The organism is Saccharospirillum sp. ABV4_185 (assembly GCF_056159245.1).
The window spans coordinates 459603-517273 of record NZ_JBSWUW010000001.1; the positions used below are offsets into that span (position 1 = coordinate 459603).

General features: G+C 56.4%; 52 protein-coding genes (1 of these 52 only partly in view). 22 read left to right on the forward strand and 30 right to left on the reverse strand.

The features are described from left to right. The 7 genes from hslU to ACXAE6_RS02090 all read left to right on the forward strand — a co-directional run. On the forward strand, positions 1–900 hold the 3' portion of the coding sequence (gene hslU, locus ACXAE6_RS02060; RefSeq protein ID WP_475143843.1) for an ATP-dependent protease ATPase subunit HslU. The gene continues 447 nt to the left of window position 1, outside the view; only the last 900 of its 1347 coding nucleotides appear in the window; its start codon lies off the left edge, out of view; it ends in the stop codon at positions 898–900. 1 nt (position 901) lies between these two features. Further along, positions 902–1282 (forward strand): gamma-butyrobetaine hydroxylase family protein, encoded by a 381-nt coding sequence (locus tag ACXAE6_RS02065; RefSeq protein ID WP_475143845.1) that lies wholly within the window; start codon positions 902–904, stop codon positions 1280–1282. Positions 1283–1622: 340 nt separating this feature from the next. Beyond that, the gene (locus tag ACXAE6_RS02070) at positions 1623–2045 is read left to right on the forward strand and encodes a VOC family protein (RefSeq protein WP_475143847.1); all 423 of its coding nucleotides are present in this window, start codon (positions 1623–1625) and stop codon (positions 2043–2045) included. Positions 2046–2125: 80 nt separating this feature from the next. Continuing rightward, on the forward strand, positions 2126–3589 hold the full coding sequence (gene ubiD / locus ACXAE6_RS02075) for a 4-hydroxy-3-polyprenylbenzoate decarboxylase (RefSeq protein WP_475143849.1): 1464 nt from the start codon (positions 2126–2128) through the stop codon (positions 3587–3589). Positions 3590–3688: 99 nt separating this feature from the next. Further along, entirely contained in the window at positions 3689–4102 is a 414-nt protein-coding gene (locus ACXAE6_RS02080) for a hypothetical protein (RefSeq protein ID WP_475143851.1), read from the forward strand. 76 nt (positions 4103–4178) lie between these two features. Beyond that, a complete protein-coding gene (locus tag ACXAE6_RS02085) occupies positions 4179–4892 on the forward strand; it encodes a ferredoxin reductase domain-containing protein (protein ID WP_475143853.1) in 714 nt (237 codons plus the stop codon). After that, positions 4892–5638, forward strand: a complete 747-nt coding sequence (locus ACXAE6_RS02090) for a TrmB family transcriptional regulator (RefSeq protein WP_475143855.1) — start codon at positions 4892–4894, stop codon at positions 5636–5638. The genes ACXAE6_RS02085 and ACXAE6_RS02090 overlap by 1 nt, the downstream gene beginning before the upstream one ends. Positions 5639–6050: 412 nt before the next feature. Here ACXAE6_RS02090 and ACXAE6_RS02095 read toward each other — a convergent pair whose 3' ends face one another. The 3 genes from ACXAE6_RS02095 to betC all read right to left on the reverse strand — a co-directional run bounded on the left by ACXAE6_RS02095 (position 6051) and on the right by betC (position 10627). Next, positions 6051–7883: a methyl-accepting chemotaxis protein gene (locus ACXAE6_RS02095; RefSeq protein WP_475143857.1), complete on the reverse strand. Its 1833-nt coding sequence runs from the start codon at positions 7881–7883 to the stop codon at positions 6051–6053. Between the two features lie 231 nt (positions 7884–8114). After that, the gene (choX, locus tag ACXAE6_RS02100; RefSeq protein ID WP_475143859.1) at positions 8115–9059 is read right to left on the reverse strand and encodes a choline ABC transporter substrate-binding protein; all 945 of its coding nucleotides are present in this window, start codon (positions 9057–9059) and stop codon (positions 8115–8117) included. A gap of 44 nt (positions 9060–9103) precedes the next feature. Further along, on the reverse strand, positions 9104–10627 hold the full coding sequence (betC, locus tag ACXAE6_RS02105; RefSeq protein WP_475143861.1) for a choline-sulfatase: 1524 nt from the start codon (positions 10625–10627) through the stop codon (positions 9104–9106). Positions 10628–10743: 116 nt separating this feature from the next. On the opposite strand from betC, the gene ACXAE6_RS02110 reads away from it, so the two are divergent. Next, the gene (locus ACXAE6_RS02110) at positions 10744–11670 is read left to right on the forward strand and encodes a choline sulfate utilization transcriptional regulator (protein WP_475143863.1); all 927 of its coding nucleotides are present in this window, start codon (positions 10744–10746) and stop codon (positions 11668–11670) included. A gap of 101 nt (positions 11671–11771) precedes the next feature. After that, on the forward strand, positions 11772–12731 hold the full coding sequence (locus tag ACXAE6_RS02115; RefSeq protein ID WP_475143865.1) for a GlxA family transcriptional regulator: 960 nt from the start codon (positions 11772–11774) through the stop codon (positions 12729–12731). Between the two features lie 322 nt (positions 12732–13053). Here the strand turns inward: ACXAE6_RS02115 and ACXAE6_RS02120 are convergent, their stop codons facing one another. Both ACXAE6_RS02120 and ACXAE6_RS02125 read right to left on the reverse strand, forming a co-directional pair. After that, positions 13054–14040, reverse strand: a complete 987-nt coding sequence (locus ACXAE6_RS02120; RefSeq protein ID WP_475143867.1) for a prenyltransferase — start codon at positions 14038–14040, stop codon at positions 13054–13056. A gap of 85 nt (positions 14041–14125) precedes the next feature. Continuing rightward, entirely contained in the window at positions 14126–15451 is a 1326-nt protein-coding gene (locus tag ACXAE6_RS02125; RefSeq protein ID WP_475143868.1) for a DEAD/DEAH box helicase, read from the reverse strand. A 185-nt stretch (positions 15452–15636) separates the two neighbouring features. Here ACXAE6_RS02125 and ACXAE6_RS02130 point away from each other — a divergent pair, with 185 nt between their 5' ends. The 7 genes from ACXAE6_RS02130 (at position 15637) to ACXAE6_RS02160 (ending at position 24918) form a co-directional block, all read left to right on the forward strand. Then, positions 15637–17019, forward strand: coding sequence for a serine hydrolase domain-containing protein (locus ACXAE6_RS02130; protein WP_475143870.1), 1383 nt, complete (start codon positions 15637–15639; stop codon positions 17017–17019). Positions 17020–17169: 150 nt separating this feature from the next. Beyond that, positions 17170–18375, forward strand: coding sequence for an aspartate aminotransferase family protein (locus ACXAE6_RS02135; RefSeq protein WP_475143872.1), 1206 nt, complete (start codon positions 17170–17172; stop codon positions 18373–18375). Between the two features lie 65 nt (positions 18376–18440). Next, on the forward strand, positions 18441–19454 hold the full coding sequence (locus ACXAE6_RS02140; RefSeq protein ID WP_475143874.1) for an arginine N-succinyltransferase: 1014 nt from the start codon (positions 18441–18443) through the stop codon (positions 19452–19454). An 11-nt stretch (positions 19455–19465) separates the two neighbouring features. Next, positions 19466–20515, forward strand: a complete 1050-nt coding sequence (gene astA, locus ACXAE6_RS02145) for an arginine N-succinyltransferase (protein WP_475143876.1) — start codon at positions 19466–19468, stop codon at positions 20513–20515. Further along, a complete protein-coding gene (gene astD / locus ACXAE6_RS02150) occupies positions 20508–21977 on the forward strand; it encodes a succinylglutamate-semialdehyde dehydrogenase (RefSeq protein WP_475143878.1) in 1470 nt (489 codons plus the stop codon). The genes astA and astD overlap by 8 nt, the downstream gene beginning before the upstream one ends. Beyond that, positions 21974–23314, forward strand: a complete 1341-nt coding sequence (astB, locus tag ACXAE6_RS02155) for an N-succinylarginine dihydrolase (protein ID WP_475143880.1) — start codon at positions 21974–21976, stop codon at positions 23312–23314. Before astD ends, astB begins: the two co-directional genes overlap by 4 nt. 218 nt (positions 23315–23532) lie before the next feature. After that, positions 23533–24918 (forward strand): hypothetical protein, encoded by a 1386-nt coding sequence (locus tag ACXAE6_RS02160; protein ID WP_475143883.1) that lies wholly within the window; start codon positions 23533–23535, stop codon positions 24916–24918. 83 nt (positions 24919–25001) lie between these two features. Here the strand turns inward: ACXAE6_RS02160 and ACXAE6_RS02165 are convergent, their stop codons facing one another. Continuing rightward, positions 25002–25433: an Hsp20/alpha crystallin family protein gene (locus ACXAE6_RS02165; RefSeq protein ID WP_475143885.1), complete on the reverse strand. Its 432-nt coding sequence runs from the start codon at positions 25431–25433 to the stop codon at positions 25002–25004. A gap of 352 nt (positions 25434–25785) precedes the next feature. Here ACXAE6_RS02165 and gcvA point away from each other — a divergent pair, with 352 nt between their 5' ends. From gcvA to ACXAE6_RS02180, 3 genes are all read left to right on the forward strand, one after another. Continuing rightward, complete coding sequence (gene gcvA / locus ACXAE6_RS02170) at positions 25786–26691, forward strand: transcriptional regulator GcvA (RefSeq protein ID WP_475151693.1); 906 nt, start codon at positions 25786–25788, stop codon at positions 26689–26691. 147 nt (positions 26692–26838) lie between these two features. Next, positions 26839–27291: a MarR family winged helix-turn-helix transcriptional regulator gene (locus ACXAE6_RS02175; RefSeq protein ID WP_475143887.1), complete on the forward strand. Its 453-nt coding sequence runs from the start codon at positions 26839–26841 to the stop codon at positions 27289–27291. Continuing rightward, on the forward strand, positions 27288–28103 hold the full coding sequence (locus ACXAE6_RS02180; protein ID WP_475143890.1) for an NAD-dependent epimerase/dehydratase family protein: 816 nt from the start codon (positions 27288–27290) through the stop codon (positions 28101–28103). The genes ACXAE6_RS02175 and ACXAE6_RS02180 overlap by 4 nt, the downstream gene beginning before the upstream one ends. Positions 28104–28156: 53 nt before the next feature. Here the strand turns inward: ACXAE6_RS02180 and ACXAE6_RS02185 are convergent, their stop codons facing one another. The 9 genes from ACXAE6_RS02185 to rluD form a co-directional block, all read right to left on the reverse strand. Further along, the gene (locus tag ACXAE6_RS02185; RefSeq protein ID WP_475143892.1) at positions 28157–29566 is read right to left on the reverse strand and encodes a golvesin C-terminal-like domain-containing protein; all 1410 of its coding nucleotides are present in this window, start codon (positions 29564–29566) and stop codon (positions 28157–28159) included. Between the two features lie 104 nt (positions 29567–29670). After that, a complete protein-coding gene (locus ACXAE6_RS02190; RefSeq protein ID WP_475143893.1) occupies positions 29671–31074 on the reverse strand; it encodes an FAD-dependent oxidoreductase in 1404 nt (467 codons plus the stop codon). A 2-nt stretch (positions 31075–31076) separates the two neighbouring features. Next, positions 31077–31967 (reverse strand): carbohydrate ABC transporter permease, encoded by an 891-nt coding sequence (locus ACXAE6_RS02195; RefSeq protein ID WP_475143894.1) that lies wholly within the window; start codon positions 31965–31967, stop codon positions 31077–31079. Position 31968: 1 nt separating this feature from the next. Next, entirely contained in the window at positions 31969–32880 is a 912-nt protein-coding gene (locus tag ACXAE6_RS02200) for a carbohydrate ABC transporter permease (protein ID WP_475143896.1), read from the reverse strand. Between the two features lie 74 nt (positions 32881–32954). Then, a complete protein-coding gene (locus ACXAE6_RS02205) occupies positions 32955–34205 on the reverse strand; it encodes an ABC transporter substrate-binding protein (RefSeq protein WP_475143898.1) in 1251 nt (416 codons plus the stop codon). 68 nt (positions 34206–34273) lie between these two features. Next, positions 34274–35335 carry a LacI family DNA-binding transcriptional regulator gene (locus ACXAE6_RS02210; protein WP_475143900.1) on the reverse strand — a complete coding sequence of 354 codons (1062 nt, stop codon included), beginning with the start codon at positions 35333–35335 and terminating at the stop codon, positions 34274–34276. 137 nt (positions 35336–35472) lie between these two features. Further along, a complete protein-coding gene (gene clpB, locus ACXAE6_RS02215; RefSeq protein WP_475143902.1) occupies positions 35473–38052 on the reverse strand; it encodes an ATP-dependent chaperone ClpB in 2580 nt (859 codons plus the stop codon). 102 nt (positions 38053–38154) lie between these two features. Next, positions 38155–38886, reverse strand: a complete 732-nt coding sequence (gene pgeF / locus ACXAE6_RS02220) for a peptidoglycan editing factor PgeF (protein ID WP_475143905.1) — start codon at positions 38884–38886, stop codon at positions 38155–38157. Next, positions 38883–39854: a 23S rRNA pseudouridine(1911/1915/1917) synthase RluD gene (gene rluD / locus ACXAE6_RS02225; protein WP_475143907.1), complete on the reverse strand. Its 972-nt coding sequence runs from the start codon at positions 39852–39854 to the stop codon at positions 38883–38885. Before rluD ends, pgeF begins: the two co-directional genes overlap by 4 nt. A gap of 65 nt (positions 39855–39919) precedes the next feature. Here rluD and ACXAE6_RS02230 point away from each other — a divergent pair, with 65 nt between their 5' ends. After that, a complete protein-coding gene (locus ACXAE6_RS02230) occupies positions 39920–40744 on the forward strand; it encodes an outer membrane protein assembly factor BamD (protein WP_475143909.1) in 825 nt (274 codons plus the stop codon). Here the strand turns inward: ACXAE6_RS02230 and ACXAE6_RS02235 are convergent. The 13 genes from ACXAE6_RS02235 to murJ form a co-directional block, all read right to left on the reverse strand. Beyond that, entirely contained in the window at positions 40741–41397 is a 657-nt protein-coding gene (locus ACXAE6_RS02235; protein WP_475143910.1) for an HAD family hydrolase, read from the reverse strand. The genes ACXAE6_RS02230 and ACXAE6_RS02235 overlap by 4 nt on opposite strands. Continuing rightward, the gene (locus ACXAE6_RS02240; RefSeq protein ID WP_475143911.1) at positions 41394–43016 is read right to left on the reverse strand and encodes an NAD+ synthase; all 1623 of its coding nucleotides are present in this window, start codon (positions 43014–43016) and stop codon (positions 41394–41396) included. The genes ACXAE6_RS02235 and ACXAE6_RS02240 overlap by 4 nt, the downstream gene beginning before the upstream one ends. Before the next feature lie 83 nt (positions 43017–43099). Continuing rightward, the gene (locus ACXAE6_RS02245) at positions 43100–43573 is read right to left on the reverse strand and encodes a type IV pilin protein (RefSeq protein WP_475143913.1); all 474 of its coding nucleotides are present in this window, start codon (positions 43571–43573) and stop codon (positions 43100–43102) included. A 25-nt stretch (positions 43574–43598) separates the two neighbouring features. Further along, positions 43599–44276, reverse strand: a complete 678-nt coding sequence (locus ACXAE6_RS02250) for a pilus assembly PilX family protein (RefSeq protein ID WP_475143915.1) — start codon at positions 44274–44276, stop codon at positions 43599–43601. Then, a complete protein-coding gene (locus ACXAE6_RS02255) occupies positions 44276–45313 on the reverse strand; it encodes a PilW family protein (RefSeq protein WP_475143917.1) in 1038 nt (345 codons plus the stop codon). The genes ACXAE6_RS02250 and ACXAE6_RS02255 overlap by 1 nt, the downstream gene beginning before the upstream one ends. 12 nt (positions 45314–45325) lie before the next feature. Then, positions 45326–45784, reverse strand: a complete 459-nt coding sequence (gene pilV / locus ACXAE6_RS02260; RefSeq protein WP_475143919.1) for a type IV pilus modification protein PilV — start codon at positions 45782–45784, stop codon at positions 45326–45328. A gap of 1 nt (position 45785) precedes the next feature. Then, entirely contained in the window at positions 45786–46340 is a 555-nt protein-coding gene (locus tag ACXAE6_RS02265; RefSeq protein WP_475143921.1) for a GspH/FimT family pseudopilin, read from the reverse strand. 126 nt (positions 46341–46466) lie between these two features. After that, positions 46467–47414 carry a 4-hydroxy-3-methylbut-2-enyl diphosphate reductase gene (ispH, locus tag ACXAE6_RS02270; protein ID WP_475143923.1) on the reverse strand — a complete coding sequence of 316 codons (948 nt, stop codon included), beginning with the start codon at positions 47412–47414 and terminating at the stop codon, positions 46467–46469. Further along, the gene (fkpB, locus tag ACXAE6_RS02275) at positions 47404–47844 is read right to left on the reverse strand and encodes an FKBP-type peptidyl-prolyl cis-trans isomerase (protein WP_392800413.1); all 441 of its coding nucleotides are present in this window, start codon (positions 47842–47844) and stop codon (positions 47404–47406) included. The genes ispH and fkpB overlap by 11 nt, the downstream gene beginning before the upstream one ends. 2 nt (positions 47845–47846) lie before the next feature. Continuing rightward, positions 47847–48365, reverse strand: coding sequence for a signal peptidase II (gene lspA, locus ACXAE6_RS02280; protein WP_475143924.1), 519 nt, complete (start codon positions 48363–48365; stop codon positions 47847–47849). Then, positions 48358–51177 carry an isoleucine--tRNA ligase gene (gene ileS, locus ACXAE6_RS02285; protein WP_475143926.1) on the reverse strand — a complete coding sequence of 940 codons (2820 nt, stop codon included), beginning with the start codon at positions 51175–51177 and terminating at the stop codon, positions 48358–48360. Before ileS ends, lspA begins: the two co-directional genes overlap by 8 nt. A gap of 57 nt (positions 51178–51234) precedes the next feature. Continuing rightward, on the reverse strand, positions 51235–52155 hold the full coding sequence (ribF, locus tag ACXAE6_RS02290; RefSeq protein WP_475143928.1) for a bifunctional riboflavin kinase/FAD synthetase: 921 nt from the start codon (positions 52153–52155) through the stop codon (positions 51235–51237). 75 nt (positions 52156–52230) lie between these two features. Continuing rightward, on the reverse strand, positions 52231–53796 hold the full coding sequence (gene murJ / locus ACXAE6_RS02295; protein WP_475143932.1) for a murein biosynthesis integral membrane protein MurJ: 1566 nt from the start codon (positions 53794–53796) through the stop codon (positions 52231–52233). 171 nt (positions 53797–53967) lie between these two features. Here murJ and rpsT point away from each other — a divergent pair, with 171 nt between their 5' ends. After that, positions 53968–54237, forward strand: a complete 270-nt coding sequence (gene rpsT, locus ACXAE6_RS02300; RefSeq protein WP_108164189.1) for a 30S ribosomal protein S20 — start codon at positions 53968–53970, stop codon at positions 54235–54237. 71 nt (positions 54238–54308) lie between these two features. Here the strand turns inward: rpsT and ACXAE6_RS02305 are convergent, their stop codons facing one another. Then, complete coding sequence (locus ACXAE6_RS02305) at positions 54309–55139, reverse strand: pirin family protein (RefSeq protein WP_475143934.1); 831 nt, start codon at positions 55137–55139, stop codon at positions 54309–54311. Between the two features lie 101 nt (positions 55140–55240). Here ACXAE6_RS02305 and ACXAE6_RS02310 point away from each other — a divergent pair, with 101 nt between their 5' ends. Beyond that, positions 55241–56140, forward strand: a complete 900-nt coding sequence (locus ACXAE6_RS02310) for a LysR substrate-binding domain-containing protein (protein WP_475143936.1) — start codon at positions 55241–55243, stop codon at positions 56138–56140. 188 nt (positions 56141–56328) lie between these two features. On the opposite strand, the gene ACXAE6_RS02315 is transcribed toward ACXAE6_RS02310, so the two are convergent. After that, complete coding sequence (locus tag ACXAE6_RS02315) at positions 56329–57606, reverse strand: hypothetical protein (protein WP_475143938.1); 1278 nt, start codon at positions 57604–57606, stop codon at positions 56329–56331. Positions 57607–57671: the final 65 nt, after the last annotated feature.

The window sequence follows — 57671 nt, forward strand, 5'->3', positions numbered from 1 at the left end:
GAAAAACCCAAGGCCGACAGCAATACCCGGCAGATTTTCCGCAAGAAACTGCGCCAGGGCGAACTGGACGACAAAGAAATCGAGATCGAAGTCGCCCAACAAAGCATGGGCGTGGAAATCATGGCACCGCCGGGCATGGAAGAAATGACCAGCCAGTTGCAGAACATGTTCGCCAACATGGGCGGCCAGAACCGCAACACCAAAAAGCGCACCCTGAAAGTGAAGGACGCGCTCAAGCAACTGATCGAAGAAGAAGCCGCCAAGCTGGTCAATGAAGACGAACTGAAGCAGGAAGCGGTGAAAGCCGTCGAGCAAAGCGGCATCGTCTTCCTCGATGAGATCGACAAGATCGCCAAGAGTGATCAGCGCAGCGGCGGCGAAGTCAGCCGCGAAGGCGTGCAGCGCGATCTGCTGCCGCTGATCGAAGGCAGCACCGTCAGCACCAAGTACGGCATGGTACGCACCGATCACATTCTGTTTATCGGCAGCGGCGCCTTCCACTTCTCCAAACCCAGTGATCTGATCCCGGAACTGCAGGGTCGTCTGCCGATTCGCGTCGAACTCGATGCGCTGACGCCGAACGATTTCAAACGCATTCTGACCGAGCCGGATTACTGCATCACCGAGCAGTACAAAGCCTTGATGAGCGCTGAAGGACTGACCATCGAGTTCGCCGACGACGCCATCGAAGCGCTGGCGCAAACCGCCTATCAGGTCAACGAAAGCACCGAGAACATCGGCGCCCGTCGCCTGCACACCATTATGGAGCGGCTGTTTGAAGACCTCTCCTACCGTGCCAGCGAAATGGGCGGCGACAGCGTCACCATCGATGCCGCTTACGTGGAAAAATTCCTCGGCGAACTGTCGAAGAACGAAGACCTGAGCCGGTTTATTCTGTGATATGAGCCAGACACCCACTGCCCTCAACTATCGCCGCGCCGACACCGTCCTGGAAATCACCTGGCCGGACGGCCTGGTGCACGAGCTGAGCGCCGAGTACCTGAGAGTGCATTCGCGCTCTGCCGAAGTGCGCGGTCATGGTCCAGGGCAGGCAGTGTTGCAGCACGGTAAAAAAGGCGTTGGCATCAACGCCATCGAACCCACCGGCCGTTACGCGGTGCGGCTGGTGTTCGATGACGGCCACGATTCCGGGCTTTACGATTGGGACTATCTGCGCGAACTGGGCGTTCAGTTTGAAGCCTACTGGCAGGCCTATCTGCGCGAGCTGGAAGCTGCCGGCAAAACCCGTGAGCCAATGTTTATTCAGGCGAAGCAGCTTTAGCCCGACCTGTGTCATTGGTCCGGTATGAAGCACTGGACCAGTTTCTCGGGGTCGGCATAAACCCGTCCATGGGGCCTAGGGCTCCACACCTCCATCGGAGGCAAGTCGCGGTTCTAAAAATCAGAATTCAGCGACAATCGTATTGATCAAAGTGTGGTCGAACCATGGCGGAGGGGGTGTCGGCAACATGGATGTTGCCGCCTAGCCTACAAGGACGTATTTACGGCGGCCCCCGGAGTCATGGTTCGACCGCACTTTGATCGAGCACCATCACAACCCTCTCGACTTCATTGCCAACCCGTAACACAGTAGCGCTTAGGCAATAGCGACCAGAATCCCCATGAATCAGGAAATCGTACACTTCGCGTTAGTCGTTGATGATTACGATCGCGCATTGGATTTCTACCTCAATACCCTCGGCTTCGATCTGATCGAAGACAGCTACCAGCCAGAGCAGGACAAACGTTGGGTTACGGTTGCGCCGAAAGGCTCGAAAGGCGTATCGGTATTACTGGCACGGGCGTCTAATGCAGATCAAGAAAGTTATATCGGCAACCAGACCGGCGGCCGTGTCACCTTCTTTTTAAACACCGATGATTTTTGGCGTGATTACCACACCTACCGTGAGCGCGGTGTGGAATTTGTACGTGAGCCCAAAGAAGTCGAATACGGCACCGTCGCGGTTTTCAAAGACCTGTACGGCAACCTTTGGGATCTGCTGCAACTCAAACCAAGCCACCCCGTCATGCAACGTCTGAAATAAGCCTGAACCGGCCAGAGGTTTGGGCTTTGCACCTCAATGCATTAGCATTGTCCGTCATCTTCCCAAGCAGTGACCTTCCGATGAAATACCGCGACCTGCGCGACTTCCTCACCGGCCTTGAGCAACGTGGCGAACTGCTGCGCATTACTGAGCCGGTCGATCCCAAACTGGAAATGACCGATCTGTGCGACCGGGTGTTACGCAAGAACGGCCCTGCATTGCTGTTCGAAAACCCGACTGGTTTCGACATGCCGGTGCTCGGCAATCTGTTCGGAACACCGGAACGCGTGGCCATGGGAATGGGCGCCGAATCGCTGCAGGACCTGCGTGAAATTGGCAAAGTCTTGTCGTACCTGAAAGAACCTGATCCGCCCAAGGGTTTGAAAGACGCCTGGGACAAAGCACCGCTGTTGAAAAAAGTACTGTCGATGGCGCCAAAGACGGTGCGCAAAGCCGCCTGCCAGGAAGAAGTGTTTGAAGGCCCGGATGTCGATCTGGGCAAACTGCCAGTCTGGACCTGCTGGCCCGAAGATGCCGCCCCGCTAGTCACCTGGCCGCTGGTGATTACCCAGGGCCCGCAAGGTGGCCGGGTGAACCTGGGTATTTATCGCCAGCAGGTGATTGGCAAGAACAAACTGATTATGCGTTGGTTGTCGCATCGTGGCGGCGCGCTCGATTTTCAGGCCTGGCAACAAGAAAAACCGGGCGAGCCGTTTCCGATTGCCGTGGCGCTCGGTGCCGACCCTGCGACTATCCTTGGCGCGGTCACGCCGGTACCGGATTCGCTGTCGGAATACGCCTTTGCCGGCCTGCTGCGTGACAGCCGCACCGAACTGGTCAAATGCGGCATTCACGATTTAAAAGTGCCGGCCAGCGCCGAGATCATCCTCGAAGGATTTCTGTACCCGGGTGAAACCGCCGAAGAGGGCCCTTATGGCGATCACACCGGTTACTACAACGAAACCGAAACCTTCCCGGTGTTCACCGTTGAGCGCATGACGCATCGCACTAATCCCATCTACCACTCCACCTACACCGGCCGTCCGCCGGATGAGCCGGCAGTGCTGGGTGTGGCGCTGAACGAAGTCTTCGTGCCGATTTTGCAAAAGCAGTTCCCGGAAATCGTCGACTTCTATCTGCCGCCGGAAGGCTGTTCCTACCGTCTGGCCGTGGTCAGCATGAAGAAGCAATACGCCGGTCACGCCAAGCGGGTAATGATGGGCGTCTGGTCGTTCCTGCGGCAGTTTATGTATACCAAGTACGTGATCGTCGTAGACGACGACGTCGATGCCCGCGACTGGAAAGACGTTATCTGGGCAATGACCACGCGCATGGACCCCAAGCGCGATACGGTGCTGATCGACAACACCCCCATCGATTACCTCGACTTTGCTAGCCCGGTGGCCGGCCTCGGCTCCAAGATGGGCATGGACGCCACCAACAAATGGCCGGGTGAAACCGACCGCGAGTGGGGTCGCCCCATTGCCAAAGACCCGCAGGTGTCCATAAAAGTGGACGAATTGATGCTCAAGCTGGGCCTGTAATAATGCCGGTCCGATCTTGATTTCCCGGCACTCAATATTAAAATCCTGACCGCTTGTTCAAGTAATACGGTTTATCAACAACAGTAGGGAAGCTCATTTATGCAGTGGTTAGAAATTTACGGCTACATCGGTTCAGTTTTAATCGCCATCTCTTTGATGATGGGCGACATCCGCAAACTGCGCTGGATCAACCTGATCGGCGCTGGCACCTTCGCCAGCTACGGCTTAATGATTCAAGCTTGGCCGGTGGCCTTGCTGAACGGCTTTATCGTGCTGATCGACATCGTGCATCTGTGGCATATCTATCGCCGTCCGGCGCCGCTCAGCCAGGTCGATTTCGACGCCAGTGAAGCCTATGTGCAAAACATCCTGGTACTAAGCCTGCCGCAAGCTTCCGCGCTGCAACCCGGCCAGCGCATTCGCGTCAGCTATCGCGGCAGCCAGCCAGTGGCATTGGAATTGCTCGAGCAGCACGCCCCGGGTTTGCAGCACAGCGAATCACTCGCTGCCTGATCTAATCAAGCCCGATTCAGCGCTTCGTTTGGCTGTGTATAATGTCCATTGACATTGTCCAAACGGAGCGTTTTTTGTGTCCGATCCCCAGCTGCACACCGCCACCCTCCACGACCTTAAAGCCTTAACCGGCGACGTCTGGCAGGTGCAACTGAAACCGCTCGACGATTACCCGTTTGAAGCGGGCCAGTACCTGGAATTACGGGTTCCCGGCTTCAACGATCTCTACTACACCATCGCCTCGGCCCCCAAGAACCCCTGCATCGAACTGCATATTCAGGCCGGAACCGATCAGGCCGACGCCCTGATCAACTGGCTGAAACAGGCCGAATCCATCGATTTTACCGCGCCCGGCGGCGAAACCCGGCTGAGCAACCTTCCCACCGAGACCGGACCACTGCTGTTAATTGCCTCCGGCACCGGCTTCAGTCAGGTCAAATCCATTCTCGAAGACCTGCTTGCCCAGCGCGCCAGGCGACCGATCTATCTGTACTGGTCCGGCCACCGGCTGAGCCAGTTGTATATGCTCGAACGCGCAGAAAACTGGGCCGATCAATACGCCAACGTCCATACCTCAGCGCTGATTTTCGAACAGGGCCACTGGGACGATAAACACCAGATGCTGGTACACGCCATCCACGGCGATCACGACAATCTGCAAGCCTGCCAGGCGATCTGCTGCGGCTCTCCGGCCATGGTCTACACCCTGCTCGACGCTTTGACTGAACACGGCTTTCGCCCCGACGCCATGCTCAGCGACGTGTTTCAATTTGCCCCGAGGACAGCCTGATGAATACCGCTGACGTACTGCGTACCTTTGGCCTGGAACCACGTGAGACGCGCATTTATTTAGCGCTGCTGCAGTCGGGCCCGGCATCGATTCGCGACATTGCCGACCGCGCCGGCATCAACCGTGGCACCACCCATGAGTTGCTCAAACGCATGCAACAAAAAGGCGTGGTCAGTTATTTTCCCAAAGGCAAACGTCGCCATTTCAGCGCCGAGCCGCCGAAGCGACTGAAAGAGCTGGCGCTGAATCATCAGCAGCAAGTCAGCGAAGCCATGGAATTGCTGGATGAAAAAGTCATACCGGAACTGAGCCATCTGCGACCGGCAACCGGCAACGCCGATGTGCATTATTACGAAGGTGACGACGGCATCGAACTGGTGCTCAAAGACATCCTTTCCACCGTCAGCGAACAGGAAGACCCGTCTTATTGCATCTACTCAGCCAAGGCGATTCGCAAATACCTCTACCGGCCGTTTCCGAATTACACCCGCCAGCGCGTCAAGCTGGGCATCAATGTGCGGGTGATTGCTATTGGCGAAGGGGGTGAAGAAGCAGCGTTGGCGGATCGCAAGTGGATCGACGAAGCCTCCAGCGAACACGCCGGCAGTTACATCGCCATCTATCCGCCGAAGATAGCGATGATTTCGTTAAGTCACGGCGATTTACCAACCGCCGTGGTGATCAACTCACCGACCATCGCCAACACTCAGCAGACCATTTTTAATACGCTGTGGAACTCGCTCTGATCTGAGCCAGGATGGACCTTGGCCTTTTACCTGGTCGTCAGGTTGTTGGAAGCTGCACCTTCCGTCAGTTGAGTCTTGGGCCCTGACCGGGCTATTTGCCCAGGGCTGTCACAGGCTGCCAGGGAAAAAATCAGTAACCACACCAGTCCACAAAAACCTAACCGCCTTCCTGGCGGTAAGCTGATCAGTCGCATCCGGTTGCTCCTGCCGATGTCCAACACTGGCAGTCATGCTTAAACCGAAACGACCTTGCAGCCGATTCACGCCAAGGATAACCGCCATCCGACCGTTATCCTTACAGACGCTCATTGAATTCTTCGTTTGAAAGACCGTGGTTTTTTGCCCGGATCGATTGAATATAGGCCAATCATTGAGTCAGCCAGTCTTAACCGGGGGGTTCAGGTGGTACAGCCTAGACCGTAAAACGTTCGGTCTGACGACGCAGCCGATCGGATTGTTCGGCAATTTCATGCACACCGGCGACGGTATGCTGTGCCTGGTCGGCGACCTGGGAAATCAAGCTGGCGATGCTGGTGACACTGCCATCAATCGAATCGGTGGCTTCGCTCTGTTCCTGCGTCGCCTGGGAGATGTGTTCGTTGGTGGCGCGGATTTCCGCCACGATGGCGAACACCCCGTCCATCACCTGACTGGCCTCTTCACTGAGCGCACCGGCGGCTTCAGCCGACTCAACCGCATGCCCCATGGCCTCGACCGTGGTGCCAACTTCGGCGGCAAACTGCTCAATCATCGTCTTGATTTCGGCAGAAGAGTTCTCGGTCTTCTGCGCCAGAGTGCGGACTTCCTCGGCGACCACGGCAAAGCCGCGGCCATAGTCGCCAGCCCGCGCCGCTTCGATGGCGGCATTTAGCGCCAGCAGATTGGTCTGTTCGGAAACTTCCTGAATGACATCAATCACCGCCTGAATATCGCTGGCGCGTTCCGCCAGGCGATTGAGATTGGTCGAAGCGGTGCTGATCTCGTTTTGCAGGCGCGCTTCCTGTTCACCACTGGCGCGCGAGCGCTCCGCCCCCAGACGACATTCCTGCTCGGCTTGAGACGCTCGTTCCGCCGCTGCCGAGGTGCTTTCGTTAATGCCACGTACCGTCGCCGACAGCTCGTTAATGGCAGCGGCAACCTGCTCCACTTCTTCGTTCAAGCGATCGAGAATGCGGCCCACTTCTTCATTGGCGCGACTGTTATCGTCAACCCGTTCGGCCACGGCGCCAGCGCCCTGGCGGACGTCGCGGATAATATCGCCGAAGCTTTGCAGCATGGCGTTGACGCTCTGGGCGATCAGGCCCACCTCATCCTGGCGCTTCAGATGAATCCGCTCGGTCAGATCGGCAGTTTCATCAATGTGCTTAATGGAGCGCTGCAACTGCAACACCGGACCACTGACCGAGCGCGACAGCACCCAGCCGACGGCCAGAAACAACACGCCGATAACCGCCAGGGTGATCCAGCCCTGAACGCCGGTGGCATCGGCCTGTTCAACGACGGCCTCAATGTCGGTCACCAGGCTGCTGCCAGCTTTGGCCACACTGGCTGCCGCCTGCTCAACATCCAGCACCGTCGCTTCGAGTTCCTGCAGCGAGCTGGCCACCCGATCATTGGCCGCCACCACTGCTTCATTGGCCATGTCAGCCACTACTTCGGCCATGGTGTTCATGGAAATAAAGGGTGACTGGGTGGTTTGCACAATACGCCGGCCCCCGGCGTCATCGCCGGCCCGGAACGCTGCGATGGCGTCACTGATGCGTTCGTTAAAGCTGTCGAGATCGAGCAGGAAGACGTCCATGGCCTCGCCCAAATCGGCATCCAGATCCGACAGTACGGCCACGGCCTCACGCAGTTGTTGTTCGGCGCGATCGCCTTCACCGATATCGGTCTCGGACTGTGAGGCGGTCGAGGCGAAGCGCCAGAATAAAAATTCGGGATAGAGCTGCAATACCACGCTGGCCTGTTGCTGCAGCGCCAGTGCATTGCGTTGATCTTCCAGGGTTTGTTGTTGCTGGGTGAGTTGCGCTTTCTGCGCCTGCACGACCTCGTTCTGGTGCGCCAGGGTTAGCTGCTGCTGGTCGACGCGTTCGATTTGCTCGCGGTTGCGCTCCACCAGCTGCTGCAAACCAAACAACACCCAGGCGAAGCCAATGGCCAATAGCAACACCATCAATGCAACCAACACCTGGGTACGCACAAACAGCGACCAACGATTGGGATGCAATGATTTGACTGACAACATGGTCGACCTCGTCTGGGGGATACAAAACGCCCAGTTTATCAAAGCCGGACGCCAGCAGGCCTGAAGCGACGGAGAATTAGCCGATCATTCGCTACGTTCAAGTCAATTCAGGTCTATTTCGGTTGTTATCGACCCAAATTTAGCCAACTTGATCATTGCGCTCAAAAAAGCCCCTGCCGCCACAGCGACAGAGGCAATACCCTCGAAGACAAGGGGGAGACTTTTGGACAATTACAGACCGAGGTGGCTGCGCACGGCGGCCAGGCCCGGCTTGCCGTCGACGGTTTCAACACCATCCAGCCAGGTTTCCAGCACTTGCGGGTTGTCAATCAGATAAGCGCGGGCAGCACTTTCGGCATCGGCATCACCGCTGAGCACTTCGCCCATCACGCCGCTTTCCATATCCAGACTGAACTCCAGGTTGGCGAGCAGTTGGCCGACGTTAGCGCATTCATCGCTGAAGCCTTTGCGGGTCAGCGTATAAACCGTAGCGCCGCCGTAGTTGGGGCCAAAGTAGTCGTCACCGCCAGACAGATAAGCCAGATCGAAACGCAGGTTCATCGGATGCGGCTCCCAGGCCAGGAAGACGACAAAGTCTTCGCCACGAACCTGACGACCGACCTGATTGAGCATGGCCTGCTCGCTCGATTCCACCAACTCCCAATCGTTCAGTCCGAAATCGTCGCTGTCGATCATCGCCTGGATGGATTCATTGGCCGGCGCACCCGGTTCGATACCGTAAATATAATGATCGAATTCTTCACCGTATTCGGCCAGGTCGGAAAAGCTTTCCACGCCAGCGTCCTGCACGTATTGCGGTACTGCTAAGGTGAATTTGGCGCCTTCGAGGTTGGCGCGAACCTGATCGAAACCATCGCGGTATTCATCGAAAAAACCCTGCTGGGCCGGCATCCAGTTGCCCAGGAAAACGTCGATTTCGTTACTGCCCAAGGCCTGAAAACCGATCGGCACGGCCAGCAGGCTGACGTCGGTTTCATAGCCGAGACCTTCCAGGACAGTGGTGGTCATGGCGTTGGTGACACCGATATCGGTCCAGCCCGGATCGCTGAAACGCACTGTCTGGCATTGCTCGGCCACCTCTGCCTGAGCCGCCGTCGCGACGGCACCGGCGCAGATGGCCAGGGAGATCAGCCCCGGGCGAAAGTAATGTTTCATGATGCTTCCTCTTGGTTGGGTTGGTCGGTCTGAATAGCCTGACCTCAGTCGGCCAGGCGTGGAAAACGAGCGCGCCTCTCCAGGTCGCCCAGATCCAGGGTATTGCGCATGTATTGAACGCTGGCGTCGGTATGCGGCTGATGGTCCCAGGAGGTGACCTTGCCTTTGCTCAAAGCGCTGGCGACCAGACGCCGGCGGCGCTGACTGTCGAGCACCTCCTGATGGACGGCATCCAGATCCCAGTTGTCGGCGATTTCCTGCCGCAAGGCAGCAAGGCGTTCAGCTTCTGCCGGGTCATCAACCAGGTTGCGGATTTCCTGGGGATCTTCAGCCAGGTTGTAGAGTTGATCGGGGTCGATGGGCGAATGGATAAACTTGTAGTCACCGCGGCGAATCATCAACAGCGGCGCGGCCGTGCCTTCACCCATATACTCACCGATCACTTCGTCATGACCACCGCGACCGCTGAGATGCGGCACCAGGCTGCGACCTTCGAGGTCGGTGGCGTAATCAATGCCACCACCGGCCAGCTCCACCAGAGTGGGCAGCAGATCCATGGTCGAGACGCTTTCTTTTACCCGCCGGGCTGAGAACTGCTTGGGCGCGCAGACGATCAACGGCACCCGCGTCGACCACTCGAAGAAGCTCATCTTGTACCAGAGGCCGCGCTCGCCAAGCATGTCGCCATGATCGCCGCAGAACACGACGATGGTGTTATCGGCCATGCCGGTTTCTTCCAGCGTATCGAGCAGCGTGCCGATCTGGTCATCGACGTAACTGATGGCGCCGTAATAAGCACGGCGGGCGTTGCGGATCTGCTGCTCGCTGATCTCAGTGGTGTCGGCCTGATAGAGGGTGCGCAAGCGTTCGGAATGAGGGTCGCTCGGTGCGTCGGCGTAGCTCAGCGACGGCAGCTTAATATCTTCTTCGCGGTAGCGCTCCCAGTACTCCTTGGGAATGGCGTAAGGATCGTGCGGGTGGGTCATCGACACGGTCAGACAGAAAGGCCTGTCGCCAGCGTCATCACGCGCCCGATCGTAGAGGTAACGCTTGGCGTGAAACACCACCTCGTCGTCAAAATCGAGCTGGTTGGAGCGCACACAAGGCCCGGCCTGAGTGACCGACGACATATCGTGATACCAGGTCGGACGGCTGGCATCGCCATCCCAATTCACCGCCCAGCCGTAATCGGCCGGGTAGATGTCGGTGGTAAAGCGCTGCTCGAAGCCGTGCAGCTGATCCGGGCCGCAAAAATGCATCTTGCCGGACAGCGCGGTCTGATAACCGATTTCGCGCAGATAGTGCGCGAACGTCGGTACATCGGAGCGCAGCTCGGCGGCGTTGTCATAAGCGCCAATTTTCGATGGCAGGCGGCCGGTCATAAACACAAACCGCGACGGCGCACAGAGCGGACTGTTGCAGTAAGCCGAATCGAACACCACGCCACGATCGGCTAACGCCTGGATATTGGGCGTTTGCACCGGGCTGTTGGCATCGTGAATCGACAGGGTCGGCGCGGCCAGTTGGTCGGCCATCAAAATCAGAATATTAGGTTGGCTGGCGGTCATCTCGGGTCACTCAGACTATAAGAAATTCAAATGGACGGTCATCTCTTCGTCATGGTGTTTGGCTAAGCAACCGCTGTAAACTGGCCCTCAACTTATAGAAACCATAAGTTTTACTTATGCACCAAAAAAGCAATCTACCGCCTTTAGCCGCCCTGCAGGCGTTCGAAGCTGCAGCGCGACTGGGTTCCTTCACCGCCGCTGCAAGCGCACTGGAAAGCACTCAGCCCGCCATCAGCCAACACGTGCACCGCCTTGAAGCAGATTTGGGATTGCGTTTATTTGAACGCCAACCGCGCGGCGTGCGCCTGACCCGCTCCGGCCAACAACTCTATGAGGCCGTGGCCGATGGTTTAAGCCGGCTGGCCCAGGGTTATGCCGATGCGCGCCAGCACAGTGGCAGCGCGGTGATCAACCTGGTCACCGATTTCGCCATCGCCACCTACTGGATTTTGCCGCGCCTGCGCCGTTTCCGGGACGCCCATCCGGATGTCGATGTGCGCATCATCACCTCCCAACAACCACTACTGCCGGACCAGGCCGAGGCCGACATCGCCATCCTGTTCGCGCGCGGCTCCACCCTCCAGGCACCGGCACGTCAGCTGTTCAGTGAGGCGGTCACGCCCGTCGTCAGTCCGCTGCTGCTTGATCGTCTGCAATTACCAGCCCGGTTGGAATCACTGACCGAATTGCCGTTATTGCAACTGGAAGCCGACTATCACAGCGGCTGGTTTGACTGGCCGGCGTTATTTCCCAGGCTGGGACTGGGTCGGGTACCGCGCGAAGCCGAGCTGATCTTTAACAACTACACTCTGCTGCTGCAGGCGGCGCTGGCCGGTCAGGGTGTGGCCATCGGCTGGTCACCCTTTATTGAGCCCATGTTAGCCAGCGGTGGACTGGTCGCCTTAACGGATCACCTGCTCGGCGGCGATGATGACCTGGGTTATTACCTGGCGTTTTCGAGCCACCAGCGATTGGCACCGCAAGTGCTGACACTGGCCGATTGGCTGCAGGCAGAAAGCCGGTCCAAACGAGGCCCGTCTTAGTCGCCATGGACTGAGTCGCCTTGGTCTGAGCGCCCGAGCCCAGTATCATCGCTGAGCGATCTGCGCCTACCGACCTTATTCAGACAGGAGTTCACCCCAAGGTGACCGAGCGAATCGGCTTTATTTTGCTGCCCGGCTACTCATCCATGGCATACGTCTCGGCCATGGAACCGCTGTTGGTGTGTAACGACCTGACCGGTGAAGACCGTTTCAGTGCCTTTACCGTGGCCCTATCGGGCAACAAGACCCACTCCAGTCTGGGCAACCGCATGGACACTGCCTATTCGCTGGAAGACGCCCCCGAGGCCGATGTCTGGATTGTCGCTGGCACCTCGCCGGCACGGCATCCGGCGACGCCCGGGCTGGACGATTTTCTGCGCGCCCGGCCTGCGCATTGCGCGCTCGGCGGACTGGCATCGGGCAGTTATGTGTTGGGCAAAGCAGGTTTATTGAATGGCTATCGCGCCGTGGTGCACTGGCTGGGGTATGACGAACTGCTGAAGCAGCATCGCTCTATCATGCTGGCATCGGAGCAGTTCTGCATCGATCGCAACCGCCTCACCTGCCGCGGCGGCAGCGCCAGTCTGGATATGATGCTGATGTGGATAGCGCGCAGTCTGGGCGCCGACACCGCCGAAGCGGTATCGCGGCATTTCGTCAATGAACGTTTAGGCGTTCCGTCCGACAGCCTGCCGCAACAACTGAGCGAGCGCACCCGCGCTGAACAGCCCAAGCTCGCCGAAGCGCTGGAACTGATGGAAGCCAACATCGAAGAACCGCTGAGTACCGACGATGTCTCTTACCACGTCGGCATCAGCCGGCGACAGCTGGAACGCTTGTTCAAAAAATATCTCAACGCCGTACCCAGCCGCTATTACTTACAGATCCGTCTGGAAAAGGCGCGCACCCGTCTGCTTTCCCACAACGACAGCATAGCCGATATCGGCTTAAGCTGCGGCTTCAGTTCCGGCGCGCATTTTTCCACCGCCTACCGCAATCAATATGGCCTGACGCCCTCGGAAGATCGCAGCCTGCATCAGCAGATGGCGGTGGATAAATGAAACCGTCAAATTAAGACGAAACGAATGGCATAGCTTTAATGACAAAGGCAAGAATTAAGCTAGACAAAACTGTAATTGAAAAAAATGCACGCCTTTCGTGATGCAAAAACAGATAGGCGGTGAGTGCTGTCAAAATGGCGCCAATAAACACCAGAGCAATGACAACTAGAATTTTCGCAAACATGGCAGTCCAATATTCTTAGGTATCTAGTCCCTCTATAGTCAGATATTCAAAAACAGTAAGTCTTTTTGCCTAGGCAAAAAAAACCATCGTCAGCTCATCCGTCGAACGGAGATGACGATGGTTAGTGGACGGGATGGGCTAGGGCAACACCACACTGAGCACCACGCCTAAAAACATCAGCAGGCTAAAGCGCTTGTTATACAAAAACGCCACATGCACCAGATACAAGGGCCAGGCTTGTTCGGGCCAGTCTTCGGGGCAACGGTCTGGGCGCGGCTGGCGATAACGGCGCCAGGCTTCAAACAACTTGGGCAGCGCCAGCCCGATAATCAGATAAGCCCAGTGCAAAGCGCCGAGCAAAACGCCCACCGTCACGCCGACATACTGAACCAGCCACAATCCCAGAACGCTGGCGCGACTGATGCTCTCGCCCAACTGCACCGGCAACGTACGCACACCCTTGGCGGTGTCTTCTTTTAACTTGTCGATGTGTTTGCCGAACACCACCGTAGTCGGGCCAATTCCGTACAGACACGAGACCCAGATCGCGGTACTGCTGTAGTCACCCGACACCACCAGCGACGACGCCAGCACCATCAGCGGTCCCCAGACGATCCACACCGCCGGTTCGCCCAGGCCGATGTATTTCAGCGGCCAGGTGTAGAACAACACAAAGAAAGCGCCGGCCAGCATCCAGTAGAGCGTTTGCAATTCGCTGCGCGCAATCAGTACCGCGCCCACCATCATCGCCAGGCCGCCGGTCAGCGCGATGTAGCCAAACAACTGGCGTTCGCTGAGCAGACCACTTTCCAGCGGTTGCGGGCCATATTGGGTGCGAAAGTAGTTGTTTTTATCGACGCCTTTTTTGAAATCGGTCCAGTCGTTAACCAGATTATTGGTGGCGTGCGCCAGCACTAAACCGAGGCAAACCAGAACAGCGTTCAGCGCATCGAAGTGCGCATTGGGAATGGCGAGAAGTATGCCGATCAGGGCAGAGAACAGCGTCATCACAAAAACCGCCGCCCGGGTGGCAACAAACCAGCGCTTGAGCAGACCCATGGCCTGCCAATCGCCGGTTTCCAGGCGCGGTATTTTGGTCAGTACTTCGTGCCAGCTGGGAATCATCGCAAGCTCCGTCAGTTCAGTGTTAAACCGTCAATCACTGTACCAAAGTTACCCGACAACACAGCCGGCCCAAAGTCACTACGACTCAGTCGGCTGCGGGTTTGCGCCGTTTCATCGGCGCCGAACCATCGCGTTCCGCCGGGGTTGAACGTGGCCGCTTGGGTGCTGGTTTTTTGTTTTTCGCCTTGGCTTTGGCCTTGGCTTTGGCATCGGCGTTCTTCTTCGGCTTTTTCTTGCCGTAAGCTTTGCCCGAGGCTCGCACCTTGGCCGGCCCCTGATAGGAGCTTTTCAAACCGGGCAGTTCAATGCGTTCAAAAGTCTGGCCGGTGTAACGCTGAATGCTGGCCAGCAGATTCCAGTCGTTGGAGGCAATCAGACTGATCGCTTTACCGGCCTCACCGGCACGACCGGTGCGACCGACGCGATGCACATACTCATCGCCCTTACGCGCCAGGTCGAAATTGATCACCATAGAGACATGAGGCAGGTCGAGACCGCGGGCCGCTACATCGGTGGTCACCAGGGTTTTGAATTTACCACTGCGCAAACCGCTGACCACGGCATTGCGTTCATCCTGAGACAGGTTGCCGTGCAGCAAGCCACAGCGCCGATCGCCATTGCGCAACCGCGCCTGCAACCGTTCGGCCTTGGCGATGGTGTTGGTGAAAATAATCACCGGCTCTTTGCCGGCGGACGCCAACAGCGCCAGTATTTGTTTTTCCTTAAAAGCATCGTCATCGGTGAGCAGATATTGCTGAGCGATGTTTTCCGGCACCGCCCGCGCTTCGTGCAGCGCGATGGTTTGCGGCTCGTGCAGTAATTGTTTGGCGAGGCCAGTGACGCCCCGGTGATCGAGGGTGGCAGACAACAATAACGTCTGCCGCTGCGCCGGGCAGCGTTCGATGATACTCAGCACATCCTCACGAAACCCCATATCGAGCATGCGGTCGGCTTCGTCGAGCACCAGACATTCAATATCACTTAAATCGACCGAACCCTGCTTCAGGTGCTCCAGCAAACGACCCGGCGTCGCGATCAAAATATCCGGCACTTTGCGCAGCGCTGCGTTCTGCTCTTTAAAGGTCGCACCACCGGTCAGGCTGAAACTGCCCACACCAATACCTGATCCCAGTTGGCGGCAGACCTGATGAATCTGCCGCGCCAGTTCGCGGGTCGGCACCAACACCAAAGCACGAATACCGGTGCTCGGCGGCGCCGGCTGGTTATAGCGCAACAACAGCGGCAGCGCGAAGGCGACTGTTTTACCACTGCCGGTCTGGGCGCTGACCAATAAATCCTTACCCTCGATCACCGCCGGAATAACGGCTTGTTGTACGTCGGTCGGTTCAGTGATGCCTTGCTTGGTCAGGGCGGTGGCAAGGGGCGGTGGCAATTGAAGACGGTCGAACACGGCGCGGATTACCTGCAAAAAGCGAATTGGAAGTCGTGGTTTATCGGGCGCGACTATAGCAGAGGCGACCCGCCTTGAATGCTTTTAGCGCGCCTTAACAGGACAATCGGCCTATTAAACCCCGTCCCAGCCATCGACCATACTGCCGAACGGGGATCAGAATTTAACCACTAAGGATCGTTGCCATGACTTCACTAAAGGGCATTTACTCATTGGCAGCGGCCAGCGCTTTGCTCGCCGCTTGTCAAAGCACGCCACCCTCGACGCCAGCACAGCTCGATCAAACCGCCACCGAACTGATGCAACGCTACACCGTACCGGGCCTGGCACTGGCACGCATCGAAGACGGCCAGCTCAGCTGGACACGCAGCTACGGCCAGGCCGGTGCCGACCAGCCGTTAACCGACGACACTCTGTTTAATGTCGCCTCACTGACCAAGCCGCTGTTCAGCGTCGGCTATTTGCATCTGGTCGATGATGGCCGGACTGACCTGGATGAGCCGCTGGCCGACCACTGGGTGGATCCTGACGTCGCCGACGATCCGCGTCTGCCGCAACTGACCGCGCGCCTGGCACTGAGTCACCAAAGTGGCTTCCCCAACTGGCGCGGAGACAATGATCTCTACTTTATGTTCGCACCGGGTCAGCGCCATGAATATTCCGGCGAGGGTTTTGAATACCTGCGCCGCGCGGTGGAGCGCCAAGTTAGGGCACCCATGCCGGTCTGGCTGCAACGCCAGGTACTGGAACCGGCGCAGATGACCGATACCTATTTTGGCTGGCACGACGAACTCAGCGGTCGTCTTAGCGCCGGTTACGATGAAAGCGGTGAACCGGTCGATCTGGGCCCGACCGAGCGCCAGCCCAACGTCGCCGCCAACACCTTCACCACCATCGGCGACTACGGCCGCTTTGCCGCCTGGGTCGCCAAAGGTGCCGACCTGGACCCGGCCCTGTTTGCGCAAATGACCACACCGCAAGCCGCGCACCCCAACCCCATTGAATTCTGGGGGCTGGGCTGGCGAGTGGTGCAACTGCATAATCACCGGGTGATCGAACATGACGGCCGTGAACCCGGTATCCGCACCCAGGTGTTTATCGATCCGAGCAGCGGCGACGGCCTGGTGATGCTGAGCAACAGTTCCAACGGCGAATTGATCGTCCGTGATCTGCTCAAAGCCACCTGGCCCAATGCCGCAGCGTTACTGAGGCAACGCGACCAGGACACCTGGATTTATCTCACCAGTCTGCCGGCACCGGCCCTGCCTGGCCTGCTGGGTTTTATCGCCCAGTCGCCGTCGTTCAGCATGAAGCTGGCGTACGCTGCCAAGGCCGGATTAATCGACAACGCCGGTTTAAGCGCCACGGAACTGGCTCAAGCCGACGCCCGTCTCGCCGCCCTGATCGAACATCAGTTTGACGGCCAGGTAACGCCCGACGCCATGCGCGACCTCTTTATGCAATTGGGTGACCCCACCGACCAGGGCTTTGCCTTTGCCGACAGTCTGAGCGCCGCTCAGGCCCGCGCCTGGCTGGATGCCGCCGAAGCACTCGCCAACGCCCGCTAGCCAGGCCGCGATGCCCTAGCGATATAACCGCATGTCGCACCGACGTAACCGCTGGGCATCGCTTATCCTTAGAATGTTTCATCCAAACTGGGTGGCCCGCTGCAAAGCAAAGGGCCACCGCTGTCTCCCACACTACTACTGGAAGTCGATATGAGCGCCATTACCCGAGAACAGTTCGATCAAGTCATGGTCCCCAACTACGCGCCGGGAAAAATCATTCCGGTCCGTGGCCAAGGTTCACGAATCTGGGATCAGGACGGCCGCGAATACATCGACTTCGCCGGCGGCATTGCCGTCAGCGCGCTCGGTCACGCCCATCCCAAACTGGTCGCGGCCTTGACCGAACAAGGCCAAAAGCTGTGGCACCTAGCCAATGTGATGACCAACGAACCGGCCATCGAACTGGCGCAGAAACTGACCGACCTGACCTTTGCCGACAAAGTCTACTTCTGCAACTCCGGCGCCGAAGCCAACGAAGCGGCGCTGAAGCTGGCGCGTCGCCATGCTTACCTGAACGTCGGCCCGGAAAAACACGAAATCATCTCCACGCTGCAGTCGTTCCACGGCCGCACGCTGTTCACCGTCTCCGTCGGTGGCCAGGCCAAATACAAAGAAGGCTTTGAGCCCACGCCGGGCGGCATCAGCCATGTGCCTTATAACGATCTCGACGCCATGGCCGCGGCCATTTCCGACAAAACCGCAGCTATTATTGTTGAGCCGATTCAGGGCGAAGGCGGTATCACCCCGGCCGTAGAAGGTTATCTGCAAGGCTTGCGTGAACTTTGTGACAAACATGGCGCCTTGCTGATTTTCGATGAAATTCAGTCCGGCGTTGGCCGCACCGGCTCGCTCTATGCATACCAGCGTTACGGCGTAACGCCCGACATTCTGACCACCGCCAAAGCCCTCGGTGGCGGCTTCCCGATCGGCGCCATGCTGACCACCGATGCCGTGGCACCAAGCCTCGGTTTCGGTACCCACGGCTCCACTTACGGCGGCAATCCGCTGGCCTGTGCGGTGTCTTTGGCGGTGCTCGATGTGCTGACCAACGATGGCGTACTCGATGGCGTCGCCGCCAAATCGCAGCGTTATTTCGACGGCCTGGCGCGCATCAATGAACAGTACAAAGTGTTCAAAGACATTCGCGGCATGGGCCTGCTGATCGGCTGTGAGCTGACCGACGATCGCGCCGGCCAGGCCAAAGATCTGCTCGCTCTGGCGCTGGAAGAAGGCCTGCTGTGTCTGGTTGCCGGCCCCAACGTACTGCGTCTGGCTCCAGCGCTGAACGTACCCGATGCCGACATCGATGAAGGCCTGGCTCGCTTGGAAAAAGCCGTCGCCCGCTTTGTAGGCTAAGTTCACTTTCTGGTTAGTTTGGGCCGCTTCGGCGGCCCCTTTGCGCAAGAGCAAGAGGAACCATCATGCTCGTCGTCCGACCGAGTCAATTCGCCGATCTACCCAGCATCGAGCGTTTGCTGCACGCTACCGACGCCCGCGTCACTACCTTGCCCAAGGAACGCGACAAGCTGTCGGAAAAAATCACTGCGTCCGAAGACGCCTTTGCCTCCGGTCTCGATCAGGATGGCCCGGCAGCCTTTCTGTTTGTGCTCGAAGACAGCGACCAACAGCAACTGCTGGGCACCTCCGGACTCGATACCGAAGCCGGCGGCGGCTATCCGTTTTTTAACTACCGTCTTGATGAAGTGGTACACGCCTCGCACAACCTCAATGTGAGTGCCAAAGTACCGATTTTGTTTTTGTCACATGAACTGACGGGCAAAACCTTGCTGCGTTCGTTTGCCATCGAACCGAAGCTGAAAAAAACCGACGCCTTCGAATTACTGTCGCGCGCCCGCCTGTTGTTTATCGCCTGTCTGCCGGAGCGGTTTCAGCGTCAGGTGATTGTCGAGATACAGGGTATTTTCGATGACAAAGGCGACTGTCCGTTCTGGGATGGTGTCGGTCGCCACTTCTTCGGCATCGACTTTAATACCGCCGATTATTATTGCTCGGTTAAAAGTAAAACTTTTATGTCCGAGCTGATTCCGCAGCACCCGGTTTACGTACCGCTGCTGCCGGAACGCGCGCGTAACACCATCGGTCAGAACCAGGAAGCCGCCAACCGTGCCTGCAGCCTGTTCTATCGTGAAGGCTTTGCGAAAACGCCCTTTATCGACCCGTTCGATGGCGGCCCGGTGTTGTCTGGCGAAGTGCGGGATCTGCATACCATTAAGCAGGTACGCTTCAAAAAAGCGCGGCCCAGCGATGTGGTCGGCGGTTTGAAATACCTGATCTGCAACCGCTCGCTGAAAGACTTCCGTTGCACCATCGGCACCCTGGTCGATGGCATCGGGGAAACCATTCGTCTGCCCTTGGATGTCGCCGAAGCACTGGGCGTCTCCGAAGGCGACCCCATCGCCTACGCGCCGCTGTAAGGGAGGCTGCTATGTATATTCGCCCCGTCACACCGGCCGATATCGATTATCTGTATTTGATGGCCAAAAACTCCGGCGTCGGTGTCACCACCCTGCCTGACAACCGCCAGAAAATGCAGGCCAAACTCGACAAAGCCGTCGCTTCATTCAAGCGCGATCTGGAAGAAAAAGATCGGCTCTATCTGTTTGCCATGATCGACCCTGAAAAGGATGAGATTGCTGGTATCTGTGCGCTCGAAGCCAGCATCGGGCACGACGACATCTGGTACAACTACCACGTTGGCAAAACCGTTCATATGTCGAAAGACATCGGCGTGCATAAAATTACCCGCACGCTTTATTTAAGCAACGATCTGACCGGCAGCTCGGAAATCTGCACGCTGTTTTTGATGCCGGATTATCGTAAGAACCAGAACGGTCAGTTGCTCAGTAAATCGCGCTATCTGTTCCTCGCCGAGCATCCACAATTATTCGGTCGCGACATCATCGCCGAGATGCGTGGTTACTCCGACGAAGAAGGTCGTTCGCCGTTTTGGGAAAGCCTGGGCCGACACTTTTTCCAGATGGAGTTTTCCGACGCCGACTACTTAACCGGCCTCGGTGACAAAGCCTTTATTGCCGAGCTGATGCCCAAGTTTCCGATCTATGTACCGATGCTCTCTGCCGATGCGCAGGAGGCTTTCGGTCGGGTACACCCGGACACCGAACCGGCGCTGGCGATGCTGCAGGCCGAGGGTTTCGACTTCAACGGCTACATCGATATTTTCGATGGTGGTCCGACCGTCTCAGCCAAGATCAAAGAAGTCCGGGCGGTACGTGACAGCGAGTTGTACAGCGTCAAAATTGACGATCAGGCACCGCAACCGGACCTGACCCGTAAAGCCGGTTTAACGCTGGTATCCAACCGCGGCTTCGACAACTTCCGGGTGCGCCTGATCGCCACCAGCGCCATCAACGAATCCACCCTTCACTTAAGCGCCGCCCAGGCCGAAACACTGCAAGTCGCCGAGGGCGACTCTGTCCGGGCTGTGTCGCTGCGACCGGAGACGACTCATGTCTGAATCCAGCCTCTTTATTAACGGCACCTGGCAAGACGGCCAGGGCGAACTGCTCGAATCCATCGACCCGATCAGCCAGGCGGTCGTTTGGTCGGGTAATACCGCCAACGCCGACGATGTTGACCGCGCCATCGACAGCGCTCGCTCAGCCTTTCGCGCCTGGCGCAAAACGCCACTCGAGGTACGTCTGGCCATATGCGAGCGTTTTGCGCAATTGCTGGAAACCCACAAAGAAGCCCTGGCCCATTCCATTGCCAGCGAAACCGGCAAACCCTTGTGGGAAGCGCGCACCGAAGTCGGCGCCATGATCGGCAAGGTCGCTATTTCCGCCAAAGCCTATGACGAACGCACCGGCGAAAAACACTCGGAAATTCCCGGCGGCGAAGCGGTCTTACGGCATCGTCCGCACGGTGTGGTGGCGGTCTTTGGTCCCTACAATTTCCCCGGCCATCTGCCCAATGGCCATATCGTTCCGGCCTTGATCGCTGGCAACACCGTCGTATTCAAGCCCAGCGAACTGACACCGAAAACCGGCGAAGAAACCCTGAAACTGTGGCAAGCCGCTGGTCTGCCGGATGGCGTTATCAATTTGGTTCAGGGCGCCAAAGAAACCGGTATTGCACTGGCCGGTCATCCAGGTATCGACGGTCTGTTTTTCACCGGCTCGTCCAACACCGGCGAGCTGTTGCATCAGCAATACGGTGGTCAGCCCGGTAAGATTCTGGCGTTGGAAATGGGCGGCAATAATCCGTTAATCGTCGACGACAACATCGACGTTGACGGCGCGCTGCATCATGTGCTGTTCAGTGCCTTTATTTCTGCAGGCCAGCGCTGCACCTGTGCGCGTCGTCTGTTCATTCCACGTGGTGACACGGGCGATGCGTTTTTAGAGAAACTCATAGCGGCCACCCGTAAGCTCACCGTCGGTCACTGGGACGCTGAAGAACAACCCTTTATGGGCTCAGTGGTGTCTTTGGCGGCGGCAGAAAATCTGCTCACCGCTCAGCGCAATCTGGTCGATCTGGGCGGCAAAATTCTGCTGGAAATGAAATCAGCCGAAGCCGGCACTGCCTTGCTGACACCCGGCATTATCGATCTGACTGACGCCCGCGATGTGCCCGATACCGAATATTTCGGCCCACTGCTCAGCGTCTATCGTTACGATCATTTCGAAGATGCGTTGATGGGCGCCAACAACACTCGTTATGGTCTGTCGGCCGGCTTGCTGTCGAACAGCAAAGCCAAGTACGACTGGTTCCTCGAAGAAATCCGCGCTGGCATCGTTAACTGGAACAAACCCATTACCGGCGCCGCCAGCACTGCCCCTTTTGGTGGTATTGGCGCCAGCGGTAACCATCGTGCTTCGGCTTATTACGCCGCCGATTATTGCTCTTATCCGGTCGCGTCGATGGAAAGTGAAACGCTCGAAAAACCCGTTCAGACATCGCCGGGTATGAACCTATGACCGCCTTTGAAATGAACCTCGATGGCCTGGTCGGGCCGACGCACAACTATGCCGGTTTGTCGTACGGCAATATTGCTTCGCTGTCGAATGAGCAGTCGGCATCAAACCCCAAAGAGGCCGCCAAACAAGGTTTGCGCAAAATGCAAGCGCTGGCCGACCGGGGTTTGCGCCAAGGCATTCTATTGCCACACGAACGACCGGCGATCTGGGCGCTGCGTAACCTGGGTTTCAGCGGCAGCGATGCGCAAGTATTGGAGAAAGTCGCACGACAGAATCCGGAAATTCTCAGCGCCGTCAGTTCGGCTTCGTGCATGTGGACAGCCAATGCCGCCACGGTTTCTCCCAGCGCCGATACTCTGGATGGCAGGGTGCATTTCACCGCCGCCAATCTGAACGCCAAATTCCATCGCTCGATTGAACACCCGACAACAACACGGATGTTGCAGTCGATCTTCGCTGATGAACAGCATTTTGCGCACCACGACGCCCTGGCTCCGGTGAGTTTTTTCGGCGATGAAGGCGCGGCTAATCACACCCGTTTCTGCGGCGATTACGATGCCCCGGGCGTTGAACTTTTTGTTTATGGCCAGGCCGCCTTCAATAATGCCGCACCGAAACCCAATAAGTTCCCAGCGCGGCAATCACTTGAAGCCAGCCAGGCCATTGCCCGTCTGCATGGTTTGAGTGATCGCCATGCCGTCTTTGCCCAGCAAAAACCCGAGACCATCGATGCCGGCGTCTTTCATAACGACGTCATCGCCGTTGGCAACCGCAATGTGCTGTTTTATCACGACCAGGCGTTCGCCAAGACGCAGGCGGTGCTGGAGGAAATACAGAATAAACTGGGTGATGTCGAACTGATCGCCATCTGCGTTTCCAGTGCCGAGGTGTCATTGGATGATGCGGTGCGCTCCTACCTGTTCAACAGCCAGTTGTTGAGCATGGATGATGAAACCATGACCCTGGTCGTACCGGGAGAGTGCCGCGAAATTGCAGCGGTTTCCGACTACCTGGATCGCCTGGTGGCAGACGCTCATAACCCCATCGATGCGGTGGAAGTATTCGACCTGAAACAGTCGATGCAAAACGGCGGCGGCCCGGCCTGTCTGCGCTTGCGCGTGGCCTTAAACGAAACCGAATATCAGGCCATGAACAGCGGTGTGATTCTTACCAACCGGCTGTTTAACGACCTGAACGCCTGGGTCGATCGACACTATCGGGATCGTCTGACGCAGGCCGATCTGGCCGACCCACAATTGCTGCTCGAAAGCCGGACCGCCTTGGATGAATTGACTCAAATCACCGGACTCGGATCACTCTATCCTTTCCAGCGTTAAGGCTTGGCCGAGGCTTATATCAGGTCGATTTCCATAACAGTGGTAAAAAGTCTCACGAATTAAATGCAAAAACGCGCTTTTTTCGAAAAATACCACTGAGAATAAAACGCTTACTCAAACGATGAGGGCGTATGCTTAATAGCCCACGCCAAAGGATTGGCGGACCTTAGCGTTAACGAGCGCCGCAGGCAGCCAATCCGATCGAGGATATTCGCCTGATGCACAGAGTTACGACTTCGGTTTTTCATCAACTAAGCAGTTTGGTGTGTTTTTTTATCAGCCTTTCGGCTGCCGCCGAAACCCCTTACTACCCCAAAAAGCCCAGCACCTTTCCCTCACAGACGGAGCTCAGTCTGGACTTTGACGAAGAACATGCCTTGCATTTCCAATGGCAGGCAGCGCAAGGGGCGACGCTCTATCACCTTCAGGAAAGAACAGCAGACAGTGACCACTTTGTCGACCTGGCCGCTAATTTGCCAGGCGATCTGTTGCACTACCGAATGTCGCTGCCCCTTTACGGTCGCTCAACCCAAGACTACCGCGTACTCAGTTGCAATATTGCCGGATGCAAACCATCCAATACCTTAACCTTGCATCACAACGCCATGATCAATCTGGTGGAATGGTTACCTCCTCAGCCCAGTGATCTTTTCGGCGCTACCTTAAGCCTGAATAAAGATGGCACTGTGTTGGCCATCGGCGCGCCATCCAGTCAATTCCGCGGCATAAAAAATGGTAGTGGTTCAGCGGGATCGGTATATCTTTTCAACCATTCGGAAGGCCACTGGAACCCGCCGGTAATATTGAAAGCATCAAGCACTACCGATCACTTTGGCTACCACGTTCAGCTTGACGCCGACGCTCAGGTATTGACTGTTGGCAGCCGCAAAGGCCAACGCAGCCTTGCTCATATTTTCACTCGTAAAGGCGTGGATAAATGGCATCGATCCGACGATGCACCTAAGTTTGATGACATCCTTGCCGACTACCCAATTCTACCGACCAGCTTAAGTCAGGCTGGCGATGTGTTAGCCATTGCCAACCAGTACGAATTTGTCAATCACCCTGTTAATGCAACCAATAATGATCCTGGGCAATCAACTGGCCCACTGCGTTTTGTCCAGATCTTTGAACGCGACCTGACCGGCTGGCAGGAACCAACAATCATAGGGCCCAGCCGCTACAGTTTTGAATCCGCCTTTGGTTATGCCATCAGTCTCAGTGGCGATGGCCAGGTGCTGGCTATTGGCGCTCCGGTATTGATCGACAGCGATGAGCAATATCCGCGCATCCGTGGCGCCGTTCATCTGTATCAACGGTTAGCCAGCGGACGCTGGCATCTGCAGGAAACATTGCGGTCAACGGCGCCATACAACGCCAACTTCTTTGGTCATTCGGTCAGCTTGAACGGTAACGGCCGGGTATTGGCTATTGGTGCTTTCGAGCGCAGTAGTAAAACGCCCAGCCAGGATCTCGGTAGCGGCCTGGTCCAGGTTTTTACCCGAACGGCTTCAACGAACTGGCAGCTCAACCAAGTCTTCAGCGCACCTGGCGATCAGCAAAAGACGGTGACACTGGCAGACACTCAGCGCAAAATTCCTTGATTAACCGGCAGAGAGTTTGTCTTTGCAACAGGCTTTTATAACATCTAAAAAAGCCCGCCGAAGCGGGCTTTTTCAATATCAAGTCAGGCTTTTTCGATGGGGATATGTCGACCCACATCGACCCGACTCTCATCGCGCGGCACGGTTACCGTCAGGACGCCATTACGGAAGCGCGCGCTGATGTCATCGACCAAGGCATCATCTGGCAGACTCAGCACCCGCCGGAACTGACCATACCGACGTTCAACTCGGTAGGCTTTGTCGCCCTCTTCGCCTTCGCTGCTGTGTTGCAGCTTCTCACCACTGACGACCAACTGATGGCCATCGACTTCCAGCTTAAGATCAGACTCCTCAACGCCAGGTACTTCCACACTGATGCGATACGCCTTGTCACCTTCGTGGATATCGACACTGGGCATCAGCATCAACGACTCTTCACCAGCAAAAGGATCAATTGCCCGTTCGCTTAATGGCCAGCCGAAAGTACGCAGGGCATCATCAAACCAACGATCCATTTCCTCGTGTAGACGCGAAACCGGAAAACCATAGGACCGGCTCGGCATTCTCTCGTCAGCTTGTCGAGCTTCGTGCTTGAACCAATTCCGGGGCGCGAATTTTGAAGCTGACAACATTTTATTGCTCATAATTGCCACCTCCTTTGCTATCACTGCCAACTTTGGCAAGGCGAAATATAGGTGCGACCGCCAGGCCTTCAAGTGGCGAACTGATTATTTTTTGACCTGCATCAATGGCGGCGCCTGAGCTGTCGAAATGGCATCTCATGCCCTGATTTAAGCCATCAGCAGCAACGACACTGAGCCTGATTTCCGGCTATACTTGAATTGAATTCATCCATGGAGCAGGCTTATCCAACGCTTACCGCCACTGAACAGTCTGCGCAGTTTCGAAGCCGCCGCTCGCCTGGGCAGTTTTCAGCAGGCAGCACGAGAGCTGTTTGTCACGCCATCGGCGATCAGCCACCAGATCAAAACGCTGGAATCCTTTCTGGAAGTGGCGCTGTTTATTCGCCAGACCCGGCGCATTGAATTGACCTCGGCTGGCAAGGACTATCTGAAGACCATTCAAAAAGCGCTCAATGACATCGACAAAGCCACCCAAAAACTGACCGCCAGCCACAACAGCGGCGAGTTGACCCTGGCGGTGGCGCCGGCCTTTTTAACGCGCTGGGTGTTACCTCGCATCAGCCGCTTTTATGAGCAACATCCCAATATCGAGCTGGATATATCAGCATCGGTAGACCGCGTCGATTTTTCCCACAGCAATACCGACATGGCCGTCTATTTCGGTGATGGTCGTTGGGATGACGTTGAATTATTGCACCTCAAAGATGTCGCTCTGGTGCCGGTATGCTCACCCGAATTACTTGCCGAACGGCCGATCCGCCAACCCAGCGATCTGACCGCCTTCACTCTGTTGCATGTCATGGAAAGGCCGGACGAATGGCCCGCCTGGTTTGAAGCGGCGGGCACTGTGTTTCAGGAAAGTCGTAAAGGCCAGCACTTCTCCAGTGGCTTGCTGACGGCTCAGGCGGCAGCGCGGGGGCTGGGGATAGCGCTGACCGATTTAAGTCTGGTCAGCGAAGAATTTCAAAGCGGTCAGTTGGTTGTCGCCTGGCCTTTGCAACTGGAACTGGGCAAAGCGCTCTATCTGGTTTACCAAAAAGACCGACCGATGAGTTTCGCCATGCGTCAGTTTCACGATTGGATTATGGCCGAGATGGCGGCCGACGCCGCCCTGCCCGATGCGGAATAAACCGGGTCCTGCACCCGCGTCTTGCCACCGGTACAATGTTCCCCGCACGGCATCGACCCACTGAACGAAACACATGACTATCGACCAATTGCTTAATAGTTCGGTACCGAATAATATTTAGTTCGGTAGCGAACCTTGGAGGTTTGCTTGGATCATCTGCAACATCACCCTGCTGGTAAATGGATAAAACGCTATCAACTGGCCAGTCGCGCTTTTATGGAGCGCTTACTGCGGCCTTACGATCTGGGTTCCACTCAATGGTTGGTCCTGTTCCACCTGGCGCAGAATGAGGCGATGCCTCAACGCGACTTTATTAAACTGCTTAAGGTCGAAAAGCCAACGTTAAGTGACATTGTCAGCGCATTGGTGCGTAAGGGTTTTATCAATCAGTCACCAGATCCCAGCAACAAACGACAACGGGTGTTGTCACTGACCGAGCAAGGGCGGCAGCTGTGGGAAAGGCTTCCTAATCCCATTGCCCAGATCCGAGAAATCGCCTTCAAAGATGTGGATGAAGAGACTCTCAATCTGATCGCCAACGTACTTCAAACCGCTACCGAACGTCTGGAACATTACCCAATTGGAGATAGTGAAACATGACTATTTTAATAACCGGTAGCACAGGTTTGGTGGGCTCGCGTTTACTCAAACGCCTGGTGGCTGATGGTGTCGATTGTCGCGCACTGGTTCGCCCTGGAAAGTCTATTGAAGAAGACGTCGCCATTGTCGAAGGTGACCTGCTCGACCCATCAACCCTGCCCGATGCTGTTCGGGGTGTAACCGCCATCATCCATCTGGCCGCAACCTTTCGTACTCAAGATGAAGACCTGATCTGGAAAGCCAACGCCGAAGGTACCCGGAACCTGATTGCAGCGGCGCAGCAGTTCGCACCCGAAGCGCGGTTTATCATGGCGAGCACCAGCAACATCTACGACAAAGACACGCCACGTCCAGCCCGCGAAGACGACGAGGTTGCACCGGTTTTAGCCTACCCCGCCAGCAAACTGGAGGCTGAGCGCGCGCTGCGCGCCAGTGGCTTGAACTGGTCGATTCTACGGCTGGCATTTGTGTATGGCGATGATGACGGACACATCGATATGGTCGCGAATCTGGTCGAGCGATTAGGCTGGCATCCGGCCACCCGGATGAGCATGGTTCACCACCGCGACATCGCTAACGCCGTGAACTTGGCTTTAACCGGGGTCATGGACCAAAAAGTGGTGAACATTGTCGATGATGCGCCGATGACGATTTACGAACTCACCGCTTTGGCCGGTTCACCCATAGCCCCATCGGCCGCCCCTCTGGAAAACCCCTGGTTTTTGCAGGCCGATGGTCGTTTAAGTCGAGAGCTGGGTTTTCAACCGGCGGTTGCGACGACGTATCAATCCTATCGCGAAGGCACGCTGTAATCGTGATGGCGGTAAAAAAAGCAGTGGCTTCAGCCACTGCTGTTTTTAGCCGATTAGTCGACCGGCACAAAGTGCACCGAATCGGCAATAGTGCGTCCTAAGTCACTCGCCGCGTCGATGGATACACGGTTATTAGCCTGGTCGTTGGCGTCAAACCAATAGCTGCCCAGCGACTGCCAGCTGTTGCCGTTAATGGTCTGGTTTTTCCAAACCTCGGTAACCTGGCCTTGGTGATAAACGCGATACAGAACCGCATCCGGTCGGTTGCTGTTTGCACTCCACCGGGCGTAAACCTGATATTCACCACTGGTCGGCAGCGTCGGTTGCCACACCGCCCAGACATCCGCATCGGTACCGGCGTTTTCATCGACCAGATAATCGGTGCCCCAGTAGCCATAGGTGGAGTTACTGCTCAACCAGCCGCTACTGCTGCGTAGAAAATCGGCGCTGTCGTTGTCGACAACGATGCCAAGATCGGCGGTCGGTGGTGGATCACTTTCATTGGCATAACCGATCTTCTGACTCAGGCGCGGACCCACCGAATAGAACATATGCCACTGGCCATTTTCATAGTGCAGGAAGGGCTCGGCGGCCTTGTTGTATTCAGGGCCGATGCTGGCCGGATCGTAGAAAATTCCATGATGAATTTCCTGATCGAAATTAGCGCCCACTTCGGTGTAATAAATATTGCTGGCACCGTGATACAGCACATAGTGCTTGCCGGCGTCCTGCCAATAAAAGGCACCGGAAATATGGCTTTGACCATCGGGCCCGGGCGATACCAAGGCACCGTCGCGCGGCGTGAAATGCTTGCCGTCGTTGGAGGTTGCCAGAGCAATGCTGCGGGTGTTGTTGCGGTTAACCATTAACACCATGGTGTAGCGATCGCCCCAGGTTGGAATGGTGTATTCGAACACCCGCGCGTAGGAGGTTTCGGTGAAACCGCTGCCAAAGGCGGCGTTAAAATCGGCCGCCGTCACGGCGATGTTGTCGTTTGCTATCGTCCAGTTCAGACCATCGGTCGACCAGGCCCAGCGCGTGGTGTTGTTTTCGCCATGGAAGTAGAGGAAGTATTTGTTGTATTGCTCCATCCAAACAACATTAGGGCTGGACACGTGCGAAACCGCCGAGACACCTAACTTGCCCTGACCGCTGTTGTCGATCAGCGGGTTGCCGGCGTATTCGGTGTAAGGGCCTTCGATGTTATCAGCGTAGGCGACTTTAATATCGCCCGGCGCATCGTGCGGCGCGAAATACAGATAATAATTACCCAGCGGATTGGCGACATGATCGGCCACCCGCAGCAGGCTTGGGAAAATAATCTCGCCGGTGTCATCTTCAGCCAGATTGGCCGGATCAACAACCACACTTTGGTGGTTCAGATTGGGCGGTGCCGCGTAAACATTGGCCGCCATTACTGCACCGAGTATGCAGGTAAAAAAATGCTTCGAAAATATTGTCATTGTTGTGTCCTCGAAGTGGGTTTAGGTGAAAAAATTGAGTGAGTTGCCTCCTTTTCAGATGAAAAAAAGCGGCGACCCGAAAGCCGCCGCCAAACTTTACTGCTTCAGAGTTTCAGCTTGGCGCCCTGATCCTGCAGCGCTTGTTGCACCGCCTTGGGATCAACCTCGGCGACGCTGACCTTGCCTGCCGCCGCCAAGGCCGCAGCGGCACCCGCAGCCTGACCGATGGACATGGCAATGGGCGTTACCCGTATCGCTGAAAACGCATTGTGATCGGCACTGATGCAACGACCAGCCACCACCAGGTTGCTTATCTGTGGCGCATACAAGCAACGCAACGGAATAAAGTAGGTGTGGTTGGGTGACAGGTGAATGGATTCGGTGGCTTCTTTATCCGGTGAATGCACATCGATCGGATAAGCCCCCTGCACCACGGTGTCGTCATATTTCACCTGATTCATGACATCATCAGCGGTCAATACATAAGCGCCTTTGATGCGTCGCGAATCACGCACGCCGACGTGATAGGGCGTCGACAACAGCACACTGTTTTCAAAGCCAATGGCTTCGTCTTTCAGGAAGCGATAAATCTGATAACACTGCCGACGGCCTTCGATTTCAGCGCGCGTCACATCCCAGGGATTTGTGGCATCGAAGCCCTGCAAACGTGACGAGTTAACCACCACGGTGCCACGCTCATGGGTTTCGAAAAACAGGATGTATTCGCGTGGAATGGTGACGTTATTGCGACGGCGATAATCCATCCACTGCTTGCCGAAAGCCTTCAGACTGAGACGTTCGGTTGCCAGGGCGCGGCGTACACCCTCTTCCTGGCCAAGGTCGAATTCATAGTTTTCCGGGTGCGCCTGAACATCGGCTTTGATGCGCTCGATATCGACACCGCCGATCTTCACGTTCATCGTCATCGGCTGAGTGGCATGATCGCCTTCGCGACCCATTTCGAACGGAATACCCGCGCGCGATGACAGGTCGCCATCACCGGTGGCATCGATAAAATGATCGGCGGTCACTTCCGACAAGCCGCCTTTGTTGCATACCACCAGATGCTTAATGCGATCGCCTTCAACTTTCACATCGGCAAGCATGGTGTGGTAGAGAATATCGGCACCGGCCTCGACCACCATTTCTTCCAAAACGCGCTTCAAAGCTTCGGCATCGAAGGGTGTGACCGTAGAACAATAGGTAATTGAGTCGACGACATGACCGGGTGACGCACCCAGCGCCTTGAGCCGTTCGACCATTTCATCCGCCAGTCCCCAGACGACCTGTTCACCGGCCGGATTGTGAAAGGTCATCATCGGACTGACGCCCATCATGGTTAACGTGCCGCCGAGAAAACCGCCGCGTTCGATCAGCAAGGTTTTCACGCCAAGACGCGCGGCCATGGTTGCGGCCATAGCACCGGAAGGCCCACCGCCCATTACCACCAGTTGATAATGCGGTGCTGGTTGGGTGGCCACGGTAGTGGTTTTGGTTGCTTGAGTCATGCTTACCCCTTAACGCCCGACATCGCGAAACTTTCGACGATTTGTCGCTGGGCGATGATGTACACCAACAAGACCGGAATCACCGACAGCGAGGTTGCCGCCAGTTGCAGATGCCACAGAGGTAAACCGTAAGCATCGGAGAAGTTGGTCAGTGCCAGTGGTACGGTGAATTTGTCCAGATCACTGAGGAACACCAAAGGTTCCAGCAGCAGATTCCAGGAATGCAGGAAGGATATGATGGCGACCGCCGCAAGCGCCGGTTTCGACAAGGGCAGCGCAATGCGCCAGAAGATGCCGAAGCGACTGAGGCCATCGAGCTTGGCCGCTTCTTCCAATTCCACTGGCAAAGCCGCGAAGAACTGGCGCATCAAAAAGGTGGCGATGATGCCTTGCGAGCCGAACACCGGCAGCAGGATCAATGGCCAATGGGTATTCACCAACCCCAGATGTTTCATCCAGTAAAAGTTGGGAATGATGGTGACTTCCTCGGGCATCATCAGCCCCATTAACAGGAAGACGAATAAGAAATTACTGCCGCGAAATTTCAGCCGCGCGAAGGCGTAACCGGCCAGCGAAGCGACGGCAAGAATCAGCAGCGTGACCGCCGCCGCAATGTACAGCGAATTAAAATATTGCTGTGCAAAGGGCTGGTAACTGAAAATCTCGACGTAGTTTTCCCAGGCCGGACTTTCGGGAATCAGCTTGGGCGGAAAGGCGGTAATTTCACTCTGTGTTTTCAGCGATCCGGACAGCATCCAGATAAAGGGAAACACGAACGGAATGCTCAGGCCGATCAACGCCAGATACCAACAGATTTTTTTCAGCGACAGGCGAATTAACCGGCCACGGTCGCCAGCCTCATAGGAGCGCGAACTTTGAACCAAGCTAGTCATCTCAGTTGCTCTCCTTCTTCATAAACCACTGCGCCAGGGTGAGACCCAGGGTGACTACAAAGAGCACCACAGCGAGCGCACTGGCGTAACCGACTTCGAAGAATTCGAAGGCGCGTTCGTAGATGTAATAAGCAAGCACCAGAGTGGCATTTTCCGGCCCACCACCGGTCATCAGATAGATGTGATCGAACACTTTTAACGAACCGACCACGGTGACGATGCTGATCACCAGCGTCGTCGGCGCCAGCATTGGCCAGGTCAGATGACGGAAAATATGCCAGCGACCAGCGCCATCAAGCGTCGCGGCTTCGGCGTAATCGCGCGGAATGGTTTGCAAAGCGGCCAGATACAAAATCATATTCAAGCCGACGTTTTTCAGCACCCGGGTGACGATAACGCTGAACATGGCCCAGTCCGGTTGGCGCAACCAGTTAGGACCATCGATGCCAATCAGCGCCAGCATCTGATTGATGCCGCCGGATTCTTTTTGCAGCAAAAAAGTCCACACAATGGCCCAGGCAGCACCGGCAGTGACCACCGGTGCGAAAAACATAGTGCGAAACACAATAACGCCGTGAAAAGCGCGATTCAGTGCCAACGCCAATACCAGAGCGAGCGCCACATTCAATGGCACCAGGCCGGCAGCGAACACCAGGGAGTTGCGCAGCACTTCCCAGAATTCAGGATTCTCAAAGAGGATGTCGCGATAATTTTCCAAACCAACAAAGCTGGATTGTTGCGACAAAATATTCCACTCGGTCAGCGAGTACACAAAGATGGCAATCAAGGGACCGACAAAAAACAAACAGAAACCGGTCAGCAACGGACTGATGAATAACCAGCCCGACAGGCTTTCGTGAAAGCGCGCCGAACGATTCATTGTTGGTGCGGTAACGACAGGTGTCGAAGACATAGCTCTTACCAGACGAAACAAAACAGGGGACGCCGGCTGTTGCCGACGTCCGTTTGACTCAGCACGCGCGCCAATTACAGCTCGCGTTCGATGCGACGGCAGGCATCGCTCAGCACTTCAGCCACATCGGCATCAGGCAACCACAGACGATCCAGAGTGCCGCGTGTGGCGGACTTGATCATCGGCAGACGCTCATGCGCCGGCAGCACCCGACCGTGCTCAATCTGCTCACCGACCACGGTCATCATTTGCTCATTCAGACGCGGGTTGGAGTTCAAAAAGGCGGTCGATGCCAATACCGAGGTACGCGCTGGCGGGAAATATTCGGCCATGCGTTCAACACCAATCTGGCTGGTCATATAGGCCAGGAATTCGGTGGCGAGTTCAGCATTCGGGCTGCCTTTGAACACCACGATGGCGGCCTGACCAATGATCGGGCTGGCGCCGGCCGGGCCGGATGGCATCGGTGCGATGCCCCAGTCAAAATCGGCGTCATCGAGTTTGGAGGCGCGCGAGATCTGGGTGTAAGTCAGGGCTGACTGACCGTTGAAGAAGTCGCCCATTTCACCCGGCGGAACTGCCGATTGATCGGCAAAGATCATGTCGTGATAGAGCTCAACCGCTTGCACGGCTTCAGGGCTGTCCAGGGTGCAGCTGTCGCCTTCCCAAACATCGCCACCGTAGGCACGAATCAGCGGTACCAGGGTGTCCCAAACACGGCTGTCGTAACCCTGGCCGTCCATGGATTCAAAGCCGTAACGTCCGTTGCTGGCATCGGCCAGTTGGGCGGCGGATTCACGCAGTGTTTCCCAGGTCCACTCACCACGGGCAGCCAGTTCGGACGGGTTATCCAGACCAGCGGCTTCGAACAGATCGGCGTTGTAGAAGACGACGAAAGGCGACGTGGAAAACGGCACGCCATACAGAGCGTCGTCCTTGTACCACAGGCCCATGGCCGAGTCGGCGAAGTCATCCAGTTGGTATTCTGTGTTGGCCGTTAAGGTCGGGCTGATGTCCTGCAGGACGTTGGATTCGATAAAGGTCGGGGCGGCGCCTTCGAGCATCCAGCCCAGATCCGGTGGGTTACCACCGCCAATCTGCAAGGTCAGCTTCTGGATGTAGTCGCCGAACGGAATGGTTTCAAACTGAACATTCACATTCGGGTGGGTTTCACGAAAGCCATCGGCAAACTCATTGAGCATACCCAGATGAGCGGCACTGCCGGTCCAGACGGTAAAACGCAGATCTTCCGCCTGAGTGTGAGAGCTGATCGCCAGGCCAAGGCCTAAGGCGAAGGTAGTGGTTTTGATTAAGCGCATTATCATTTAAACCTCTTTGTTGTTTTTGTTGCTGGTGGACTCCGCTGTCCGCTGGTTTCCTGGGGTTTAGACTGTCAGGCGGTAAGCGCCGGACAGGGAGCCAGTGTGGCTCCGGGGTGGAAGGTGCAAGGCAACGTCACTTGCATGGCGGCTTTCGCCATGGGTCGTTCCAACCGCGACAGCAGCGAGATAAAAGCCTGAAAGCCCATCTCCTCACGCGGTATGGTGAAACCACACCAGTCCAGATTCAGGTCGGTCGGCGCATCGGGCTCGCCGAGCAGACCAATAGTGAAATCATCCGGCACGCTCAGACCACGATCCGTTAACAAGCGAAACAGCTGCTCCGCTTGCAGGATGTCTTCAACCACCGCAGCGGTGGCGCCGGCGGCCAAAACGCCCTCGAGCCAGGCGGCGTCCAACTGGGTGGCCGCTCGGCGATGGCGTAACGAGGCATCGCTGTCGATCAGCTCGCGCGACAGCGCATCCTGATAGCCAGCTTCGCGATCATGGTGGCGCTCACTGGGTTTGGCTTCGCCCAGGTAGAGCACACGCCGGTGGCCGTGCTCGCTAAATTGTTCCAGCACATCCAGGGTGGCGTGGCGGTAATCGGCTGCCACATAGCTGAGGCTTCGCCCTGGCGCGTCTTTACGACCGATATAAACAAAGGGAAAACCTTCGTCGTCGAGCCGTTGCAGGTCTTCCGGCGCCGGGTTGCGACCCATCAATACCACCCCATCGGCCAGCGCCAGACGGTTAATGCCGTCGCTGTAAATAGCGCGGCGACCGTTTTTCACCGGCGCTGAAGTAAACAACATCAGGTCGTAGCCATTGGCTTCGGCGGCCTTTTCGACACCGAGCAGGAACGGCCGGAAGAAGTCGTTCTGCTCTTTGGGGAACACCGCTTCGAAACTGAACAGGCCGATGATACGGCGCTTGCCGCCGGCCAAAGTCTGGGCCACCACATCCGGCACGTAATTGAGTTCTTTCATGGCCTCAAGCACGCGCAGCCGGGTTTCGTCGCTGACCCGGATATTGTGGTTGCTCTTGCCGCGAATCACCGTCGACACCACGGCCGGAGACACGCCTGCCAGGCGGGCGACGTCGGACTGAGTGGCGCGTTTACGGGTGTTGGGCATGGCGGCAAGTCACCTGGGTAACATCAGTACGGTTGTTATTATTCGCTTATTGCCGCGAAGATAAAGCGCTTTATCAACCCTGTCAAATCCTGCTCAAAAAAAACCCGGGCAGTGCCCGGGTTGCGTTTATCAACGACTCAGTGGCCGACGGTAAAGACGATCTGATCATCCCGAACATCGGCCTCAATGGCGTCGCCATAGCCAAAATCACCGCGCAACAGCGATTGCGCCAGGCCATTTTCCAGCTCACGCTGAATGGTGCGTTTGAGCGGACGAGCGCCATAAACCGGGTCATAACCGGCGGCGCAGAGCTTGTCCATGGCAGCATCGGTCAGGTGCAGTTTCAGCCCCTGGTCGGCCAAACGCTTGCGCAAGCCGTCGAGTTGGATAGCGGCAATGCCACGAATCTGATCTTCAGCCAACGGGTGGAACACCACCACTTCATCGACCCGGTTGATAAATTCCGGCCGGAAATGCTGGCCGACGACCTCCATGACCGCCGACTTCATCGACTCGTAATTTTCCTCACCCGCCAGCGACTGAATGATGTCGCTACCCAGGTTGGACGTCATGACAATAACGGTGTTGCGGAAGTCAACGGTGCGACCCTGACCATCGGTCAGACGACCATCGTCAAGCACCTGCAATAGGATATTGAACACATCCGGGTGCGCCTTTTCGACTTCGTCGAGCAGTATCACCGAGTAAGGCCGGCGGCGTACTGCTTCGGTCAGATAACCACCCTCTTCATAACCGACATAGCCCGGCGGGGCACCGATCAAACGCGCAACCGAGTGTTTCTCCATAAACTCGGACATGTCGATGCGTACCATGGCGTCTTCGGTGTCGAACAGAAAACCGGCCAGCGCTTTGCACAGCTCGGTTTTACCGACACCGGTCGGACCGAGGAACAAGAAGGAGCCATTGGGTCGGTTCGGATCGGACAGTCCTGAACGCGAGCGACGAATAGCGTTGGCCACGGCTTCAACCGCCTCGTGCTGACCGACCACCCGACCGTGCAGATTGTCTTCCATGCGCAGCAGTTTTTCGCGTTCGCCTTCGAGCATCTTCTCGACCGGAATACCGGTCCAGCGCGCGATAACGTTGGCGATACTTTCGTCAGTCACTTTGTTATGCAGCAACTGCATGTCCATCATTTCCGCCTGGCTGGCCATATCGAGCTGCTTTTGCAGATCGGGAATGCGGCCGTACTGCAGCTCGGACATCCGCGCCAGATCACCGCTGCGGCGGGCATTTTCCAGCTCGACGCGAGTTTGTTCCAGCGCTTCTTTGATTGACTGGGTGCCCTGCACTGCCGCCTTCTCGGTATTCCAGATTTCTTCTAAGTCGGCGTATTCGCGCTCCAACTGTTCGATGGTGCTGTTCAGTTGGTCGAGCGTTTTGCGGGTCAATTTGTCGTCGTCTTTTTTCAGCGCTTCGGCTTCAATTTTCAACTGAATCAGACGACGCTCAAGCTTGTCCATGCTCTCCGGTTTGGAGTCGATTTCCATGCGAATACGGCTGGCGGCTTCATCGACCAGGTCGATCGCCTTGTCGGGCAATTGCCGGTCGGTGATATAACGTTGCGACAGTTTTACTGCGGCAATAATGGCCGAGTCGGTAATGGTGACACCGTGGTGCACTTCGTAGCGTTCTTTCAAACCGCGCAGGATAGCGATGGAGTCTTCTTCGCTCGGCTCGTTAACCACGACCTTTTGAAAACGCCGCTCCAAAGCACCGTCTTTTTCGATGTGCTGGCGGTATTCGTTGAGCGTGGTGGCACCCACGCAATGCAGTTCGCCACGCGCCAAGGCCGGCTTAAGCATATTGCCGGCGTCCATAGCGCCTTCGGCTTTGCCGGCACCAACCATGGTGTGCAGTTCGTCGATAAACAGAATGATCTGACCTTCCTGTTTCGACAACTCGTTCAAGACTGCTTTCAAGCGTTCTTCGAATTCGCCGCGGTATTTAGCACCGGCCAGCAAGGCGCCTAGGTCGAGCGATAAGACGCGCTTATTCTTCAGGTTTTCCGGCACTTCACCGTTGACGATACGCTGCGCCAAACCTTCAACGATGGCGGTTTTACCGACGCCGGGTTCGCCGATCAGCACCGGGTTATTTTTGCGACGGCGCTGCAATACCTGAATGGTGCGACGGATTTCGTCGTCGCGGCCAATCACCGGATCGAGCTTGCCGGATTCGGCGCGTTCGGTCAGATCGATGGTGTAACGCTCCAACGCCTGACGGCTTTCTTCGGCTTCGGCGCTGTTCACCGATTCGCCACCACGAATGGCATCGATGGCCGCTTCCAGCTTGGCGCTGGTGGCACCGGCTTCTTGCAGCAACGAAGCAATGCGCGAGCGATCCTGAACCATGGCCAATAGCACCAGTTCACTGGCAATAAACTGGTCGTCGCGTTTTTGCGCCAGCTTGTCAGCCAGGTTCATCACCCGGCCGAGATCGTTGGACATATGCACTTCGCCGTCGTGATTGTCGATCACGGCGAGGCCATCCAGATAATGACCCAGCGACTGCTTTAACTGACCCAGATTAACGCCGGCCTGATTCAGCATCGGCACGATGGACGAGCCTTTTTGCTCGATCAGCGCCTGCAGCAAGTGCGCCGGTTCCATAAAGTTGTGGTCCCGCCCAAGCGCAATGGATTGGGCATCTGAGAGCGCGACCTGCAGTTTCGAGGTCAAACGATCAATACGCATGAGGTGTCCTCATCGAGGTTTCTGTTACCCAAGCAGATAGGGGCATAGGACGCAATAACAAGCGCTTGAAATGCGGTGCTTTGACCTTAGTCAAGCAGCACTTTATTTGGCGGCAATCCAGATCAGATTAGCCATGCGGCCGGTGCGGCCATCACGTCGGTAGGAATAGTAGTCATCGCCCTGCACAAAGGTGCATTCGCCGCAGCAATACACCGTTGCAACTCCAGCTCGCTGTAACCAGGCCGCAGCCAACGCTGGCAAATCGGCCAGCCATTTATTGGCCTTGCCGGTAGGCTGAAAAGCAAGATCGGCATTGGGCCAACCAGAGAAGGCGTCGACGACATCAGCGCCAACTTCAAAAGCGGTCCGACCGATGGCGGGACCAAGACCACACTGCACCTGCGCCGGATCATCGAATTGCGCCAGCGTATTCGCCAGCACGCCGCCGGCCAAGCCGCGCCAGCCAGCGTGGGCGATGGCGACCTGACGGCCATCCTGCTGCCAGAAGAACACCGGTAAACAGTCGGCGGTCATCACGCAGGCGGCGAGCCCGGGTTCAGAGGTAATAGCCGCATCGGCAGGCTCACCGTTTTGACTGAGGCAGACATCTTTGACATCGGTACCGTGCACCTGGCTGAGCCAGCGGATATCGGTGCAGCCGGGCAGCGAAGTGAGCAGTTGCTGACGGTTGGCATCAACAGCGGCGGCATCGTCACCGACATGATGCGCCAAATTGAAACTGTCGAATGGTGCCTGGCTGACACCGCCAGAGCGTTGCGTCCAGGCTAAGCGGACACCTTGCGGCAACGGCCAGTCCGGAAAGGTGACACTCATGGCAAATCGCCTTCCACTTCGGCTTCCAGTAGCGCCAGCAAATCAATCAGATCGTCCGGCAATTCCGATTCCCAGGCCATCACCTCACCCGTTTTTGGGTGCTGCAGTTCCAGTCGTGCTGCGTGTAATGCCTGACGCCCGAAGTTGCGCAAGGCTTCGGCCACCTGCGGATGCACACCCTTGGGCAGGCGGTGGCGACCGGCGTAGAGCGGGTCGCCCACCAGCGGATAACCGATGTGCGACAGATGCACACGAATCTGGTGAGTGCGGCCGCTTTCCAGCTTGCAGCGCACCAGCGTGTGGTTACGAAAACGTTCCAGCACCCGATAGTGAGTAACCGCTTCCTTACCCACCGGGGTCACCGCCATCTTGACGCGCTGGGTCGGGTGACGACCGATTGGCTCGTCGACGGTACCGCCACCGGTCATCACGCCACTGGCTACCGCCTCGTATTCGCGGCCCATGGTGCGGGTTTGCAATTGATTTACTAAGGAGGTGTGGGCGGTCAGGCTGCGCGCCACCACCATCAAGCCCGTGGTGTCTTTATCGAGTCGGTGGACGATGCCAGCACGCGGCACCTGCGCCAGTTCCGGGTAGTGATACAGCAGGCCGTTGAGCACCGTACCGCCGGGCGTACCAGCGCCAGGATGCACCACCAGGCCGGCGGGTTTATCGATAACAATGAGGTCATCATCGGCGTAGACCACATCCAATTCGACCGGCTCGGCTTCCCAGCGCTCGTCGGCCTCAAGCGTTGCATCCAGATGCAGGGTTTCACCACCGATCAGTTTGTCTTTGGCTTTGCGCACCTGGCCGTCGACGCGCAACTCGCCGTCTTTGATCCATTGCTGAATGCGCGAGCGGGAATGCTCACTGAACAGAGTGGCGGCGATCTGGTCAAAGCGTTTCCGGCCCAGTTCCAGAGGAACCTCAACCGTTTCGATCAGGCGCTCGGCGGATGCGATCATTGGTGCCCTTAGGTGACTGTGGTTACAATAGCCGCCCATTGTACGTCACCGGCCGGATTCAACCCATGCCTTCGTTGTTCACCAAGCTCCTTACTTTGTTCATTTTAGTGACCGGCCTGGGCGGCTGCGCGCTCTTCGGTTCCAATGATGCCGAATCCGAGCAGGCGCTCTATGAACAGGCATCCGACTACATTGACCGCCAGAGTTATGATTTGGCGATTGATACGCTGGAACAGTTACAGAACCGTTTTCCCTTCGGTCGCTACGCTCAGCAAACCCAGCTTGATCTGATGTACGCGCGCTATCGCAGCCGCGATTTTGCTCAGGCCGTGCTGGATGCCGATCGCTTTACCCGCCTGAATCCGGACCATCCGAGCGTCGATTACGCCTGGTACCTGAAAGGCATGAGCTATTACCGGCTCTATGAAGAAAATGCCGGCATCACCGGACGCGGGGATTTGGCGCAGCGTTCGCAGCAGGATGGTGAACGTGCCTTCAGTGCACTGAAAGACTACACCGACCGTTTTCCGACCTCGGCCTATCGTAGTGAAGCCATCGATACGATGATTCTGCTGAAGGATGCGCTGGCACGCCACGAACTGGTGGTGGCCGACTACTATATGCGTCGCGGCGCCTGGATTGCCGCGGCCGAGCGCGCCAAAGTCGTACAGACACACTACCCGGGCGTCAGCGCGCAAAGTGATGCCTTGGTGGTGCTGATCGAGTCTTATGAAGCGTTGGGCCGTCCGGATGACCGAACACTGGCACTGGCCCAGTTGCGCGAGCAGTATCCTGATCACCCGACGCTGCGCAATGGCGAATACCACTCACCCTACATCGAGCAGGAACGCTGGTGGGTTAAGTTGCTGACGCTGGGCTGGTTTAGTTAGCAAACGCAAACCAGGCTGGCACGAATCGCCGCCAGCAACTCATCCGGCGTGTTAACCAGGTGGTGCGCGCCACCCTCAAGCAAAGCGTCGTTTTCGCCATAACCCCAGGCAACGCCGATGGCGGTCAGGTCATTGGCGCGGGCGGCTGCCATATCGTAATGGGTGTCGCCGATCATCAGCGTTTCCGCCGGACGCAAGCCTTCCTCCGCCAGCAAATGTGCCAGCAATTCGGGCTTGTGGCCCAACGCACCGCCCTCACCCGAGCCATAGACGTCGATAAACCAGCGATCCAGACCGGTCAGTTTCAACAGTTCACGAGCGACCGGCCGGTACTTGGCCGTCGCCACAAACTGCTGACAACCGGCTTCGGCCAGCGATTCAAGCACCGACTCAACGCCGTCAAACACCGGAATATCAGCCAGTGTTTCATCGCAGATCGCGCGGTAATGACGCACCGCCGCGTCAATGCGTTCAGCGTCGTCGGTGTTCAGAAAGTGCGCAAAGGTCGGATGAATGGACGGGCCGATAAAGGGTTTTAATTCGGCAAAGGGTAACGCAGGCAGATCGTACGCCCGGCGGGTTTCATTCATCGCCTGCACGATCACCGGCATGGAATCGACCAGCGTGCCGTCCAAATCCCAGAGAATATTCATAGTCCTGGTTTCCACCCTTGGGTAATGGGGTAGCGCCGATCCCGGCCGAAACCGCGCGGAGTCACCCGCACGCCTTCCGGTGCCTGACGGCGCTTGTATTCGTTGATGTCGATCAGGCGAATAACCTGAGCGACGACGTCGCGCTCGAAGCCGGCGGCAACAATGGCTTCGAGGCTTTCGTCGCGTTCGACATAGCGCTCGATAATGGCGTCGAGGATGTCGTAGCCGGGCAGGCTGTCTTCGTCTTTTTGATCCGGCGCCAGCTCGGCCGACGGCGGTCGGGTAATCACTCGTTCTGGAATTGCTTCGCCTTGAGTGTTGCGCCAGCGCGCCAGGCGATACACCCAGGTTTTGGGCACGTCTTTGAGCGCGTTGAAACCACCGCACATATCGCCATACAGCGTGGCGTAACCGACCGCCATCTCACTCTTGTTGCCGGTGGTCAGCACCATGAAACCGAGCTTGTTGGAGAGCGCCATCAGAAACAGGCCGCGCAACCGCGACTGCATATTTTGCTCGGTGGTATCGACGGCCTTGCCTGCAAACATAGGTGCCAGGGTAGTGTGCGCCGCTTCATAGGCATCACCGATGGGCAGCACTTCATAGCGGATGCCCAGCAGTTTGGCTTCGGCTTCAGCGTCTTCCAGGCTCATCTTGGCGGTGTATTGGTAGGGCATCATCACCGCCATAACCCGATCCGGGCCGAGCGCATCGACAGCAATGGCCGCGCTCAATGCCGAATCGATACCACCGGACAGACCCAACACCACGCCCGGAAAACCGTTGCGATTGACATAGTCGGCCAGGCCCAGTTTCAGTGCTTCATAGAGCGAGGCTTCAATCGACAAGACCGGCGCCTTGACCGGCTCGGTGACCCGCCAGCCAGACTCGGTGCGTTCCAGATCGCAGCTGTGCAGACATTCGCGATAGGCCGGCAAGGTCAGGCTGATGCGGCCATCGGCTTCGGCAATAAAAGAGGCGCCATCGAACACCAGTTCGTCCTGACCGCCGATGTGATTGACGTAGACCGTGGTCATATTGGTCGAACGCGCCACCCGCCCGACTTGCTCATGGCGCTGGGCTTCGCGATCGATATGATAGGGACTGCCGTTGATGTTGATGTTGATCTCGGCACCGGCTTCGGCGGCGCGACGGGCCGGGCCGTCGTACCAGATGTCTTCGCAGATGGTCAGCGCAATCCTGGCGCCTTTGAATTCGAACACGCAGGTTTCACTGGCTTTGGTGAAATAGCGTTTTTCATCGAACACCTGGTAATTGGGCAGATGCTGTTTGCGGTAGTCGGCGATAACCCGGCCATGCTGAACCACCATGGCCTTGTTGTAGAGTTTGCCCGCTTCACGTTCCGGATAACCCACCACCATGGCGATGTTCAGCTCAGCCGTCTTCAGCCGTTCAATCGCCTCATTGATGCGCAACTCCAGACTGGGACGCAGCAGCAGATCTTCCGGTGGATAACCGGCCAGGGTGAGTTCGGGAAAAACGATCAGGTCGGCGCCATCGGCCTGGGCCTCGCGCGCCAGATCGAGCACCTTGTCGGTGTTACCGGGAATGTCGCCCACCGGGAACCGGAACTGGGCCAGAGCGACGCGCAATGTCATGAAAGGCGAACCCTTGTCGCGAGCGGGGCGGTATTGTCCGGCAAAGACCGGGTCAGGACAAGTCCGAGCCCTTAAGCGCGGGCTTACCAGCAGGGATCGTCCGGCCCGGCCTGGTTTTGTTGACCGTTATGATCGTAGGAACGTTTGCGACTGAGATGGTCGAGGGTGAAGATGGCGCAGTCGGTATCGGCTTGCTGACTACCCCCGGCGACGGCAATCACTTTGAAACAGGGATCGGCGGTGCAATCGAGCTGCACATGAGATGACCCAGTCGAAATATTCAGTGGGGTCTCGCCACCCACAACCATGCTCAGTTGATAATAATCCTGCTTCAATAAGGTCGTATCCAGTTCGGCGGTATCGCTGGTGAAATGCCCGGCACGGGTTTTTAATTGTTGTTGCAAACTGGCCACAGTCGTTAACAAGCTGACCGCTTCAGTACGTCGCGATTGACGCACCGTTTGCTGGTAGCCCGGAATAACCAGCGCTAACAAAATGGCAAGAATGGCCATAACCATCATTAGCTCGATCAGGGTAAATCCCCGTTGTTTGTGCATCTCAATCCTCCTTGATTGAAATATCTCAGGGTGCAAAACGCAGCGGTATTTCACGCCAGCCAAAACGACCTTTACCTGGGCTATATAAAACCTGGGTCATCACTCGCGCCTGTTCGCCGCGGCCCAAGGTATAAGCGGTGATACGGAACAACGGCTGCCAGTGACTGAACTGAAATTGATGAGCGTTGTTGACGCTCGGGTCGGTGTTGTCGATGGGTATAAAACAGCGCCATTCGATCAAGCCATAGACCGGTACCGAGTCGGCGGCGGCAGAAAATTCGAGTTCCGACTGCTGATTCTGACCTGAGCTTAACCAGCGAGACGGATCCTGAAACCATTCATCCTGCGCACTGCGCGCCGACAAAATACATTGATCAGCCTCATCAGCTTCGAGGGCGGCATTGTAGCTGCCATCGAAGCATCGTCCTTGTAGACACTGGCTGGAAAAACAATGATTGGAGTCAGTTTCACACAGCTGACCGGCCGCATTGATCTCAAAATCGGCCAGCCTCAAATCATCGACGATGTTCGTCAGTGCCGCTTCTGTCCACTGCAAACTGCGATTGCGCTCACTCAGATGACCGCTCAGTTGCTGCTCCATAGTCGCCAACTGCATGGCCGCCACAGCGGCAATACTGAGCACCAACATAAACACCAGCACCAGAATCAACACCACGCCGGATTGCTGTTTGACTGCACGCATCACCAGCCTCCATTGTGCAGATAAACGCTGCTGGATAACGTCGTAGAAAGCGTTGTGGAAAGTGCCTCGTCGCTTTCTAGCGAAGACTCCGAGCTGACCGTGACGCTTAGCTCAACGACCACAAGCTGAGAAAAATCCAACACGCTGGACGCCTTAATCTGCTGGGCATCAACAAAGCGGTCGACGATGCCATCGCGAGGGTTGTCGGTGTCCAGGCCATACAGCAGCTGTAGATCATCGACACCTTTGAGCAGCATCTCGTCGTTTGCGGTGGTATTGATTTGCCCCAGCTCGTTACCGGCGTTGTCTTTATTGCGAATTGCATAGCTACGCTGCTGCAACGGATAGAGCATGGAACCCGGTGCATAGGTTGGCTGAACGTCGGCATTGCTGGTATCTGAGCAGGTAAAATTGCCTCTCAACCGATGCGTGCAATTGTAGTTATTACGTTCGTTTGACTCCGGCGGTAAGGTCGTTACTGCTAGCGAGGTATTGCTAATCCGGGTGGCCCGGAAAATGGCCATATTGGTACAGTTGCTATCGACCAGCACCATAATCTCACCATCGTAACCGCTGTCGAAGCGGCTGCCGCTGGCCAGAGTGAGATAGGTTTCGCTGCCATTACTCGTCTGATTTTCGACACTGAAGGCGGCGTCGGTTTCGAGCAAAGTCAGGGTGATGACATCGGTGCCAACTACGACATCATGATCAGGATCGTCGATATCATCTTCAGCGCTTATTAAAGGAAACAGTGAGAAATAATCTTCGCTGTCGGGTCTGACCAAATTGGCAATATTCAATAGACCGGATGGGCAACCCACGAAACCGACCTGTTTTAAGTCCGCCAAAATAATATCCATGGCCAGGCGCGCTGTTTCCTGCAACCGCCCTTGCTGTTGCAACAAGGCGTGACTGCGCTGACTGTTGATCAAAGCCAACGTCACCGTGCTGATGATCAGCAACGACAGCGCCATGGCGACCAGCAATTCAATCAAACTAAAACCACTAGCGCCTATTGTCTTGGGTGAAGATTGCATCCCTACCCTCACTTACAGCCGGGTGATAAAGACCGCCGCTGGCTGACCCTGTCCGCCTTGGCCGGGCCAATCCATCGATAACTTAAAACGGTGCCCCTTACGCTCTAAACGGGCGCTCACTCCGGGCAGTGTGCCCTTGAGTTGCTCCAGCCAAAGCGCCAGATCGCGCTGGGCAATTTGCGCTGCGCTGCAATCCTGGAGGTCACAGTCTGGCTGCGACGGCAGGTTGCCCTGGCCGTCGTAATTAAAAAGGTAGTCATTGCCGTTAAGCGCCTGGTGACGATTTGCTCGTAATCGCTCGAACAAAGACTCCGCCATTACCGCAGCGCGGCTTTGATAAAGCGCTTCGTTGCTGATTTGCAAGGCCCGGGTTTGTAACTGGGCATAACCGAGGAAACCGATAGCGAGGAGCACGACGGCAATCAAAACTTCAATCAGCGTGGCGCCATTCTGTCTTGCTGAAACCTTCATCTCAGCTTGCCTGAGCACTGCAGTGTCTATCACCAGCCACTTCAAAACGAAAGCGCCCGGTGCTCGACACCACCACACATTGCAAATAGCCAATATCGTTGTTGCGTACCTGAAAGGTGCCGTTATTGCCGGGACTGCGACCTTGGCGGTTAAATCGAAGGGTATAGGACTGGTTATATGTCAGGTCAGCATCGGCGGGAGTGTCTTCATACACCGACAGCACTCGTTCAGCTGGCTGATGTTTGCGATCTTCATTTAAATCAATAAACACAAACCAGCCAGCGGACCAGTCTTTGGCCGGGCTAATGCAGCGTAAATCAGCCGGTTCGGCAGTAAACAGATTATTAGCAGCCCCACAGATAGTGACGGGCAAACCCAGGGTCGTGGCCTGATTACGCGCCGACATCAAGGCGGCAAACAAATCATCACGCAACCGATCGGCACTTTGAAATTGAATCAATTGACGGTAGCTGGGTAACGCCATGGCGCTCAGTATTGCGAGCAGTGCCAGGCTCACCAGCAATTCGATCAGCGTCAGTCCTTTCGCTGTGTGCATGCCTTTCATCCGTGTCAGGCGTGGAACAAACAGGCTAATCGAGCGGTGGTCGAAAGGGCAGCGGTGAGAGACGGTCAGCCGTTAAATTTGCCAACCGTTTCATGTTTTGCGTCGAGAGAGTCCGGTCTAACCCAGATCCTTCATGCGCAGTTCGCGGGGGATGGAGAAGGTGATGTTCTCGGGGATGCCATCCAGTTCGATGGGAGCTTTAGCGCCGATGGCTTTTAATCCATCCAATACCTGAGTCACCAGAATTTCCGGAGCGGAAGCGCCGGCTGTCACGCCAATGCGTTGTTTGCCTTCGAACCATTTGGCCTGCAACTGGCTGGCGTCGTCGAGTAGATAGGCTTCGCAACCCATGCGTTCAGCGAGCTCGCGCAATCGATTGGAATTGGACGAATTCGGGGAGCCAACGACCAATACGATGTCGCATTCGGCAGCAAGGGTTTTCACCGCGTCCTGGCGATTCTGAGTGGCGTAGCAGATGTCGTCTTTGCGCGGTCCCTCGATCAGCGGGAAACGCGCACGCAGGGCATCGATGATACGAGCGGTGTCGTCCATCGACAGGGTCGTCTGGGTGACATAGGCCAAACGGCTTTCATCACGCACCGGCAGAGTGGCGACGTCGTCTTCGTTCTCGACCAGGTAAATATCGCCGCCCTGGCTGTGATCGTACTGACCCATGGTGCCTTCGACTTCCGGGTGGCCACGGTGACCAATCAGAATGCATTCCATACCGTCGGCGCTGTAGCGCGATACTTCAAGATGCACCTTGGTCACCAGTGGGCAGGTGGCATCGAACACTTTCAGACCGCGCTTGTCGGCCTCGGTCCGCACTGCCTGCGACACGCCGTGAGCAGAAAAAATCACCAGTTGATTGTCCGGTACTTCGTCCAGCTCATCGACAAAAACAGCACCGCGCTGGCGCAGATCGTCGACCACGAATTTGTTGTGCACCACTTCATGACGCACGTAGAGCGGCGCACCATAAAGCTCCAATGCCCGGTTAACGATATCGATGGCGCGGTCGACTCCAGCGCAGAAGCCGCGCGGATTGGCCAGTTTAATGTCCATCAGTCGCGCTCTCTATAGCGAGAATTTCCACTTCGAAGTCCAGCGATTTGCCGGCCAAAGGGTGGTTGAAGTCCACTGTAACAAAGTCGCCTTCGATTTCCGCAATAACGCCGGGTAACTCATTGTTACCGGCATCAGCGAACGACATCACCATGCCCGGCTCGATGTCGGCGCCGAACTGGTCACGCTTGAAGGTCTGGAGGTTCTGCGGATTGTGCTGACCGAAAGCATCTTCCGGCTCAACACGGACGGTGCGATGGTCGCCCACCGCCAGGCCCAGCAAATGACGCTCAAAGCCTTCCGGCAGGTTGCCATCACCGATGGTCAGCGTCGCTGGCGCTTTCTCAAAGGTGGTGTCCACCGTTTCGCCGCTGTCCAGACGCAACGCAAAATGCAGGGTGATGGTGGCGTTTTCCTGAATCACGTCCATGCTCAACTCACCGCTCCGCGACGTCGTTTTTCCAGCCAGAAGGCATCAATTAATATCATGATGGCACCAACGGTAATGGCGCTGTCGGCAATATTAAAGGCCGGAAAATAGCTATTGCCCCAGTGGGCGTGGATAAAATCGACCACGTAACCCAGCGTCACCCGGTCGTAGAGATTGCCCAGCGCGCCACCGAGAATCAGCGACAGCGCGATGGACACCCAGCGATCGGTCGGCTTGAGCCGCATAATCCAGAGCACCAGCAGAATCGAGACAGCCAGCGCAATCAACACAAACAACCAGCGTTGCCAGCCACCGGCCGCGCCCAGAAAACTGAACGCCGCGCCGCGATTATGCAGCAAGGTGAAATCGAGCACCGGCAGAATCGGCACCGGCTGACGATAGGTCAGCAACTCCACCGCCAGCGATTTGGTCCACAGATCGACCGCTATAACGATGGCAGCAATCACCAACCACAGCAGTTGACGCGGACCGTTTGGAAACAGCTTATTGAGCTTAGGCAAAGTAACGCACCTCACCACTGCCAGCGACGTTCTCGACGCAGCGACCACAGAGCTCCGGGTGCTCCGGATGCAGGCCAACGTCCGGACGCTGGTGCCAGCAACGCTCGCACTTCGGTTGTTCGGAGGCGACGACCGCCACTTTCAAACCTTCCAGATCGGTATCGATGGCATCGGCCGGCGCATCTTTCAAATCGGCCAATTTGGCTTCACTGGTCAAAGTGACAAAGCGCAACTCTTCACCCAGTTCCGCCAGGGCAGCCTTCAACTCACTGTCACAGTAGAGCGTGACTTCCGCTTTCAGACTGCCACCAACACGGCCTTCGTTACGCGCCAGTTCCAACACCTTGTTGACGCCTTCTTTGGCGGCCTGAACCTGGGCCCAGAAAGCGCCGTTCATCGGTTCGCTGTCGGACAGCGTGGCCAGACCTTCATACCAGGTTTGCTCAAACACGCTCAAACTGCGTTCGCCAGGCAGATGCTGCCAGAGTTCGTCAGCGGTAAAGCTGAGGATGGGTGCAATCCAGCGCACCAGAGCTTCCAATACGTGATAGAGCGCGGTCTGGCAGGAACGGCGCGCCAAGGAATCGGCCTGGGTGGTGTACTGGCGATCCTTGATGATATCCAGATAGAAACCACCCATATCCAGCACGCAGAAGTGATGGATCTTCTGGTACACCTGAACGAACTGGTAGTTGTCGTAGCAGTCAGACAGCTCCTGTTGCAAGCGGTAAGCGCGATCTACGGCCCAGCGATCCAGCGCCAGCATCTGCTCCGGTTCGACCTGATCTTGGGCTGGATCGAAACCGCTCAGGTTGGAAATAAAGAAACGCGCGGTATTGCGGATGCGCCGATAAGCATCGGCGGTGCGATTGAGGATTTCCTTGGACATCGCCATCTCGCCGCTGTAGTCGGTCGAGGCGACCCAGAGCCGCATGATGTCGGCGCCCAGGGTGTTGAAGATTTCTTCCGGCTCGATGCCATTGCCCAGCGACTTGGACATCTTGTGTCCTTTCTCGTCGATGGTGAAACCATGCGTCAGCACCTGCTTATAAGGCGCGCTGCCATTGATAGCGACGGCGGTTTTCAGCGACGACTGGAACCAGCCGCGGTGCTGATCCGAGCCTTCCAGATACATATCCGCCGGATACTGAGCCAACTCCGGCCGCTTGCGCAACACGGTGTCGTGGGTGACGCCGGAATCAAACCAGACGTCGAGCGTATCGGTCACTTTCTCGTACTGATCGGCATCGCTGATGACGTCGGCCAGATCCAGTTCCCACCAGGCATCCATACCTTCTTTTTCGACGCGCTCGGCAACCGCCTCGATGATGCGCGGCAGTTCCGGATGCAACTCGCCAGTCTCTTTATGAGTCACAAAGGCGATCGGCACACCCCAGGTGCGCTGGCGCGAGATACACCAATCCGGGCTTTGTTCCATCATCGCTTCGATGCGGTTCTGCCCCCAGCCTGGCACCCAGCGCACGCCCTTGATGGCGTCCAGCGCCTGGCCACGAAGGTTTTGCTTGTCCATGCTGATAAACCACTGCGGCGTGGCGCGGTAGATCAGCGGCGTTTTGGTACGCCAGCAGTGCGCGTAGCTGTGGGTCAGTTTGCCTTCGCTGAGCAGGCGGCCATGTTCTTTGCACACTTCGATGATGTGCGGCTCGACTTTATAAACGTGCTCACCGGCAAACAGCTCAACGTTGTTGCGATAGACACCACCGTCATCGAGCGGATTCAGCGTTTCAATGCCATAGCGCTGACAGATCAGAAAATCGTCCATGCCGTGATCGGGCGCGGTGTGGACCAGGCCAGTACCGGCGTCCAGAGTGACGTGATCGCCGAGCAATACCGGGATGTCACGCTTGTAAAACGGATGGTCGAACAGCAGTCCTTCCAGCACCTGACCTTTGGCGCGAGCCAGCACTTCGACCTTGTCCAGACCCTGGCGCTCAGTCGCTGCTTCGAGCAGACCTTCGGCGAGGATCAGCCGCGCCGGCGCGCCATCGACCTCGGTTTGCAGCAACACATAATCCAGTTCCGGATGCACAGAGATGGCCTGGGAAGCCGGTAAGGTCCAGGGCGTTGTGGTCCAGATGACCGCACCGATCTCACCTTCGCCCGCATCAGTACCAAAGGTTTTCAGGACCGCAGCCGGATCCTGAGCCGCATAACGCACATCGATGCTGAACGAGGTTTTATCTTTGTATTCGACTTCGGCTTCGGCCAAAGCTGAACCACCCACCACACTCCAGTACACCGGTTTAAAACCGCGCACCAGATGACCGCTCTCGGCGATCTTGCCGAGCGCGCGAATGATGTCAGCTTCGGTCTGATGATTCAGCGTCAGGTAAGGGTTTTGCCAATCACCAAAGACGCCCATGCGGATAAAGCCTTTACGCTGGTTGTCAATCTGACCCAGCGCATAAGCACGACATTCGGCGCGGAAGGTTTTGAAGTCGACTTTGTCGCCGGCACGGCCGATGGTGGTCTCGACTTTATGTTCGATCGGCAGGCCGTGGCAGTCCCAACCCGGCACATAGGGCGCATCGAAGCCGATGAAGCTCTTCGACTTGATGATGATGTCTTTGAGGACCTTGTTAACCGCGTGGCCGAGGTGCAAGTCGCCGTTCGCGTACGGCGGACCATCGTGCAGAATGAACTTGGGACGACCTGCGCTGGCAGCGCGAATACGCTGGTAAATGCCGTTCTGCTCCCATTGAGCCAGCATTTCCGGCTCACGCTTGGCCAGGTTGCCGCGCATCGGGAAATCCGTCTGCGGCAAATTCAGTGTCGCTTTATAGTCAGTCATGGAGGTCGGTCACTTCGGTCAATGGGCCTGTCACAGGCAACCGGGGGTTGGAAGGATTCATAAGCCGCTCACATCAGCGGTTTCTAACCAGGCCCGTGCGGCCTGGATATCGGTCTGGATCTGGTTTTTCAGGGCGTCAAGACTAGCAAATCTTTCGATGCCTCGCAGCCGCTGCCATAGCTGCACATCGAGGCGCTGGCCGTACAAATCAAGGTCAGCATCGAACAGGTGCACTTCAAGCCAGTTACGTTCATCACCTACGGTCGGTTTAGGCCCCAAATTGGCAACGCCCGGCAACCAGCGATCGCCCACCCGGGTGCGCACAGCAAAGACGCCATTAGTGGCCAGCTTGGGATGATTCATCAGGATATTGGCGGTTGGCACTCCAATAGTGCGGCCCAGTTTACGGCCGTGAACAACCCGGCCGCTTAGCGTATAGGGCTCGCCCAGCAATTCGGCGGCCTCCTGCAGATGGCCCTCCGCCAGGCTGGTGCGAATGGCTGTACTGGAGACACGATCATCACCCAGGCGTTGTGACTCCAACTGCTGCACTTCGAAGTCGTATAGGCGCAGAAAATCGACATCGCCGCGGCGGTCATTACCGAAGCGGAAATCATCACCCACCTGAACCCAGCGGGCATTCAGGCCGTCAATCAACACATGCTGAACAAAATCGGCAGCCGACATGGCGCGCAAAGCGGAATTAAAAGACAGCACCACGAGCTGATCAACGCCCATGGCACCAAGCCGCCGAACTTTGTCGTTCAAGGCGGCCAGACGAGCTGGAGCGCCCTTGGGATCAAAGAATTCGCGCGGCTGAGGCTCAAAGGTGACAACAGTGGATGCCAGCCCACGAGAGTGAGCCGCTTCATTAAGCGCTTCGATTAAGCGCTGATGTCCCAGATGAAGGCCATCGAAACTGCCAATGGTCACGGCGGCCGGCTGGCCGAGTGGTCGAGGTCGACGACTGATACGCATAGCGATCTGTGGTGGCGAACAGGGCCGCGCAGTATACAAAAAAGTGCCGATGGCGTCTTCCGTCAACGCACAGTTTCAGTGCCCCGATAAATGACGCGGACGCCCACCAACCAACCACCAGACGATGGCAAAGACCAATAGACCTTCGACAACCAGCAGCGATACCCGCCAGATCCGTCCTGAAATGTCAGCCGGCAACGTCATCCACTCCTGGCTCATCACGCCGAACAACGCCGCAGCCATGACGGCCGAGGCAAAGAGCGCACGCAGTGTGGCAGGCAACCAGAGTGCCGTTTTGGGTAATCTGCGCTCGCGCGCCAGAGTCCAGGCCAACATGCCAGCGTTCACCCAGGATGACAGCGCCGTCGCCAAAGCCAAACCAACGTGCGCCAACGGCAGGATCAGTAAGAGGTTGAATACCATGTTCAACGACATCGCCCAGATGGCAATGCGCACTGGCGTGCGAGTGTCCTGACGCGCAAAGAAAGCGGGCGCCAGTATTTTGATCAACATAAAGGCGGGCAGCCCAACCGCGTAGGCCATCAAACTGGCCGCACTGCGGCTAACGTCATAAGCCGTAAAGGCCTGATATTGAAACAAGACCGTCAGTAAGGGTTCCGCCAAAACAACAAGTGCCGCCATGGCGGGTAAACCGACGGTCAGCACTAATGCCAATGCCCAGCCCAGCGTTCGCTTAAAGGCATCCGGATCATTGGCGCTGGCCTGACTGGAAAGTCGCGGTAAAAGCACCGTCCCGATGGCAATACCGATCACACCCAATGGCAACTCTGAAAGACGATCGGAATAATACAACCAACCCACTGAACCGTCGGCCAGCAAGGAAGCCAGGACGGTATCCAACAGCAAGTTGATCTGACTGACTGAGACTCCAAACAACGCCGGTACCATCAGCACGGCTATACGTCTAACGCCTGCATGACGGGCACGCCAGTTGAGCGGCTGCCAAACGCCCAGGCGGATCAGCGAGGGCCATAACCAGAGCCATTGCAGCGCGCCCGCCGCCAGAACACCTATGGCAAGGCCAGTCATCGGCACATCGAACTGGGGCGTTAACCAAAACGCAGCGCCGATCAAACAAAGATTCAGAATGACCGGGGTAATGGCTGGCGCGGCAAAACGATTGTAGGTGTTGAGTACCGACTGCCCTAAAGCAGTCAATGAAATAAACCAAAGATAAGGAAAGGTAAGCCGGAGAAAGTCGGCTGTTTGCGCCAATTTGACGCCATCGTCATGAAAACCAGGGGCAAACAGCCAGGCCACAACGGGCGAAGCAACCATGGCAACGACGGTAATCAGACCCACCACCGAACCCAGCGCCACCTGAGTGGCTGCGACCAGACGTCGCACGCCAGCATCACCTTCTTCCTGCCGAATCTGGCTCAGTACCGGGATAAAGGCCTGGTTAAAGGCCCCTTCTGCAAACAAGCGCCGCAAAAAGTTCGGCACTTTAAAGGCAACAAAGAAAGCATCCATGGCTCCGCCGGCACCAAACAGCACGGCGAAGACAACATCGCGTGCCATCCCCAACACCCTTGATGCCATGGTCGCGGACGCTACGACAATCGAATGACTCAACAAGCCTTGTCGGCCTTTAGTGCGCTTTGAGTCGGCTGCAGCCATGTCGATTCGATCCGTGGTCAGAAGGGCGAAGCGGCCCAGTCTAGCCGATCCAAGCACCCGGCCGGAAGCGAAGAAGCAAGTCTACGCAGGGCAGCATTGACAACAACCGAGTGAAACCCTAGAATCGCGCCCCTCGAATTTGACCCTCAAGACAGTTGAAAGGAGCTGCCCGTGGCAAACTCTGCTGGTTCCAAGAAACGTGCTCGTCAGGCAGTGAAGCGCCGGGCGCACAACGCCAGTCAACGATCCATGGTTCGCACCTACGTAAAGAAGGTTGTGAAGCAGATCGAAGCTAAGAACTACGATGAAGCGTCCAAGGCCCTGACGACCGCACAGCCGGTTATCGATGGCATGGCCCGTAAAGGCATCATCAGCAAGAACAAAGCGTCTCGCACCATGAGCCGCCTGTCCGCTCGCGTTAAAGCACTGAAAGCTGCTTAATTACCGACCGGAAACGAAAAAACCCGCCTCGGCGGGTTTTTTTATATCTGAACAAGACGTCTGGTCGGCACTCAGAAACGACCTTCGTTGAAATCCGTAATGGCCTGCTGGACCTCTTCAACGGTATTCATCACGAAAGGACCGTACTGAACCACGGGCTCGTCAATCGGATCCCCCGCGACCACCAGCAAACGGGTATCCGGCGATAACGAACTGACCTCAATGTAGTCTCCCTCACCCAGAATACCCAAATGACGTTCCGGCAGTTGCGTTCCCGCCAGCTCAGCAGAGCCCTGGTAGACATACACAAAAGCCGACTTACCGAGCGGCACTTCGACGCGCTGACTGGCACCATCGTGCAGATGAAAATCCAGATAGAGAGGATCGGTCACCACGTCCTCCACCGGACCTTCGACTCCCTGGAAGTTACCGACCAGCACTTTGACCACGCCATTATCCAATTCAACTTCAGGCACGTCTTCCGGCCGGATGTCCTGATAACGCGGCGCGGTCATCTTGTGCGTCGACGGCAGGTTCACCCATAGCTGAAACCCCCACACCGGTCCATCTTCCTGGTTAGGCATTTCCTCATGGACGATGCCGCGCCCGGCCGTCATCCACTGAATGGATCCTGGCGCCAGATAGCCAGTATTGCCCTGATTGTCCCCGTGGCGAAAGGCGCCCTTCAACATATAAGTGACGGTTTCAAAGCCCCGGTGCGGGTGCATCGGAAAACCGGCCATATAATCCGCTTTATCGTCGGACTTGAATTCATCCAACATCAAAAATGGATCCAGGTTACGGACGTATTGGTTACCGATAACCCGGGTCAGTTTGACACCGGCACCGTCTGACGTCGGAATACCTTTGGCAATTTGTCGAACACTACGCTCTTGGCTCATCTCGTTCTCCTGCCGTTTATTGAATGACACCAAAGTAAGCATTTGCAGGCTCGGCTGTAAGCGGAATATATTGCCCCTTCACTTCAAAAATACTGAATGCCATGGCTCATAACCCTATATCGCTCGACCTGCTCCGTGCACTGGACGCCATTGATCAACGCGGCAGCTTTGCCGCCGCGGCACAAGCGCTGCACAAAGTGCCATCGGCACTGACATACACCGTTCAGAAAGTTGAGCAGGACTTAGGCGTCGACTTGTTTGATCGATCAGGTCATCGAGCCAAGTTGACGCCAGCAGGACGCCTCGTTCTGGAAGAAGGCCGTGACATCCTGCGTGATATGGACAGCTTGGCCAATTCAGCCAAGAAAATTGCCAGCGGCTGGGAACCCGAACTTCGCATTGGCGTAGATACTTTCTACGAAGCCAGCCGGTTATTCCCTTTGATCGGCGCATTCAACAACGAACACCCCTATATCAAGATTCACCTTCTGCACGGTTCGCTATCCGGAACCTGGGAAATGCTGATCAACGGCACCGCGGACATGATTCTATCTGCCAGCAACCTTGATCCTAAGCTGGAAGGCTACGAAACCAGAGAACTGGGCGAAACCAGGATGATCTTCGTTGTCGCCAGCGGACATCCACTTGCTGAACGCGCTTGTGAAGTCGTGGTCAAAGAGATTGAAGAATTCCCAACCATTGTGGTTCGCGACACCACCCAACTGATGACACCCAGAACCGTCGGCTGGACCCGACAAAACAAAGTCATCACGGTGCCGACCATGAGCGACAAGATTGAGGCTCAAAAGGCAGGACTGGGTGTTGGCTACTTACCTTTGCATCGTATTCAGGAAGAACTAAATAACGGAACACTGGTACAAGTAAAGGTCGATGCCCCGGAGAATAAGGACACTGCCATCGTGGCGTGGAGAAAAGGTGTGCGCGGGGAAGCTTTGAAGTGGTTTTTGGAACGGATTGATGGCGGGCAATTAGGATTGTAGTCGCAACACTTTCCGAGTGTATCTTCTGAGTATCGCTCTGCACCGGAACTGGCGAAAAGCAGGACTTCAATTTAGAACACACCGCAACCAGCGTTTTAACGGTAATTCTTTAGCATTATTCCGGTCGATAGACACAAAAAAGCCGCCCCTAAGGGCGGCTTCGTTTTTAAGTTTAGACTCGGTCTAAATTAGAATGCGTAGGAAGCGCCAACTTTCAGCTTGTTTTCCACGATGCTAAAGACAGAATCTTCACCATCTTGGAAGTCATAGTCAGCAGCGTACTTCACACCGTTGTCTTGAGTATAGGAAACGCCAGCACCCATCTGAGGACCAAGGTCGTCAGAGAAGTCTGCTTCAGTGTAGAAAGTAGCGTCAACATAGGCACCGATCGGGCCATCTGCATAGGCAACTTCAACCATTACACTATCCATATAATCAATCAGATCGATATCAGTGAAATCAGCAGCATTCTGATCAGAATCGCTGTTCAGAGTAGAGAACAGGTACTCACCAGTTACAGTGATGGTATCGATAGTATACGCAGCACCGACCAACAGCAGCATGCTGTCATCAACGTTAACGCTGGAAGCGTCCAGGTCCATACCTTTAACATAAGCAGTCAAGGCAGCCATCGGAGTCACTTCAACTTCGAAGCCGTATTCAGAGAAAGTTTCTTTCTCTTCGGAATTACCGGCACCAGGAAGACCATCTGCAGTGTTAGGTGCTACATAGGTGTTATAGGCCGCTTTCACAGAGAACATGTCAGCAGTATAAGTTACACCAGCACCCACATACACGTAGGCATCAGCACTGTCAGGAGCTTCGTCAGAAGCGCGGAACTGAGCTTCAGCACGGTAAGACAAAGCATCAGCTGTACCCGCATAGGCAGCAGCAACACCGTAGTCTGTACGGGCAGTGTTTGCTGCGTTGTTATCCTGACCTTCAATCTGAACTTGCAGGCCGTTCATGGTGTAACGAATACCAGCATCAACAGGTGCGCCTTCGTCCAGCTCTGTATCAGTACCACCGATGATGTTCTGAGAGTCACCCATGTCGTAAGCATACTCATGAGTTTCAATCAGACTACCAACTTGACCGAAGGAGATTGCACCATCAGTTACAATCAGATCTTCGATAACGAGACCGAACTCACCATCGTCTGAAGTGTCCGCATCACCAGAAGCATCGTTTGCAGTCAATACGATGTTCGCAGAGAACGGACCGTTAGTTACAGTATTGGTGACTTCCAGACCCCAGGCTTCACCGGCAGTCTGAGAATCGAAGTCATCGCCTTCGTCCAGATCTACGTCTTTAGTTTCGCCTTCGAAATCGTATACAAACACAGCTTCCATGGAGCCAACGGCACTCCAGGAAAATTCGGTGTCGCCTTCAGCGTGTGCCTGAGCAGAGATAGCAGCAGCCAGTGCAGAAATCGCTACACCAGAAGCAATTTTGATCGCTTTCATTCAAGATTCCCCTTTTTTTATTTAACTGGTTTGGTGACCAGACTTTCTCGATGAATCATGACTGA

Excerpts from the sequence above, each read along its gene's own strand:
- ACXAE6_RS02065 (WP_475143845.1), top strand. The coding sequence starts at position 902 with ATGAGCCAGACACCCACTGCCCTCAACTATCGCCGCGCCGACACCGTC.
- ACXAE6_RS02070 (WP_475143847.1), top strand. The coding sequence starts at position 1,623 with ATGAATCAGGAAATCGTACACTTCGCGTTAGTCGTTGATGATTACGAT.
- ubiD (WP_475143849.1), top strand. The coding sequence starts at position 2,126 with ATGAAATACCGCGACCTGCGCGACTTCCTCACCGGCCTTGAGCAACGT.
- ACXAE6_RS02080 (WP_475143851.1), top strand. The coding sequence starts at position 3,689 with ATGCAGTGGTTAGAAATTTACGGCTACATCGGTTCAGTTTTAATCGCC.
- ACXAE6_RS02090 (WP_475143855.1), top strand. The coding sequence starts at position 4,892 with ATGAATACCGCTGACGTACTGCGTACCTTTGGCCTGGAACCACGTGAG.
- ACXAE6_RS02095 (WP_475143857.1), bottom strand. The coding sequence starts at position 7,883 with ATGTTGTCAGTCAAATCATTGCATCCCAATCGTTGGTCGCTGTTTGTG.
- choX (WP_475143859.1), bottom strand. The coding sequence starts at position 9,059 with ATGAAACATTACTTTCGCCCGGGGCTGATCTCCCTGGCCATCTGCGCC.
- betC (WP_475143861.1), bottom strand. The coding sequence starts at position 10,627 with ATGACCGCCAGCCAACCTAATATTCTGATTTTGATGGCCGACCAACTG.
- ACXAE6_RS02110 (WP_475143863.1), top strand. The coding sequence starts at position 10,744 with ATGCACCAAAAAAGCAATCTACCGCCTTTAGCCGCCCTGCAGGCGTTC.
- ACXAE6_RS02120 (WP_475143867.1), bottom strand. The coding sequence starts at position 14,040 with ATGATTCCCAGCTGGCACGAAGTACTGACCAAAATACCGCGCCTGGAA.
- ACXAE6_RS02130 (WP_475143870.1), top strand. The coding sequence starts at position 15,637 with ATGACTTCACTAAAGGGCATTTACTCATTGGCAGCGGCCAGCGCTTTG.
- ACXAE6_RS02135 (WP_475143872.1), top strand. The coding sequence starts at position 17,170 with ATGAGCGCCATTACCCGAGAACAGTTCGATCAAGTCATGGTCCCCAAC.
- ACXAE6_RS02140 (WP_475143874.1), top strand. The coding sequence starts at position 18,441 with ATGCTCGTCGTCCGACCGAGTCAATTCGCCGATCTACCCAGCATCGAG.
- astA (WP_475143876.1), top strand. The coding sequence starts at position 19,466 with ATGTATATTCGCCCCGTCACACCGGCCGATATCGATTATCTGTATTTG.
- astD (WP_475143878.1), top strand. The coding sequence starts at position 20,508 with ATGTCTGAATCCAGCCTCTTTATTAACGGCACCTGGCAAGACGGCCAG.
- astB (WP_475143880.1), top strand. The coding sequence starts at position 21,974 with ATGACCGCCTTTGAAATGAACCTCGATGGCCTGGTCGGGCCGACGCAC.
- ACXAE6_RS02160 (WP_475143883.1), top strand. The coding sequence starts at position 23,533 with ATGCACAGAGTTACGACTTCGGTTTTTCATCAACTAAGCAGTTTGGTG.
- ACXAE6_RS02165 (WP_475143885.1), bottom strand. The coding sequence starts at position 25,433 with ATGGATCGTTGGTTTGATGATGCCCTGCGTACTTTCGGCTGGCCATTA.
- ACXAE6_RS02180 (WP_475143890.1), top strand. The coding sequence starts at position 27,288 with ATGACTATTTTAATAACCGGTAGCACAGGTTTGGTGGGCTCGCGTTTA.
- ACXAE6_RS02185 (WP_475143892.1), bottom strand. The coding sequence starts at position 29,566 with ATGACAATATTTTCGAAGCATTTTTTTACCTGCATACTCGGTGCAGTA.
- ACXAE6_RS02190 (WP_475143893.1), bottom strand. The coding sequence starts at position 31,074 with ATGACTCAAGCAACCAAAACCACTACCGTGGCCACCCAACCAGCACCG.
- ACXAE6_RS02195 (WP_475143894.1), bottom strand. The coding sequence starts at position 31,967 with ATGACTAGCTTGGTTCAAAGTTCGCGCTCCTATGAGGCTGGCGACCGT.
- ACXAE6_RS02200 (WP_475143896.1), bottom strand. The coding sequence starts at position 32,880 with ATGTCTTCGACACCTGTCGTTACCGCACCAACAATGAATCGTTCGGCG.
- ACXAE6_RS02205 (WP_475143898.1), bottom strand. The coding sequence starts at position 34,205 with ATGATAATGCGCTTAATCAAAACCACTACCTTCGCCTTAGGCCTTGGC.
- ACXAE6_RS02210 (WP_475143900.1), bottom strand. The coding sequence starts at position 35,335 with ATGCCCAACACCCGTAAACGCGCCACTCAGTCCGACGTCGCCCGCCTG.
- clpB (WP_475143902.1), bottom strand. The coding sequence starts at position 38,052 with ATGCGTATTGATCGTTTGACCTCGAAACTGCAGGTCGCGCTCTCAGAT.
- pgeF (WP_475143905.1), bottom strand. The coding sequence starts at position 38,886 with ATGAGTGTCACCTTTCCGGACTGGCCGTTGCCGCAAGGTGTCCGCTTA.
- rluD (WP_475143907.1), bottom strand. The coding sequence starts at position 39,854 with ATGATCGCATCCGCCGAGCGCCTGATCGAAACGGTTGAGGTTCCTCTG.
- ACXAE6_RS02230 (WP_475143909.1), top strand. The coding sequence starts at position 39,920 with ATGCCTTCGTTGTTCACCAAGCTCCTTACTTTGTTCATTTTAGTGACC.
- ACXAE6_RS02235 (WP_475143910.1), bottom strand. The coding sequence starts at position 41,397 with ATGAATATTCTCTGGGATTTGGACGGCACGCTGGTCGATTCCATGCCG.
- ACXAE6_RS02240 (WP_475143911.1), bottom strand. The coding sequence starts at position 43,016 with ATGACATTGCGCGTCGCTCTGGCCCAGTTCCGGTTCCCGGTGGGCGAC.
- ACXAE6_RS02245 (WP_475143913.1), bottom strand. The coding sequence starts at position 43,573 with ATGCACAAACAACGGGGATTTACCCTGATCGAGCTAATGATGGTTATG.
- ACXAE6_RS02250 (WP_475143915.1), bottom strand. The coding sequence starts at position 44,276 with ATGCGTGCAGTCAAACAGCAATCCGGCGTGGTGTTGATTCTGGTGCTG.
- ACXAE6_RS02255 (WP_475143917.1), bottom strand. The coding sequence starts at position 45,313 with ATGCAATCTTCACCCAAGACAATAGGCGCTAGTGGTTTTAGTTTGATT.
- pilV (WP_475143919.1), bottom strand. The coding sequence starts at position 45,784 with ATGAAGGTTTCAGCAAGACAGAATGGCGCCACGCTGATTGAAGTTTTG.
- ACXAE6_RS02265 (WP_475143921.1), bottom strand. The coding sequence starts at position 46,340 with ATGCACACAGCGAAAGGACTGACGCTGATCGAATTGCTGGTGAGCCTG.
- ispH (WP_475143923.1), bottom strand. The coding sequence starts at position 47,414 with ATGGACATTAAACTGGCCAATCCGCGCGGCTTCTGCGCTGGAGTCGAC.
- fkpB (WP_392800413.1), bottom strand. The coding sequence starts at position 47,844 with ATGGACGTGATTCAGGAAAACGCCACCATCACCCTGCATTTTGCGTTG.
- ileS (WP_475143926.1), bottom strand. The coding sequence starts at position 51,177 with ATGACTGACTATAAAGCGACACTGAATTTGCCGCAGACGGATTTCCCG.
- ribF (WP_475143928.1), bottom strand. The coding sequence starts at position 52,155 with ATGCGTATCAGTCGTCGACCTCGACCACTCGGCCAGCCGGCCGCCGTG.
- murJ (WP_475143932.1), bottom strand. The coding sequence starts at position 53,796 with ATGGCTGCAGCCGACTCAAAGCGCACTAAAGGCCGACAAGGCTTGTTG.
- ACXAE6_RS02305 (WP_475143934.1), bottom strand. The coding sequence starts at position 55,139 with ATGAGCCAAGAGCGTAGTGTTCGACAAATTGCCAAAGGTATTCCGACG.
- ACXAE6_RS02310 (WP_475143936.1), top strand. The coding sequence starts at position 55,241 with ATGGCTCATAACCCTATATCGCTCGACCTGCTCCGTGCACTGGACGCC.
- ACXAE6_RS02315 (WP_475143938.1), bottom strand. The coding sequence starts at position 57,606 with ATGAAAGCGATCAAAATTGCTTCTGGTGTAGCGATTTCTGCACTGGCT.